Annotated in this window: 61 protein-coding genes and 1 pseudogene (1 of these 62 only partly in view); 20 read left to right on the top strand and 42 right to left on the bottom strand. The window is 44.8% G+C overall.

Annotation, left to right across the window (positions count from 1 at the left end):
* The first annotated feature begins 33 nt into the window (after positions 1–33).
* The 6 genes from MWG26_RS14480 (at position 34) to MWG26_RS14505 (ending at position 3,889) form a co-directional block, all read left to right on the top strand.
* Positions 34–945 carry a BRCT domain-containing protein gene (locus MWG26_RS14480; protein ID WP_153920166.1) on the top strand — a complete coding sequence of 304 codons (912 nt, stop codon included), beginning with the start codon at positions 34–36 and terminating at the stop codon, positions 943–945.
* A 38-nt stretch (positions 946–983) separates the two neighbouring features.
* A complete protein-coding gene (locus MWG26_RS14485; RefSeq protein WP_153920165.1) occupies positions 984–1,529 on the top strand; it encodes a Uma2 family endonuclease in 546 nt (181 codons plus the stop codon).
* 41 nt (positions 1,530–1,570) lie between these two features.
* Entirely contained in the window at positions 1,571–1,864 is a 294-nt protein-coding gene (locus MWG26_RS14490; RefSeq protein ID WP_153920162.1) for a type II toxin-antitoxin system HicB family antitoxin, read from the top strand.
* Between the two features lie 75 nt (positions 1,865–1,939).
* A complete protein-coding gene (locus MWG26_RS14495) occupies positions 1,940–2,128 on the top strand; it encodes a type II toxin-antitoxin system HicA family toxin (RefSeq protein WP_055152136.1) in 189 nt (62 codons plus the stop codon).
* A 32-nt stretch (positions 2,129–2,160) separates the two neighbouring features.
* The gene (locus MWG26_RS14500) at positions 2,161–2,556 is read left to right on the top strand and encodes a type II toxin-antitoxin system HicB family antitoxin (RefSeq protein WP_153920160.1); all 396 of its coding nucleotides are present in this window, start codon (positions 2,161–2,163) and stop codon (positions 2,554–2,556) included.
* A 178-nt stretch (positions 2,557–2,734) separates the two neighbouring features.
* Complete coding sequence (locus MWG26_RS14505) at positions 2,735–3,889, top strand: tyrosine-type recombinase/integrase (protein ID WP_153920158.1); 1,155 nt, start codon at positions 2,735–2,737, stop codon at positions 3,887–3,889.
* 601 nt (positions 3,890–4,490) lie between these two features.
* On the opposite strand, the gene MWG26_RS14510 is transcribed toward MWG26_RS14505, so the two are convergent.
* On the bottom strand, positions 4,491–4,772 hold the full coding sequence (locus tag MWG26_RS14510) for a helix-turn-helix domain-containing protein (protein WP_244062748.1): 282 nt from the start codon (positions 4,770–4,772) through the stop codon (positions 4,491–4,493).
* Between the two features lie 295 nt (positions 4,773–5,067).
* On the opposite strand from MWG26_RS14510, the gene MWG26_RS14515 reads away from it, so the two are divergent.
* Positions 5,068–5,676: a hypothetical protein gene (locus MWG26_RS14515; RefSeq protein ID WP_025656918.1), complete on the top strand. Its 609-nt coding sequence runs from the start codon at positions 5,068–5,070 to the stop codon at positions 5,674–5,676.
* A gap of 218 nt (positions 5,677–5,894) precedes the next feature.
* Complete coding sequence (locus tag MWG26_RS14520; RefSeq protein ID WP_025656917.1) at positions 5,895–7,127, top strand: Ltp family lipoprotein; 1,233 nt, start codon at positions 5,895–5,897, stop codon at positions 7,125–7,127.
* Positions 7,128–7,361: 234 nt separating this feature from the next.
* Here the strand turns inward: MWG26_RS14520 and MWG26_RS14525 are convergent, their stop codons facing one another.
* Both MWG26_RS14525 and MWG26_RS14530 read right to left on the bottom strand, forming a co-directional pair.
* The gene (locus MWG26_RS14525) at positions 7,362–7,778 is read right to left on the bottom strand and encodes a YkgJ family cysteine cluster protein (protein WP_025656916.1); all 417 of its coding nucleotides are present in this window, start codon (positions 7,776–7,778) and stop codon (positions 7,362–7,364) included.
* Positions 7,775–8,365: a hypothetical protein gene (locus tag MWG26_RS14530; RefSeq protein ID WP_025656915.1), complete on the bottom strand. Its 591-nt coding sequence runs from the start codon at positions 8,363–8,365 to the stop codon at positions 7,775–7,777. Before MWG26_RS14530 ends, MWG26_RS14525 begins: the two co-directional genes overlap by 4 nt.
* Positions 8,366–8,632: 267 nt before the next feature.
* Between MWG26_RS14530 and MWG26_RS14535 the strand changes: the two genes are divergently transcribed.
* From MWG26_RS14535 to MWG26_RS14545, 3 genes are all read left to right on the top strand, one after another.
* On the top strand, positions 8,633–8,851 hold the full coding sequence (locus MWG26_RS14535) for a hypothetical protein (protein WP_025656914.1): 219 nt from the start codon (positions 8,633–8,635) through the stop codon (positions 8,849–8,851).
* 184 nt (positions 8,852–9,035) lie between these two features.
* Positions 9,036–10,586, top strand: coding sequence for an exonuclease domain-containing protein (locus tag MWG26_RS14540; RefSeq protein ID WP_025656913.1), 1,551 nt, complete (start codon positions 9,036–9,038; stop codon positions 10,584–10,586).
* A 112-nt stretch (positions 10,587–10,698) separates the two neighbouring features.
* Positions 10,699–11,940: an IS256 family transposase gene (locus MWG26_RS14545; RefSeq protein ID WP_117441395.1), complete on the top strand. Its 1,242-nt coding sequence runs from the start codon at positions 10,699–10,701 to the stop codon at positions 11,938–11,940.
* 472 nt (positions 11,941–12,412) lie between these two features.
* Here the strand turns inward: MWG26_RS14545 and MWG26_RS14550 are convergent.
* From MWG26_RS14550 to rplS, 9 genes and pseudogenes are all read right to left on the bottom strand, one after another.
* Positions 12,413–12,598, bottom strand: a pseudogene (locus MWG26_RS14550) (metallophosphoesterase); the annotation flags it as partial.
* Positions 12,599–12,614: 16 nt separating this feature from the next.
* Positions 12,615–13,505, bottom strand: a complete 891-nt coding sequence (locus MWG26_RS14555) for a mechanosensitive ion channel family protein (RefSeq protein WP_025656912.1) — start codon at positions 13,503–13,505, stop codon at positions 12,615–12,617.
* Between the two features lie 12 nt (positions 13,506–13,517).
* Positions 13,518–14,378 (bottom strand): peptidoglycan editing factor PgeF, encoded by an 861-nt coding sequence (gene pgeF, locus MWG26_RS14560; protein WP_025656911.1) that lies wholly within the window; start codon positions 14,376–14,378, stop codon positions 13,518–13,520.
* A gap of 14 nt (positions 14,379–14,392) precedes the next feature.
* Complete coding sequence (locus MWG26_RS14565; protein WP_025656910.1) at positions 14,393–14,755, bottom strand: YraN family protein; 363 nt, start codon at positions 14,753–14,755, stop codon at positions 14,393–14,395.
* A gap of 147 nt (positions 14,756–14,902) precedes the next feature.
* Positions 14,903–15,667: a ribonuclease HII gene (locus tag MWG26_RS14570; protein ID WP_025656909.1), complete on the bottom strand. Its 765-nt coding sequence runs from the start codon at positions 15,665–15,667 to the stop codon at positions 14,903–14,905.
* Complete coding sequence (lepB, locus tag MWG26_RS14575) at positions 15,660–16,205, bottom strand: signal peptidase I (RefSeq protein WP_025656908.1); 546 nt, start codon at positions 16,203–16,205, stop codon at positions 15,660–15,662. The genes MWG26_RS14570 and lepB (MWG26_RS14575) overlap by 8 nt, the downstream gene beginning before the upstream one ends.
* A 33-nt stretch (positions 16,206–16,238) precedes the next feature.
* Positions 16,239–17,090: a ribosome biogenesis GTPase YlqF gene (gene ylqF, locus MWG26_RS14580; RefSeq protein WP_025656907.1), complete on the bottom strand. Its 852-nt coding sequence runs from the start codon at positions 17,088–17,090 to the stop codon at positions 16,239–16,241.
* 13 nt (positions 17,091–17,103) lie between these two features.
* Positions 17,104–17,772 carry a signal peptidase I gene (gene lepB, locus MWG26_RS14585; RefSeq protein WP_025656906.1) on the bottom strand — a complete coding sequence of 223 codons (669 nt, stop codon included), beginning with the start codon at positions 17,770–17,772 and terminating at the stop codon, positions 17,104–17,106.
* 100 nt (positions 17,773–17,872) lie between these two features.
* Positions 17,873–18,220: a 50S ribosomal protein L19 gene (gene rplS / locus MWG26_RS14590; protein WP_025656905.1), complete on the bottom strand. Its 348-nt coding sequence runs from the start codon at positions 18,218–18,220 to the stop codon at positions 17,873–17,875.
* Positions 18,221–18,670: 450 nt separating this feature from the next.
* On the opposite strand from rplS, the gene MWG26_RS14595 reads away from it, so the two are divergent.
* On the top strand, positions 18,671–19,450 hold the full coding sequence (locus tag MWG26_RS14595; protein ID WP_025656904.1) for a CAP domain-containing protein: 780 nt from the start codon (positions 18,671–18,673) through the stop codon (positions 19,448–19,450).
* An 83-nt stretch (positions 19,451–19,533) separates the two neighbouring features.
* On the opposite strand, the gene trmD is transcribed toward MWG26_RS14595, so the two are convergent.
* The 9 genes from trmD to MWG26_RS14640 form a co-directional block, all read right to left on the bottom strand.
* Positions 19,534–20,226, bottom strand: coding sequence for a tRNA (guanosine(37)-N1)-methyltransferase TrmD (gene trmD, locus MWG26_RS14600; RefSeq protein WP_044927210.1), 693 nt, complete (start codon positions 20,224–20,226; stop codon positions 19,534–19,536).
* Positions 20,223–20,729 (bottom strand): ribosome maturation factor RimM, encoded by a 507-nt coding sequence (rimM, locus tag MWG26_RS14605; RefSeq protein WP_025656903.1) that lies wholly within the window; start codon positions 20,727–20,729, stop codon positions 20,223–20,225. Before rimM ends, trmD begins: the two co-directional genes overlap by 4 nt.
* A gap of 157 nt (positions 20,730–20,886) precedes the next feature.
* Positions 20,887–21,117 carry a KH domain-containing protein gene (locus MWG26_RS14610; protein ID WP_025656902.1) on the bottom strand — a complete coding sequence of 77 codons (231 nt, stop codon included), beginning with the start codon at positions 21,115–21,117 and terminating at the stop codon, positions 20,887–20,889.
* Positions 21,118–21,140: 23 nt separating this feature from the next.
* A complete protein-coding gene (gene rpsP, locus MWG26_RS14615; RefSeq protein ID WP_009003357.1) occupies positions 21,141–21,386 on the bottom strand; it encodes a 30S ribosomal protein S16 in 246 nt (81 codons plus the stop codon).
* Positions 21,387–21,433: 47 nt separating this feature from the next.
* Complete coding sequence (gene ffh / locus MWG26_RS14620) at positions 21,434–22,789, bottom strand: signal recognition particle protein (RefSeq protein ID WP_025656901.1); 1,356 nt, start codon at positions 22,787–22,789, stop codon at positions 21,434–21,436.
* A gap of 1 nt (position 22,790) precedes the next feature.
* Entirely contained in the window at positions 22,791–23,162 is a 372-nt protein-coding gene (ylxM, locus tag MWG26_RS14625; protein WP_025656900.1) for a YlxM family DNA-binding protein, read from the bottom strand.
* A gap of 98 nt (positions 23,163–23,260) precedes the next feature.
* Complete coding sequence (locus MWG26_RS14630) at positions 23,261–24,172, bottom strand: S8 family peptidase (protein WP_025656899.1); 912 nt, start codon at positions 24,170–24,172, stop codon at positions 23,261–23,263.
* A 67-nt stretch (positions 24,173–24,239) separates the two neighbouring features.
* A complete protein-coding gene (locus MWG26_RS14635) occupies positions 24,240–24,968 on the bottom strand; it encodes a response regulator (RefSeq protein WP_025656898.1) in 729 nt (242 codons plus the stop codon).
* On the bottom strand, positions 24,965–27,643 hold the full coding sequence (locus MWG26_RS14640; RefSeq protein ID WP_117441308.1) for a sensor histidine kinase: 2,679 nt from the start codon (positions 27,641–27,643) through the stop codon (positions 24,965–24,967). Before MWG26_RS14640 ends, MWG26_RS14635 begins: the two co-directional genes overlap by 4 nt.
* A gap of 434 nt (positions 27,644–28,077) precedes the next feature.
* Between MWG26_RS14640 and MWG26_RS14645 the strand changes: the two genes are divergently transcribed.
* A complete protein-coding gene (locus tag MWG26_RS14645) occupies positions 28,078–28,311 on the top strand; it encodes a chorion class high-cysteine HCB protein 13 (RefSeq protein WP_081733163.1) in 234 nt (77 codons plus the stop codon).
* A gap of 284 nt (positions 28,312–28,595) precedes the next feature.
* Here the strand turns inward: MWG26_RS14645 and MWG26_RS14650 are convergent, their stop codons facing one another.
* Positions 28,596–28,742, bottom strand: coding sequence for a hypothetical protein (locus MWG26_RS14650; protein ID WP_167702483.1), 147 nt, complete (start codon positions 28,740–28,742; stop codon positions 28,596–28,598).
* Between the two features lie 128 nt (positions 28,743–28,870).
* Here MWG26_RS14650 and MWG26_RS14655 point away from each other — a divergent pair, with 128 nt between their 5' ends.
* A complete protein-coding gene (locus tag MWG26_RS14655; protein WP_025656896.1) occupies positions 28,871–29,668 on the top strand; it encodes a hypothetical protein in 798 nt (265 codons plus the stop codon).
* A complete protein-coding gene (locus MWG26_RS14660) occupies positions 29,628–29,906 on the top strand; it encodes a hypothetical protein (RefSeq protein ID WP_025656895.1) in 279 nt (92 codons plus the stop codon). The genes MWG26_RS14655 and MWG26_RS14660 overlap by 41 nt, the downstream gene beginning before the upstream one ends.
* A gap of 40 nt (positions 29,907–29,946) precedes the next feature.
* Here the strand turns inward: MWG26_RS14660 and MWG26_RS14665 are convergent, their stop codons facing one another.
* The 6 genes from MWG26_RS14665 to MWG26_RS14690 all read right to left on the bottom strand — a co-directional run bounded on the left by MWG26_RS14665 (position 29,947) and on the right by MWG26_RS14690 (position 34,506).
* Positions 29,947–30,420: an acyl-CoA thioesterase gene (locus MWG26_RS14665; RefSeq protein ID WP_025656894.1), complete on the bottom strand. Its 474-nt coding sequence runs from the start codon at positions 30,418–30,420 to the stop codon at positions 29,947–29,949.
* Positions 30,421–30,906: a hypothetical protein gene (locus tag MWG26_RS14670; RefSeq protein ID WP_025656893.1), complete on the bottom strand. Its 486-nt coding sequence runs from the start codon at positions 30,904–30,906 to the stop codon at positions 30,421–30,423.
* A gap of 9 nt (positions 30,907–30,915) precedes the next feature.
* The gene (gene truA, locus MWG26_RS14675; RefSeq protein WP_025656892.1) at positions 30,916–31,656 is read right to left on the bottom strand and encodes a tRNA pseudouridine(38-40) synthase TruA; all 741 of its coding nucleotides are present in this window, start codon (positions 31,654–31,656) and stop codon (positions 30,916–30,918) included.
* Between the two features lie 66 nt (positions 31,657–31,722).
* Positions 31,723–32,124, bottom strand: coding sequence for a ribosomal maturation YjgA family protein (locus MWG26_RS14680; protein WP_025656891.1), 402 nt, complete (start codon positions 32,122–32,124; stop codon positions 31,723–31,725).
* Positions 32,125–32,236: 112 nt separating this feature from the next.
* Positions 32,237–34,282: a ferrous iron transport protein B gene (gene feoB / locus MWG26_RS14685; protein ID WP_025656890.1), complete on the bottom strand. Its 2,046-nt coding sequence runs from the start codon at positions 34,280–34,282 to the stop codon at positions 32,237–32,239.
* Positions 34,279–34,506, bottom strand: coding sequence for a FeoA family protein (locus MWG26_RS14690; RefSeq protein WP_025656889.1), 228 nt, complete (start codon positions 34,504–34,506; stop codon positions 34,279–34,281). Before MWG26_RS14690 ends, feoB begins: the two co-directional genes overlap by 4 nt.
* Before the next feature lie 217 nt (positions 34,507–34,723).
* Between MWG26_RS14690 and MWG26_RS14695 the strand changes: the two genes are divergently transcribed.
* Together MWG26_RS14695 and MWG26_RS14700 are read left to right on the top strand one after the other, a co-directional pair.
* Positions 34,724–35,707: a putative ABC transporter permease gene (locus tag MWG26_RS14695; protein WP_025656888.1), complete on the top strand. Its 984-nt coding sequence runs from the start codon at positions 34,724–34,726 to the stop codon at positions 35,705–35,707.
* Positions 35,708–35,769: 62 nt separating this feature from the next.
* The gene (locus MWG26_RS14700) at positions 35,770–37,890 is read left to right on the top strand and encodes an EAL domain-containing protein (RefSeq protein WP_025656887.1); all 2,121 of its coding nucleotides are present in this window, start codon (positions 35,770–35,772) and stop codon (positions 37,888–37,890) included.
* A gap of 293 nt (positions 37,891–38,183) precedes the next feature.
* Here MWG26_RS14700 and MWG26_RS14705 read toward each other — a convergent pair whose 3' ends face one another.
* The 3 genes from MWG26_RS14705 to MWG26_RS14715 all read right to left on the bottom strand — a co-directional run bounded on the left by MWG26_RS14705 (position 38,184) and on the right by MWG26_RS14715 (position 40,324).
* Positions 38,184–38,762 (bottom strand): signal peptidase I, encoded by a 579-nt coding sequence (locus MWG26_RS14705; RefSeq protein WP_025656886.1) that lies wholly within the window; start codon positions 38,760–38,762, stop codon positions 38,184–38,186.
* An 8-nt stretch (positions 38,763–38,770) separates the two neighbouring features.
* Positions 38,771–39,280: a hypothetical protein gene (locus MWG26_RS14710; RefSeq protein WP_025656885.1), complete on the bottom strand. Its 510-nt coding sequence runs from the start codon at positions 39,278–39,280 to the stop codon at positions 38,771–38,773.
* Between the two features lie 126 nt (positions 39,281–39,406).
* Positions 39,407–40,324, bottom strand: a complete 918-nt coding sequence (locus MWG26_RS14715; RefSeq protein WP_025656884.1) for a LysR family transcriptional regulator — start codon at positions 40,322–40,324, stop codon at positions 39,407–39,409.
* A 182-nt stretch (positions 40,325–40,506) separates the two neighbouring features.
* Here MWG26_RS14715 and MWG26_RS14720 point away from each other — a divergent pair, with 182 nt between their 5' ends.
* Complete coding sequence (locus tag MWG26_RS14720; RefSeq protein WP_025656883.1) at positions 40,507–41,181, top strand: MgtC/SapB family protein; 675 nt, start codon at positions 40,507–40,509, stop codon at positions 41,179–41,181.
* Positions 41,182–41,498: 317 nt separating this feature from the next.
* Here MWG26_RS14720 and MWG26_RS14725 read toward each other — a convergent pair whose 3' ends face one another.
* From MWG26_RS14725 to MWG26_RS14750, 6 genes are all read right to left on the bottom strand, one after another.
* A complete protein-coding gene (locus MWG26_RS14725) occupies positions 41,499–42,530 on the bottom strand; it encodes a LacI family DNA-binding transcriptional regulator (protein ID WP_025656882.1) in 1,032 nt (343 codons plus the stop codon).
* Between the two features lie 136 nt (positions 42,531–42,666).
* Positions 42,667–44,148: a 4-alpha-glucanotransferase gene (gene malQ, locus MWG26_RS14730; RefSeq protein ID WP_044927208.1), complete on the bottom strand. Its 1,482-nt coding sequence runs from the start codon at positions 44,146–44,148 to the stop codon at positions 42,667–42,669.
* A 17-nt stretch (positions 44,149–44,165) separates the two neighbouring features.
* Positions 44,166–45,038: a carbohydrate ABC transporter permease gene (locus tag MWG26_RS14735; protein WP_025656881.1), complete on the bottom strand. Its 873-nt coding sequence runs from the start codon at positions 45,036–45,038 to the stop codon at positions 44,166–44,168.
* Positions 45,038–45,880 carry a carbohydrate ABC transporter permease gene (locus tag MWG26_RS14740; RefSeq protein ID WP_025656880.1) on the bottom strand — a complete coding sequence of 281 codons (843 nt, stop codon included), beginning with the start codon at positions 45,878–45,880 and terminating at the stop codon, positions 45,038–45,040. The genes MWG26_RS14735 and MWG26_RS14740 overlap by 1 nt, the downstream gene beginning before the upstream one ends.
* Before the next feature lie 218 nt (positions 45,881–46,098).
* Complete coding sequence (locus tag MWG26_RS14745; RefSeq protein ID WP_240285796.1) at positions 46,099–47,460, bottom strand: ABC transporter substrate-binding protein; 1,362 nt, start codon at positions 47,458–47,460, stop codon at positions 46,099–46,101.
* A gap of 346 nt (positions 47,461–47,806) precedes the next feature.
* Positions 47,807–50,041 carry a glycogen/starch/alpha-glucan phosphorylase gene (locus MWG26_RS14750; RefSeq protein ID WP_465221130.1) on the bottom strand — a complete coding sequence of 745 codons (2,235 nt, stop codon included), beginning with the start codon at positions 50,039–50,041 and terminating at the stop codon, positions 47,807–47,809.
* A gap of 221 nt (positions 50,042–50,262) precedes the next feature.
* Between MWG26_RS14750 and MWG26_RS14755 the strand changes: the two genes are divergently transcribed.
* Entirely contained in the window at positions 50,263–51,147 is an 885-nt protein-coding gene (locus MWG26_RS14755) for an AraC family transcriptional regulator (RefSeq protein WP_025656878.1), read from the top strand.
* A gap of 30 nt (positions 51,148–51,177) precedes the next feature.
* Here MWG26_RS14755 and MWG26_RS14760 read toward each other — a convergent pair whose 3' ends face one another.
* From MWG26_RS14760 to MWG26_RS14775, 4 genes are all read right to left on the bottom strand, one after another.
* Positions 51,178–52,008: a PHP-associated domain-containing protein gene (locus tag MWG26_RS14760; protein WP_025656877.1), complete on the bottom strand. Its 831-nt coding sequence runs from the start codon at positions 52,006–52,008 to the stop codon at positions 51,178–51,180.
* Between the two features lie 151 nt (positions 52,009–52,159).
* Complete coding sequence (locus MWG26_RS14765; protein ID WP_025656876.1) at positions 52,160–52,363, bottom strand: hypothetical protein; 204 nt, start codon at positions 52,361–52,363, stop codon at positions 52,160–52,162.
* 155 nt (positions 52,364–52,518) lie between these two features.
* Positions 52,519–53,526 carry a TM7S3/TM198-like domain-containing protein gene (locus MWG26_RS14770; protein ID WP_025656875.1) on the bottom strand — a complete coding sequence of 336 codons (1,008 nt, stop codon included), beginning with the start codon at positions 53,524–53,526 and terminating at the stop codon, positions 52,519–52,521.
* A gap of 30 nt (positions 53,527–53,556) precedes the next feature.
* Positions 53,557–54,558: a helix-turn-helix transcriptional regulator gene (locus MWG26_RS14775; RefSeq protein ID WP_025656874.1), complete on the bottom strand. Its 1,002-nt coding sequence runs from the start codon at positions 54,556–54,558 to the stop codon at positions 53,557–53,559.
* A 704-nt stretch (positions 54,559–55,262) separates the two neighbouring features.
* Here MWG26_RS14775 and asnA point away from each other — a divergent pair.
* Entirely contained in the window at positions 55,263–56,273 is a 1,011-nt protein-coding gene (gene asnA, locus MWG26_RS14780; protein WP_025656873.1) for an aspartate--ammonia ligase, read from the top strand.
* A gap of 52 nt (positions 56,274–56,325) precedes the next feature.
* On the opposite strand, the gene MWG26_RS14785 is transcribed toward asnA, so the two are convergent.
* On the bottom strand, positions 56,326–56,879 hold the 3' portion of the coding sequence (locus MWG26_RS14785; RefSeq protein ID WP_025656872.1) for a C39 family peptidase. The gene runs 58 nt beyond the window's last position; only the last 554 of its 612 coding nucleotides appear in the window; its start codon lies off the right edge, out of view — the gene reads right to left on this strand; its stop codon occupies positions 56,326–56,328.

The following is a 56,879-nucleotide window of genomic DNA, read 5'->3' on the forward strand; positions in this document are numbered from 1 at the left end:
TTTCTTGGTATGCAGAGAAAAGGGAGGAACTTTATGAGTAATCTACAAGAATTGGAAGAATATAGGAAATATACTTCCCCAGCAGAACTTCACAAAGCAATAAACACTTTAAAAGGAATTGTCGCCGGCATTACAACGGATTACAAAATAAGTGAAGATGAGGTAAACGAATTAAGCCACTGGTGTCTGTGTCATGCGCATTTAATCGACCGCCACCCTTTTAAAGAATTGATTCCGCTTATTGAGTCAGCATATAAAGACGGTGTTCTTACCGCCGATGAATCAAGTGATATTGTGTGGTTGTGTAATAATTTTGTATCAGATTCTGACTATTATAACCTGGTGACTTCTTCTCTGCAATTTCTAAATGGGATGATACACGGAATACTTGCTGACGGCGTGATCACAGATGAAGAGATCCGTACACTGAATACCTGGATTTCATCAAATGACTATTTGACTGGGTGTTATCCCTTCGATGAGATTGAAAGTCTGCTTCTTTCTATACTAAACGATGGGATCGTAACTGAAGATGAACGGAATATGCTAAAAGCATTTTTGAGTAATTTTATTGACCTCAAGTCTTCCTATAATCTTAATAGCAAAGAAATTGAAACTCTGAGGAAACACTACAGCATAAGCGGAATTTGCGCTATATGCCAGGAAATTGAATTTGACGGAAATCAGTTTTGTTTTACAGGACAGTCATTGAGAGCTAAAAGAAAAGAGATAGCCGATCTAATTACGTCACTTGGTGGTAAATTCAATAATAGCATTACGAATAAGACCAGATACCTTATAGTTGGCAATGACGGTAATCCATGCTGGGCATTTTCTTGTTACGGCAGAAAAATTGAGGACGCTGTAAATCGTAGGAAAGCCGGACAGACTCTCACTATAGTAAATGAGGTGGATTTTTGGGATGCTGTCGACGATTTGGTGTAACGATAACAGTATAAAAATAGAAGAAGGAGGTACGTACTATGGCACTAGCACAACAACGAATTTATACCATCGATGATATCTACGCCCTGCCGGAAGGTCAAAGGGCCGAGCTGATAAACGGGCAGATGTACATGATGGCACCACCCAATAGGCAGCACCAGAAAATACTCAACGGAATCAACAATGCCATCTATAATCATATTGCTTCTAAAAAAGGCTCCTGTGAGGTCTATCCTGCCCCATTTGCGGTATTTCTCAATGGAGACGATGAAAATTACGTGGAGCCGGATATAAGCGTTATATGCGATAAAGACAAGCTCACAGACAAAGGCTGTAGCGGAGCGCCCGACTGGGTAATAGAGATAACATCACCGTCTAATCCACAGATGGATTACGGTGTGAAGTTATTCAAATACCGCACTGCCGGAGTCCGGGAATATTGGATCGTGGATCCGCAGAAACGCACCGTCATGGTATATGATTTTGAGAAGGAAAAAGAGTCCAATCTGTATACTTTTGATGAAGATATTAATGTCTGCATCTATGATGATTTCACCATCAATGTTGCAAAATTAATACCATAAACCTCTCTCAATGGCCGCTAACCAAAAAGGAGTGAAAATATATGCGTAAAATAACCTATTTAGCAGTTATGGAACCCACAAAGGATGGATATAGCGTTTACTATCCCGACCTTCCGGGATGCATCAGTTTCGGCACTACAATTGATGAGGCTCAGAAACAGGCCGCAGAAGCACTGGAACTTCACGTATATGGGATGGAAAAGGATCACGAAGAACTACCGGCTCCTTCGGTTGACCTAAATCCTGATGATATCGAAGGCTGCGTTGTGTCTCCTATATCTGTGTTTCCAGAAATTGTAAAGAAAGAAATGGATAACCGGATCTTTTCTACGTAATATTACGTATTTATATTGACATACGTAATGTTGCGTGTTATAATATAACTATGATAAGGAGAGGAGATACAAAAGATGCCAATGACTTCTAAAGAGATGATTAAACATCTCAAAAAACATGGTTTTGAAAGCATAAGCCAAAACGGATCTCATATTAAAATGAGAAACCCGGAAACGGAAAAACAGGTAATCGTTCCTTATCACTCTGGATCCCTTAAAAAGGGATTGGAGCAAGCTATATTAAAACAGGCGGGACTTAAATAGTCTCGCCGCCCAAAACAAACGGAGGCGGTCTGATGAGTAAATTATTTTATCCAGCAATTTTTCACGAGGCAGAGGAAGGCGGATTTTGGGTATCATTTCCTGACTTTCCTGAATGCTTCACAGATGGGAACAATATGGAACAAGTTTATGAAATGGCGGTTGATGCTCTCGGCCTTGCGATAACCAGCAGGAAAAAAGAAGGGCAGGAAATACCCGCGCCCTCTTCCATCACCAGGCTTTCTGCCGATAACGGGGTTTTTGTTATCGTAGAATTTGACATGATGGAATACCAGAAAAAGCATAACGCAAAGGCAGTTAAAAAGACATTGAGTATTCCGGAATGGATGAACGAGGAAGCAATTGCTGCCGGGGTGAACTTCTCACAGGTGCTGCAGGAAGCGCTGATGCAAAAACTGAATATAAGCTAAGAAAATAACTGTCTCTATATCAAAAAACCGCCCAGTACGCCAATACCGAGCGGATTTGAAGAACATGTCAACCACGAATGGCGACAATACTCTCCCAACAAGAATATTGTACCATTCCAAGCGTGGTTTAGTCAACTACGCTATTTTTCTGCCATTTTATAAAAAGGAGTGATACAATATGGCAAGATACAAGAAAAGAGCTGATGGAAGATACCATACCACCATCCCCACAGGAATCATTGACGATGAAACAGGGAAGGAGATACGCGTCTCCGTCTACGGAAATTCCGTAGCTGAGTTCGAGTCCAACAAGGATGCCGTAAAGGCCCAACTGCTGAACGGGACTTATGCCAACGACAAGGATACCACATTCAGCGAATACAAGTGGCATTGGTTTGAGACGTATATTGAAAATACAGATAAATCCTATAATCGAAAAAGGATATACAGAAACACACTGAAGAACCACACCGCAGGGCTGGATTCAATCCCTTTAGGCAGTATAAAAAAATCCCAGATTCAAGAGGGATATAATAAGCTCAATGGCAGCCCCGATCTGCAGCATGAATACAAGATCACCCTCAATCAGATATTTGAATGCGCGATAGACGATGGGCTTATCTCCAAGAATCCTACCAGGAATATTACTATAACAAAGCGCAAAAGGAAGAAGAAGCGTGCTCTAACAAAGATTGAACGGGCCGCAATAAAGAAAGCTGATTTTACTCTCCAGGAACGTTGCTTTGTAGGATTACTTCACTATGCTGGCCTTCGGCGGCAGGAGATTCTCGCAATAACAAAACCAGACATTGATTTGTTCGATGATAAAATCCGGATCAACAAAGCCATTGAATTCATCGGTGAACGTCCCAACTTAAAGGACACAAAAAGCGAAGACGGAGAACGCTTCATTGACATTTTGGCGCCGCTCAAACCTATTCTGGAAGAATATATGCAGCAATTGAACACTCTTCTGCTCTTCCCAAACTCCCAAGGCGCTGTAATGTCCAGAACTCAGTACAGACGATTCTTTGAAAAGATAAAACTGAAAATAAATACTGCTGCCGGCGGCAAACACCATTACGAAAAGAACGACAAAGGAAAATACCAGCTTGTATACGACATAGATATGTGCCAGGGTCTCTCAGCGCACGTTTTCCGGCACGAATATGCTACCATCCTATATTATTCTGGCATAGACATTTTGGAGGCTATACGGCTGTTTGGACACGCTGATTCAAAGACTATGACAGACATATATGCAGAGCTTAGAAAAGAAGAGTCAAACTCAAAAGACAAACTGAATCAATACCTGGAAGAAAAATATAGTTAACAAAAACACTGCTTCCGGAAATTTTTTTCAAAAAAGCAAATTTGAAGTAATTTAGTCAAATTTTAGTCAAAATGAGTTTTTTCTCCGAAGAATGGCTTAAAATGGGCGTTTGCGGGACTATGACAGAACACTCGTAATGAAGGGGTCGTCGGTTCAAGTCCGATTTCCAGCTTTCGTAAAAAAGGCCGCAAACCCGGGGTTTTTAAGGGGTTGCGGCCTTTTTTATATCATTGGAAAAGATAGATAAGGAACCAGATCTATTCAAGATAAATGCTGAATATCACAATCATCTGAAAACGGATGTCAAAGATGATATATATCAAGAAGAAAACTCCGTGTTATGAATATTTTCAGAAATTCTTTCGATAAATGAATATTTTAGTGGATAAGCGGCACATAATGTTGCATATTCATCATGAAATGTGTTAGTATATGTACAAGATTGGAACTACTCCTCAAAATAGTTCCTTTCCCACCACATTCAAGCCCGGAGTCCTGAAGATTCCGGGCATTACATTATTTGAATCACAGCAAATGTACTTCTCATTTTCTGGCCTCATCATGAAGAAAACGATGGTTGCAGTTCGCCATCTTTTTACCACTATCCCTCCAAAAGAGAATCTATTGAAACCTCAAAAATATCTGCAATCTTCTTAACCATATAAATATCAGGCAAACGCTTCCCCCGTTCATAATTTGAAAGAGTCGTCCTTGTTATATGCAGAAATCTTGCAAGTTGCTGTTGTGTCATGTGTTTCTGAATCCGTAATTTACGTATACTAAAACCGATATCTGACATAATATCGACCGCCCCCCATATGTCTACATTATCATGCTTTCCTAGAAAAGTATACGTAACGTGTCGTATATTAACTATTTTCATTTGATAACGAGTTCATGCTGCCTTGTATAATGACAAATCAATTTTGAAAATGTATCTATGTACGGCATATGAAAACAGTCATTCACTGAAAGTATTTTAAATACATTTCTAAATCTTCTCTTTTGCGGAATCTTCTTTCCTTGCTTATTGAATATGTCTATGGTACAATACAAAAAAAAGCAATTTAGATATAAAAGAAAAGTTATTTTTAATGGAATAATTATTAAGTCGAAAATGTTTTATGGAATAGGACGTGTAAGTTCTAAATAAGGTTAAAAGGAAAGGGAGGTATCATATGAAAAACAAAATACTAAAAGTTATAACAATCATGGTAATGGCGCTTTTACTGACCGCTTGTTCAGGAGGCAACAAACCGGCAGAATCAACAGACAAAACGGCCGATGAGACCTCCGATACAAAGCAGTCTCAAGATAAGAGTACTGACAAAGAAGAGAACGTTCAAAATTCTTACACTATTGATCAGGTCACAATCACCGCAGAACATTATTCAGTCGAACCATATAATGATCCGAACGGTGAATATACAAAACAAATCTCTATCATGTTCAATATTAAGAACGAAACTGACAGTGCCTTTGGCTATATTAAGAGCTGGGAAGGCAGATTACCTGACGGATTCAAATTGGAAAGCCTGACTGAGGCACAAGATTTAGACTTAATACAAGTTCCCTCCGGTGACTCTATTGATGACGTAGCTTATTTACTTGCGGATGATTCCGCGAATCTTGATGAGATAATAGCGACATATTTGTTTATGGACTACAACGAAGATTATTGGAAAGACTTTGGTAAAATCGTGTCGGGAGAGATAAATGAAGAGGAATTCAAAAGCAAATATGGAACGCCTAAAGAATTAACATTTGATCTGACACCAACTAACTAAATACAAACCGCTCCCTGATCAGCAGACCAATCCAGCCTTATTTAGTCAATGATTAATCCAATGATAAAATCTGAACCGATAAGGCAATTGAATCCTGAAGGGAGCGTTTTTTCATCTAAACGGGCAAAAGCCGCTATCAAGTTTAATGGAACAGAATTAACAAATCTGTAGTGTTTTTCTATAATACAAACAAAGGAAAAGAGAGGGAGGAATTATTTATGAAATGCAGCAAATGTGGAGCAGAAATTCCAGAAGGAGCAAAGTTTTGTACTGAATGCGGAACAAAAATATCCGAGGAGGCCGCCGTTCATGAGACCCCGCCTGTACAACAGGAGGCAGAACAACTTATCTATACCATAAACAAAAATAATGGAAATAATCCAAAAGTAAATCCCCCGGCACCAAAGGGCGCGGCTTTCAAAACATTCCGTTTGGTATTAGGAATCATTTCAATTATATTGTTTCTAATAGTCTCGCTGCAATCATGTGTTGCAGGAGCTGCAAATGCTTTAAGCTCAAATGGTGAAGTCAGTGGATCTGCAGGATTTTTATTAGCTATATGTATGTTGATTGCCGGAATCGTAACAATATGCTTAAAGAAAAAGCAAACAACAGCAGCGTATCTTGTTCCTGCAGGATTTTATATTGTCGGTGCACTTCTCGCGGCAGCAAATGTAGGAAGCTACTCTGATTTAGGAATATGGGCCGTGTTAGCCTCTATATTCGGAGCACTGCATGTATTATTCATGTTCAGAAGTAAGAATACTAAGGCTTTAATCTCTATCATTGTCCCCATAGTAATCGTAGTCATCATATGCATGTTCGTAGGAATTTCAGGATCTGGGACAAAGGATGCAGGGAATAAAAACACAAAGAATACGGAGAATAAAACGACAAGTTCGACAGAAAAAGAAAATGAGACCGCTGCAAATGATACTGCAAAAACGCCTGAAACCAAATCAGACAGCACAGCGAAACCAGAACCCGATCCAGATGTTCCGGCTGAGTATAAAGCTGCCTTAACGAAAGCAGCAAGTTACAGCGATATGATGCATATGTCTAAAGCGGGAATATATCACCAGCTTACTTCCGAATATGGTGAGCAGTTTCCCGCAGAGGCTGCGCAGTATGCCGTAGACAATCTGAATGCTGATTGGAATGCCAACGCATTGGCAAAGGCGAAGTCTTATAGTGATACCATGCATATGTCAAAATTAGGTATCTATAACCAGCTTATTTCAGAAAATGGAGAGCAGTTCACGGCAGAAGAAGCTCAATACGCCATGGATAATTTGAAGGCTGACTGGAATGCCAATGCATTAGCAAAAGCAAAAGACTACCAGGAATCCATGGCTATGTCTGTTGAAGCTATAAGGGAACAGCTGACCTCCGAATACGGCGAACAGTTCACAGCCGAAGAAGCAGATTATGCAATTTCAAATTTGAATTAATATCTGCGTTAAGAACAAATTTCAGTTGAAAAGAACTCAAAAAAGCCGCAGCCCCGTCCTCCGGGATTGCGGCTTTTTATTGAATGGAAAAATATTCCCTGCGGGATGCGCACTGCGGCATAAAAAGCAGATACCGCTGTGTGAACGTCGCATGCGCGGGTTTCGCAAACGGAATTCTATTTTCATACTCCTGATTCAGCCGTCTAATAAAGAACAGCCCGTAGCATATATACTTTAGATTTCAATATTATATCCTCTTAATAATTCCAATACCAGCTCCTCATCATTTTCAGCACTATTACTTTTAGACATTTCATCCAGGTCAAAGCAGGGCATATGTTCCCATATATCCTCGTATGCAAAATAGCTGTAAGGCGCCTTCCGGCATTGTATCGGTCTGTGTTCAAATATTTCACATAAATTGTTATCAGATAGAAAAACACATTGATTATTGATATTTTTTAGTATATAGATATTTATAACATACCCTTCACATTGGATATCATCCTTTTCACAATACTTGTGGATAAACTCTTTTTTGCTTATGTTAAGTTCATTTGATATATGTATCAGATCACGTGGATAAATGATTACGATTCTTTTTTCTAAATCCGTACTTCTACAGCACTTCCCGCATTTCCTGCAACTCATTTGGTTTCCCCATACTTTTTTACAGTTTCATCAACCGTTTTATAATTTAAAAATATTCCCCTGTTCCATCTGAGATCTCCTCTTTTTAAAAAGGGTATTTTTAATTTATAGACCTCATATGCCCCGAATGGATAGAATCCCTGGGATTTAGCTCTTTCTGAATTTATCTCGTAGTAGGTTCCTTTCATACATATATCATTTATATCATGTGAAGATATTTTCAAAGTCATAACACCATTTTGTCTCAAATCTTTACTATCTGAACAATAGAATAAAGAAACCACATCCGTAGTGAAAACCCCTCTTCCCCGAAATGTATATCTGTTCTTTTTATGTTCTTTGTATTGTATAAGTTTAAATAGGACATCTTCCCGGTTTTGCTTAAACTGAATGATCTCAATAATATTTTCTCCCTGAAAATTATTATGGCGGGAATACCAGAGCCCGTCTATGGAGAAACTCATTGCCCTTTTGTAAAAAAAGCTCCGTATCTTTTTATATGTCTTTCCACATATAAAACCTAATATTGAAATAATTGCAGCTATAACAATCTCATCAAGTAACTTGACTATACTCCCCCACATCATATTCAGCGCTCCTAAGTTACAAACTATTTCTTATTTTTATTGTTCTTTTCAGTTTCTTTATTTTTATCGGCAATATGTTTAATATGTTCTTTTAAAGCTTTTCCTCCGCCATCTGGCATATGATTCACCTCTCATAAAAAGATGTGGGGTTAAGGCTATACTACCACTCTTACCACTAATAATCAATCGTGTTGGATCGATTATTTCCATATTTTTCCAGATATTTTTTATTCTTATAGCGTTATAATTATTACAGGGGTGCGTTATATGGATGAAATAAAATTATCCTTAAAAGAGGAAATCGAAAAGCAGGCACAAATAATAGAGGAAGAAATATTGCATAATAAGGAAAATGAAAACCTGGAAGTTACTAACCGGATGGAAAGCGCTCTTCTTAGGAAAATAAAACAGCTTGAAAGCGAAAAGGATACAGCTGGCTCATCAAAAAAGGCTGAGATACATACTTCTTTACAGGAGGATGCCTAAGAAGGAAACCCTGAAAATGTCTGATCCCCATATTATGGTGTTCTTATTGATTTAATTTCCAGCAACTGCTATTATTAATTTATATTGATTTATATTGATCAGGTAAACAAAGTTAAGCCAAATGCTTAACATCATTGTGGTGTATTTCTCAGTGTGGGTATTGACTAAAGAGGATACTCAGGCCATGAAACAAAAATTATATGATTTTTCAGACTACATCTCTTTTGATTTGGAAACCACAGGGCGTAACTCAAAAACATGTGAAATCATTGAAATCTCGGGAATTCTTGTCCGAAATAATGAAGTCAAAGAGGAATTCAGCAGTTTAGTTCATCCGGGAATCCGTATTTCGTCAGAGATAGAAAACTTAACCGGTATTACCAATAATATGTTGTCTGCTGCTCCGTCACTGGATAAAGTTCTTCCTGAATTCATTGCTTTTATTGGTGATAAGCCTCTCATTGGCTATAATATTGCAAGTTTTGATATGCACATCCTGAACAGGTTTACCGCAAAATTATTAGGAAGGTTTATCGATAATTATTACATAGATCTACTAACATTATCCAGAAAGATGCTCCCTGATTTGAGCAGTCACAAACTCGGTGCGTTAGCTTCATTCTGCCATTGCATTGCAGAATCTGCGCACAGAGCACTGTCTGACTCCCTTATGGTACACGAATGTTTTCAGTATATGAAAGAATATCTGCCAGATACTATCATCACCCTTAAGCAATTACAATGCTCCGGTGACCGCTCAAACGCGAGAACATCTTTGGTAAAAAAAGAAACCCAGGCGCTCCACAAACTACATGAATCTCTCCCAAGTGTGATTGATGTTAGTGTTTTAACAGAATCCTATCATGATAAAGTTGATGCTGTAGCCGGAATGGCTTTCTGCCTTACCGGAGATTTTTTACACGGCAGCAAGTCAGAAATCAAGGAAATCATTGAGGATCACAGCGGGCGATGCATCGGATCTGTTTCGGGTAAAACGGATTATGTAATTGTCGGCGCCTATGGCAGCGAACAATGGGCATGCGGTAATTATGGTTCAAAAATCAAAAAAGCTATGGAATTGCAGGCAAAGGGATCTGATATCAGAATTTGCAGTGAGAAGGAACTGTTTGATATGTTAAGCCTTCTGGAAAAGGAGGAGATTTCTAATAATTCTGCTGCCGTCTCCTCTTTTGAAGCAGAACTTAATCAGATGCTTTTATCCATTATCCAGGAAAAAGAGCTTCCATTGAACTCTCTGCATCTGTATGCAAATCTATCGACCACATCAAAGGAGGAAATGTCAAAGTCCATCTGCATATACGAGCCCGAATACCCTCCGGTAAAAGATGACTGCGTGAATCCTGGAAAGAACTTCGTCGTAATGAATATTCAGATGAATGATGCCATAGAACTGCTTATAAGGAATCTGCAATTTGAAAATATACCTCTGCCGCATACCGGAAAGCTGAAGGCCGTGCCGTCAGATAAGACATTCCGACATGTTATCTTTGATTTTTCTGATCGAACAGTCTTTGAGTATATAAAAGAAAATGTGCTGTACTGTTTAAAAAACTATCATTCCAGAGTGAGAAGCTTCGGATGCTGCAGTAAATTCATGGAATGTTCTAATGCCAAAAAGTGTGTTCATGTAAATAAACTTTATGCAACTGCCTGCGCTTATAAGTATAATCTTGAGAATGGAAGGATATTTTATGGTGGAAATAGAAATATGTAACTAAATAAGATACTTGCGTCAGCAGGAATAGGAGCATGTGAAAAAGTTTCTGTAAATAAGGATTTATGTGGTCTTCTATGATAAAATAAAAAATCATAGGAGGCCTTTTATTATGGCGAGAGAAAAGAAACCGGTACACAAAGTACAAATGACAGATGGAAAGCGAAACATTATTCATCAGCTTCTGCAGGAATACGATATCCAGTCAGCAGAAGACATTCAGGATGCCCTGAAGGATCTGCTTGGCGGTACCATCAAAGAAATGATGGAAACAGAGATGGATGAACACCTGGGCTATGGAAAGTCAGAACGTTCTGACAATGACGATTACCGCAATGGCTACAAATCCAAGCGTATTAACAGCAGCTATGGCAGCATGGATCTCCAGATTCCTCAGGATCGGAAGTCCACTTTCGAACCACAGGTAGTCAAAAAACGGCAGAAGGATATCTCTGATATTGACCAAAAGATCATCTCTATGTATGCCAAAGGCATGACCACACGGCAGATTTCTGATACACTGGAGGATATTTACGGCTTTAAGGCTTCAGAAGGCTTTATCTCCGATGTTACCGATAAGATCATGCCTCAGATTGAGGACTGGCAGAACCGTCCTCTTTCAGAGGTATATCCGGTGCTCTACATTGATGCCATCCACTACTCCGTCCGTGATAATGGTGTCATCCGCAAACTTGCGGCTTATGTGATTCTCGGGATTAATCAGGATGGACGGAAAGAAGTCCTGACCATAGAGGTTGGTGAAAATGAAAGTTCCAAATACTGGCTGTCTGTTTTGAATGGCCTGAAAAACCGGGGAGTAAAAGACATTTTGATTATCTGTGCTGACGGGCTGACCGGTATCAAAGAAGCAATCGCAGCTGCATATCCAAAGACGGAATATCAGCGCTGTATCGTGCACCAGGTTCGTAATACAATGAAATATGTGTCAGACAAAGACAGAAAGCCATTTTGTGCAGATCTTAAGACCATCTATCATGCAGCAACGGAGGAGAAAGCGCTAGAAGCCCTGGAACGTGTCACTGAAAAATGGAGCGAAAAATATCCCAATTCCATGAGAAGCTGGAAGCAGAACTGGGATGCCCTTTCCCCGATTTTCAAGTTTTCAGCAGTGGTCAGAAAGGTCATTTACACGACCAACGCCATTGAGAGCTTGAATGCCACCTACCGCAAGCTAAACCGTCAGAGAAGTGTATTTCCAAGCGATACAGCTCTTTTGAAAGCGTTGTACCTGTCTACATTTGAAGCTACAAAGAAATGGTCAATGCCTATCAGAAACTGGGGTCAGGTCTATGGAGAGCTAAGCATCATGTATGAGGGGCGGCTACCAGAATAAGTCCTTTTAAGCAATCTGCTACAGGCGGATTTTTCCGCCTGCTCTTGACATGCAACAGCATGTGCTGTTATATATAAACCAAGGGCTGAAAGCCCAACTAAGAACTTTCAGCCCACCTGTTATCATAGAAGATCAGCATTTACAGACTTTTCTTCACACGCTCATGCGGAAAAAAGGAACACTTATTTATCCGCTTTTGACGGTGCAGGCATGCTTAATCCTGGTTCACATACCGTATTAGGCACGATAGTTATCCGAACATCTGATAAGTTAACTGCAACTCAGCAGAATGAATTTACACAGAAAATATCTGACAAGCTGCTGGAATTACAGTAATTAATTATATAGCATGATACTGTTCGGCTTATCATAAGAAATGAAAACAAAAAGGCAGGCTCTTCTCAACAGCTTCCATACCAAGTTTTAAAAGCTGCTGAAAGAATAACCTGCCTTTTATACTGATCCATGCCCCTCATCCGTTAAACCCAACTCTCACCGCACAAATCTCCGCTTTAGTCCCCACTCTCATATAAGGCCCGAACACGCCGACTCCCGAAGTCACTACATTATGCGTCTGCCCTTTTTGCAGATAACCATAAGCATTTTCCCACATCAGTCTGATTGTCAGATTACCGGGAAATGTCTGCCCATTATGTGTGGATCGTTCAGCTCCTCTACTTTTCTTCCCCGTACATATGCACCGTCAGCTGATTATATGGTATCTCAATTCCTTCTCTGTCAAAGGCCAGCTTAATCTCCTCTAGCAGCCGCCATTTCGTGGGCCAGAACTCATCTGTTTTTACCCACGCACGCAGACCCAGAATCACCGCGCTGTCCGCCAGAGAATCCACAAACACCTTGATATCCTCATCCTGCATAATCGCGTCATCCTTTGTCAGCAGCTCTTCAAGCAGCGCTTTCGCCTTTTTCAGATCGGCATGATAGGCAATCCCTACTTTCAGATCCAGCTGCCGCTCCGGCCTGGCGGTAACATTTGTCAGGCTGCTGTTCGCAAGCGTACCGTTTGGAATAACAATCGTCTTATTATCAACGGTGGACAGCTTTGTATAAAATATCTGAATCTCCTTTACGGTTCCCTCGTTTTTCCCTGTGTCCTCAATTATATAATCTCCTACCACAAAGGGCTTCAGCAGCAGGATCAACACGCCTCCCGCAAAGTTGGACAAACTGCCCTGCAGCGCCAGGCCGATTGCGACACCGGCAGAAGCAATCAGTGCCGCTACAGAAGATGATTCCACGCCCAGCTTTGTAGCAATCGTAAAAATCAGCAGCGCATATAAGCTGAATTTTAACAGAGAATCTACAAACTGGATGACGCCCTGGTCGGCGCTGGTACGCTGCAGCGAATGTTTCACAATCCTTTGAATCCACCGGATCACCACACGTCCTGCCAGAAAGAATACAAATGCCAGAACCACTCTTATCCCAAATCCGATCAGCGCCGGAAGATGTTCCTGGAAATACTCAGCCACTCGGTTCACTTCCCCTGTCACCTCTGCCGCCACTTCCTCCGCCGATTTTAAATCAGATGCCGCTAATATCATATTCAAGCCTCCTTATTCTGTCGTTTCCCTCAGGGCCAGAAAAGCACACAGGTTTCCCCGCTTATCTCCTGCCGTTCTGTGGGAATATAAGATTTCACTGTTGCAGTGTGTACACAGATTTGTCACCGCAATATGTTCCTGTTTTATCCCCGCCTCAAGAAAGACCAGCTCATTTGCCCTCCACAGATTCAACTGATATCTGCCGTTTTCTTTCCTGTAAAATAACTCTCCCCAGAATTCCTCTTTATAATGCAGTTTAAACTGTTCAATCACATCTTCGCTTACTTCATAACATTCCTGGCAGATCGACGGCCCTACCGCCGCCAGAATATCCGAAGGATTGGAGCCGTACTGTTCCCGCATCAATTCTACAGTCACTTTTCCAATCTTGGATACAGTTCCTCTCCATCCGGAGTGGCTTAAGCCCACCGCCTTCTTCACCGGATCCACAAAGTACAGCGGCACGCAGTCCGCAAAAAACGTAACCAGGCATAAACCGGGAACGTTTGTCACAAGTCCATCCACATCCGTATAACTTCTCTCCCGGGTTATCCCCATTCCCCTGTCTGCTTCGGTAACCACGCGGACATTTGCGGTATGAGTCTGCTGGGTGAATACCATGTTTTCACATTTTATGCCCATAGCCTCCCCGATCCTCCTGAAGTTTTCCCTCACAGATTCTTCTTTATCCCCTCTGGTAAAGCTCAAATTCAACGAAGAATAGCACCCCTCACTGACGCCCCCCAGTCTGGTTGAAAATCCATGTTTCACTATCCCCGTATTTTGAAACAACGGATATTCCAAATATGGAGTATCCGTCTCTATCTCTTGAAAAATCTTTTTCTGATCTTTATACTGCAGTCCTAAGCTCATATACTCCCTTTCTGTCATCCGCAAAAAGCATCCCGGATGTGCGATATCCTGCCTCTTTCAATCCCGATCACATCAAACCTGCACGGTATCTCCGTAAGGCCGTGCACCATCAGATAATGGGAAGCACACCGGTAAATCACCCTCTGCTTCTTTGGGCCTACCGCCTCCAGAGGGCTGCCCTTCCCTGAATCCCGGCGGTATTTCACCTCACAGAAGACGAGATATTCCCCGTCTCTTGCAATCAGATCAATCTCTCCGATGTGGCAGCGGTAATTATATTCCAGAATCACATATCCCTGCTGCTCCAAATAGTATCCGACCGCCTTTTCATAGTTCGTGCCGGTTCTCCTGTTATTCTGCTTTTCTGCATATTTCATATTCTGTTTCTACTGCGATTTCCCGTTACTATTCACGGCCTATGAACCATGCATCGTAATGATTCCACACCCTATTGCCAACACCTGCCATACCGTCTGTATTTGCGGTATGGCATTTCATCCTGTACCCAGAAAACACCACAAATCTTATTCGGAAACAAAGTTTTTTATAAAAGATACACGATGGATTGGTGTCGGTCCCAATTTTTTCAAAGCCTCGATATGAGCCGCAGAGCCATATCCCTTATTCTCTGCGAACCCGTAACCGGGCAGTATCTTGTCGTATTCTGCCATCAGCCGGTCTCTGGTCACTTTGGCGATAATACTTGCCGCTGCGATTGAAACGCTTTTGGCATCCCCCTTGATGATCGGTACCTGGGGAAGCGTGATTCCCGGTATGGTAACCGCGTCATTCAAGAGAAGCGTGGGAGCCGTTTTCAGCTCCTGCACCGCTATGCGCATGGCTTCGTATGTAGCCTGGAGTATATTGATTTTATCAATGGTTGCGGGGCTGGCCATCCCGATCCCAGTGGCCACCGCTTTATCAAGAATCTCGTCATAAAGCTCTTCTCTCTTTTTCGCTGAAAGCTTTTTAGAATCGTTGATATATAAGATTTCACAATCCTTGGGAAGGATCACTGCTCCCGCTACAACCGGGCCTGCCAGAGGTCCTCTGCCCACCTCGTCAATGCCGCAGATAAATATATGTTCCTGATACTTCTTTTCATAGCATCTCATCTGCTCCAGGCGGAATCGTTCTTCCTTCAGCTTTGCTTCCTGTTTTTTATACCTGGCAATCAGATTCTGTACCCCGCTGCGGGAATCCCCCTCATATTTTTCGTATAGTACCGATAATTCACGGGACTTTGCCTGTTCAAACTCTAATTTAATACTGCGGATACTGTTACTCATGTTTGATCACCCCGAACCTGTCTAATGGCCAAATGCGAATCCAGGCCCTTCCCAGCAGATCTTTTCTGTGCAGGACTCCCACACTGGCGTCACGGCTGTCCGCACTGTGGTTCCGGTTATCTCCCAGTACAAAATACTCATCTTCACCCAAAGTGATCGGATTCTCCGCAATTCCCGGATCCAGCATCTCTTCGTTTCCATAGTGTTCATCAAGTTCTTCCCCGTCAACATACACACGGCCTCCCATCACCTGCACAGTCTCTCCCGGCAGTCCGATGATCCGTTTTATATAGTATGTATCCTCCTCATACTGATAAGGGAATACGATGATTTCATATCTCTTTGGTTCTCGAAAGCGGAATGAGATCTTATCCACAATCAGATTATCTCCGTCCGACAGCGTCGTCTCCATAGAAGAGCCGCTGACACGTGTGCGCTGACCAACAAATGTAATAATCACATAGGTCAGCCCAACAATAATCAATATATACACGATCCAGCCAAGCAGTTCTCTTATGATGCTTCTTTCCTGGTCCATATCTTAACCTTCTTTCTGGCGTCTCTTTCTATATTATGCATAATCCTGAGGAAATTCAAGTGTTATTTTTCCCAGCCTGCCATTGCGGAAATCATCCATCATAAGACGGGCGGCTTTTTCCGTGTCCAGCTCGCTTCCTTTTACCAGACAGTGCCTGCTCTCTGCTATATTTCTCAGGCAGGCAAAATCATCCTCTGATTCCTCAATCTGATATTTTTCCTTCAGAATTCCGGGATAGGACTGCTTCAAAAAGCCAATTAATTCCATGGCCAGTTCCTCTGTGTTGAGTATCTCATCTTTAATAGATCCGATAAATGCCAGCCGAAGCCCCACGGTCTGATCCTCAAATTTGGGCCAGAGTATTCCCGGAGTATCCAGAAGCTCCACATTTTTATTGAGCCTGATCCACTGCTTTCCCTTTGTTACGCCGGGTTTATTACCGGTCTTCGTACAGGCCTTCCCTGCAAGCGCATTAATAAAAGTAGATTTTCCAACATTCGGAATCCCCACTACCATTGCCCGGACGGGACGGTTCAATATTCCCCGTTTCCTGTCTCTTTCTATCTTCTCTTTGCAGGCCTCCTGGATTACACCCTGTATGGACTTAATCCCTCCGCCTTTTTTGGAATTCACCTTTACTACGGAATAACCTTTTCCCTTAAAATATTCCGCCCACGCATCATTCCACTTGTCCTCTGCTAAATCCGATTTGTTCAGCAGTATCAGCCTGGCCTTGTTCTTTCCCAGATCATCGATTTCGGGATTTCTGCTGCTCACCGGAATTCTGGCGTCCACCAGCTCAATGACAAGGTCTATCAGCTTTATATTTTCCTGCATCATGCGTTTTGCCTTGGTCATATGACCCGGGTACCACTGAAAATGCATCTGTACTCCTCCTCTATCTCCTGACAAAGCCAAAATCCGGGCCCGGACTTGCCACGAACCAGACCTTCCCAAAGATTTCGCTTCGTTTTACATTACCGATGTCTGCCATCCGGCTGTCATCGCTGCCGGCATGGTTATCGCCCATCACAAAATATTCATCCCCGCCCAGCTGCAGCGGCTCATCGGCGATTCCTGCCTCCTCTATATCCTCTGCAAAAATATGCTGTGTCACTTCTTCCTCATTAATATAGACTTTTCCGTCTTTAATCTGCACGGTTTCCCCCGGAAGCCCTACAATCCTTTTAATAGAATAATGAGTATTTTCGTTTCCGTTTGGCTTAAACGCAACAATATCGCCGCGTTTTGGTTTGCTTGCATTATAAACAAGCCTGTTTACCAGAACAACATCTCCATTCTTTAAAACAGGCTTCATGGAGTCCCCTGCATTGCTGACCCGCTGTCCAAAAAACCAGACGAGCATAAAAGCTATAGCGCAGACTATGATAATCTGCACGATCCAGTTCGCAATCTCTCCCCTGTTCTGCTTCTGTGCCTGGGTCTTTTCTCTCCGGAATCTGAGTTCCGGCCTGCCGGTGTCAAACTTCAGCTCTTGTTTCTTTTTCCGCCTGCGCTTCTGATTCGCCTGTCTCCGGCGCTTTTTCCGAAAGTTTAAATCCCGCATATTCTTCCCCTATAAACTGTCTGCAGTAAAAAATCACTGAATATCTTCATGATATATAAAAGGGACAATATACATGTTGTACTTGTCCCTCTCATAGTTACTATTTTACTAATTCTTTTACCTTCGCTCTCTTACCAACGCGGTCTCTCAAGTAGTTCAGTTTCGCTCTTCTTACTTTACCTTTACGTACAACTTCTACTTTTTCAACGTTTGGTGAGTGTAACGGCCAAGTCTTTTCAACGCCGATTCCGTTGGAGTTCTTTCTTACTGTGAAAGTAGCTCTTGTGCTTCCACCCTGTTTCTTCAGAACTGTTCCCTCAAAAACCTGGATTCTTTCACGGTTACCCTCTTTAATCTTGGCATATACTTTAACGGTATCACCTACATTAAACTCCGGTACATTCTCTTTTAACTGCTCTGCTTCAATACTTTTAATAATATCGTTCATTGTGTGACCTCCTTAATATTTAGACGTTCTTAATGCCTGCTTACATGTTCCTATCATCACTCCTATCACACAGCACACACACTTCCGTGCGGATGCTCTGCAATTAAATATCCGATACCAGCAAGTCTGTTATTGCATCAGAGGACCATCGCTTTTCATTTCACAACTGTTGTATTTTACCATACTTTCCTATAAGTTTCAAGCCTTTTTTCGTCTCTTTTTCCCGTTACTCGTAACAGTTTAGGCTTGCCTGAACTGTTACGCATTACTCAGCCTATCTAAAGGCCTTTGCCCAATTATACCTTCTTGCAGCAGCACATTTGAATATCGTTTACCATAGAAGCTGCAGACATTCCAGATGTTACCTGTATATTTCTTCTTTTTTTCATGGTACGATCATTTCGTAATATTTTTGTAACAATTAAACAACATTTTAGGAGGTACATATTCATGAAACATAAGATATTACCGGCTCTGCTCACCGCTGCAGCCATAGGAACAGCAGGATTCACGCCCCTTACAGTACAGGCGGCATCCATAGAAGAAACCAGACAGGTTCTTCAGTCCAAAGGAATCTATATTGCAGGTCCTCTGAACAGCACAGAGGAGCTCAAACAAAAACTTGAAGCACTAGGATATGACTGCACCATCCCGGACTGGCTTGACTGCATCATCCCAGGACTCCCGGGACAGCCGGAGAATCCGGATAACAATCAGCCGGAGAACCCGGAACTTCCGGACGGAAACCAGCCGGAGAACCCGGAACTTCCGGACGGAAACCAGCCTGGCACCCCGGAGCTTCCGGACAATAATCAACCGGAAACTCCCGAACAGCCGGATGTTGACGAGAACGATAACGCATTTATCCAGCAGGTCGTAAATCTGGTAAACCAAGAACGCGCCAAAGCCGGTCTTTCTCCTGTCAAAGCAGACGTGTCTGTACAGGCAGCCGCTCAGATCCGTGCGAAAGAAATCGAAACTTCATTTTCACACACACGACCGGACGGCAGTTCCTTCAGCACTGCATTAACACAGCAGGGCGTCACCTACCGAGGTTCCGGCGAGAACATTGCCTGGGGACAGAAAACTCCTGAGCAGGTTATGAACGGCTGGATGAACAGTGACGGACACAGAGCCAATATACTCAATAAGAATTACACCACAATTGGGGTAGGGCTCTATCAGAACGCCTCCGGAACTAACTACTGGACTCAGTTGTTTACTTATTAAATCCTGATTTTAGGAAAGCTCTGCCAATATTAAGGAATGGGATATCTGTGAAAGCATCATAAAATGCACACAGATATCCCTCTTTACAATCCGCCCCTCTTCTCCAGCAGATCCGGCCGCCGTTCCCTGGTCCTCAATACAGCTTGTTCCCGCCGCCACTTTTCAATATTTGCATGATGCCCGGAAAGCAGCACCTCCGGCACTTTTTTCCCATGCCATTCCTCCGGCCTTGAGTACTGCGGATATTCCAGCAGGTTATCCTGAAAGGATTCAAATTCCGCCGACACATCATTGTGCAGAACTCCCGGAACCAGCCGTGATATCGCATCCACCATGACCATAGCGGGAAGTTCTCCCCCGGTTAGCACATAATCCCCGATGGAGACATAATCCGTCACAATCTCTTCCAGCACCCTCTCGTCGATCCCCTCATAATGTCCGCAGAGCAGCACCAGTTCATGTTCCTGCGCCAGTTCCTCTGCCATCTTCTGATCGAAAGTCTTACCCTGCGGTGAAAGATAGATCACCCTGGGCTGCCTCTCCAGCCTCCCGGCGATAGATTGGTACGCCTGATACACCGGCTCTGCCTGCATCAGCATGCCGGCCCCTCCCCCGTAAGGATAATCATCCACGCTCTGGTGTTTATTAAATGCATAATCCCGGATATTTACGGCCTCAATTGACAGCAGGCCGTTATTCACAGCCCGCCCTATTATGCTTGTATTCAACCCGTCCATCACCATTTCCGGGAATAAAGTCAGTATATGAAAATTCATGATATTAGCCCCTCCAGCAGATGCACCTTCATCGTCTGTTCCTCCACATTCACATCCAGTATGCAGTCGTGAATCGCCGGAATCAGCACCTCTCCATGTTCCGGTGACTCTACCACATAGACTTCGTTCGCTCCGGTCTCGATTACATCCTTCAGCACACCGAACTCACCGTCCTCCGTATACACCTTCATACCGATCAGATCCGCGATATAGTATTCGCCCTCCTCCAGGCTGACCGCATCCTCCCGGGACACAAGCAGACTTTTTCCTTTGTATTTTTCTACATCATTTATATCATCAATTCCCTTAAACTTTACAATGACGAACTGCTTAAAAAACTTTACGCCCTGTATCTCCATGAGAATGTGTTCTTTTCCCGTATCAAGTATCACCTGTTTTAAACTTTTAAATCTAGCCGCGTCGTCTGTCGTCGGGAACACCTTGACTTCCCCGCGGATTCCATGAGTAGAGGAAATCACCCCTACCTGTAAGAACTGTTCCATATTCTTCTCCTGTATCTGTTTTCTTAATTTAACTTCACATAAGACGGCATCCCGTCCAGTCTCCATAAAATGAGTCAGACACCCGCCATTTTACAGATAAAAGGAAAGGGGCAGTCTCTTTATGCTGGCGCATGAAGGCTGTCCCCCTTAAATTCTGCTATTGTATAATATCAACAACAACTCTCTTATCTTCCTTGGCAGCAGCTGCCTTCACTACAGAACGGATCGCCTTTGCAATACGGCCCTGTTTTCCAATAACCTTGCCCATATCGCCGTCAGCGACACGAACTTCTAACACAGTAGTCCTGCCGTCCTGTCTTTCAGTCACAACAACGCTGTCCGGTTCGTCTACTAATGCTTTCGCAATTACTTCAACTAATTCTTTCATCTAAGCCACCTCCGCGGAACAGCTTATTTCTCAATGCCTGCTGCTTTCAAGATTTTTCCTACTACTTCTGTAGGCTGAGCTCCGTTGTTTAACCACTTCTTAGCTGCTTCCTCGTCTACCTTGATTCCGCTTGGCTCCAGGTTCGGATCATATGTTCCGATTTCCTCGATGAACTTACCATCTCTTGGAGATCTGGAATCTGCAACTACGATTCTATAGAAAGGAGCCTTCTTCTGTCCCATTCTTTTTAATCTGATTTTTACTGCCATTTTTTTCACCTCTTCTTATTATTTTTTCTTTTTTGTTAATTTATGTGTTAAAAAGGAAGCCTAAACTTGCCTTTCTTACCACCTTTGCCGCCCATCATGCCCGGAAGTTTCTTCATCATCTTCCTTGCCTCATTGAACTGCTTCACCATACGGTTCACTTCTGATATATTCACGCCGGCGCCTCTGGCTATTCGGTGCTTTCTGGATGGATTTAACAGATCCGGGTTGCTGCGTTCCTCCAGTGTCATGGAATGGATCATAGCCTCCATCCGGGCCATTTTCTTGTCATTTTCCTCGGAATCCAAATCCGGCAGCTTCGAGTTCATGCCGCCGAGTCCCGGCATCATGCTCATGACGCTTGACAGACCGCCCATCTTTTTCATCTGGCTCATGCTTTCCAGATAATCATCAAAATCAAACTGGGCCTTCTTCATCTTCTCTGTCATCTTTTTGGCTTTTTCTTCGTCTATCTCCGCCCCTGCTTTTTCAATCAGAGTCAGGACATCCCCCATACCCAAAATACGGGAAGCCATTCGGTCCGGATAAAACTGTTCCAGGTCGGAAAGTTTTTCTCCCATACCTACATATAAAATCGGCCTTCCGGTTACGGCTTTGATTGACAGCGCCGCACCGCCCCGGGTGTCACCGTCCAGCTTCGTAACAATGACTCCGTCAATTCCGATCTTTTCATGAAAACTTCCGGCAACATTCACCGCATCCTGTCCGGTCATTGCATCCACGACCAGGATCGTCTGATGCACTGTGACTGTCTCCTTAATCTCCTGAAGCTCCCCCATCATATCTTCATCAATGTGAAGACGTCCGGCGGTATCCAGTATCACAATGTTGTTGCCATTCTTTACCGCGTGTTCATAAGCGGCCTTTGCAATGTCCGCAGGCTTGTTCTTATCCCCCATGGAAAATACTTCCACACCCTGCTTCTCTCCATTTATCTGTAACTGCTTGATTGCTGCCGGCCTATATACATCGCATGCCACAAGCAGCGGTTTCTTGCCCTTTAACTTGTACTTTCCGGCCAGCTTAGCTGTAGTCGTCGTCTTACCGGCTCCCTGAAGGCCCGCCATCATAATCACCGTGATCGCACTGCCCGGCTGCAGCTGTATCTCCGTCGTCTCGGATCCCATCAGCTTGACCATCTCTTCGTTTACGATCTTAATAACCATCTGGCCCGGATTCAGTCCGTTCATCACGTCCTGCCCGACCGCGCGTTCCTGTACATCTTTGACAAATCCCTTAACTACCTTAAAATTGACGTCTGCTTCCAGAAGCGCCATCTTTACTTCCTTCAGGGCCGTCTTCACATCGTCTTCCGTAAGCCGTCCCTTACTGCGGAGGTTTTTAAATACGTTTTGAAGCTTTTCAGTTAAACTGTCAAATGCCATTCTATAACTCCTCTATAATAGTATCCGAAATTCTCCGGATTCTCTCAGCCATTACTTCCGGCTCCACATCTCGACTCTCGTAAGAGTCAAGCACATCATTAATCTCCTGCACCATCTTTTTTACAGAAAGAAACTTCTCAACAAGATGCAGCTTGCTCTCGTACCCTTCCAGAATCTTCTGGCAGCGCCTGACCAGGTCGTGGACACCCTGTCTGCTGATCCCTTCAGACTGCGCAATCTCGCTTAATGACAAATCTTCCAGCACAAACTGCCCATAAATCTCTTTTTGGTGATCCGTGAGTAGTTCACCATAAAAATCATATAACAACGCCTGTTCCAAAATCTCATTCACAATCATCACCTTTGTTATCATACTAAAAAGCAGGGCGGGTGTCAAGTATTTTTTCTTGACACCTGCCTTATTTTTTTATCCGCTTTTAAACTTGTTTTTCCAAACTGTATTCCAGCAAATTACATCGTAAGCAGTTTTCCTACGTTGAGCATCCCCCAGCCCTGTGCCGAGCACTCATTTCTGACACAGGACTCACGTAGCTTAAGCTTTACCTCCACATTGGTCATATCCGGAAATTTTGACAGCATGCAGGCGATCGCTCCCGACACCACAGGCGTTGCCATCGAGGTGCCGCTTTTTGTGACATATGGCTTCTGCCAGCGGTTGGTATAATCTCCGTTACAGCTCAGGATATTCGTCCCAGGCGCCAGCAAATCCGGCTTAATAACGCAAGCATCCGTAGGGCCGTTCCCCGAATAATTCCATTCTCTGCCGCCGCGCCCCGCAACGATCGATCTTTTCTCCCCCACTGCCCCTACGGTTATCACTTTCCTGCTGGTACCCGGAACGGCGACTGTCCCCGCGCCCGGTCCATAATTTCCTGCTGAGACGACCACCACAAGCCCTTCATCCCAAAGCGCTTCCACAGCATCCACAAGTCTTTGTTCCTGTGCTCTCTCCACTCCCGGCTGTGTTCCCACAGAGATATTCACAATGCGGAGTTTCACCCTTTTGTGGATCATAAGCAGCCAGTCAATTCCCTCAAGAACATCCTCCACCGAGCCGTTCCCCGTATGATCCAGTACCTTTCCTACCAGAATCTCCGCCCGCGGTGCCATCCCGGCGTATACCCCCGAGGACAGCCTCCCGCTCCCGGCAAGGATTCCAGAAACATGCGTTCCGTGCTTACCATCATCATATATTTTATCTTTATGATTAACAAAATCGCGAAAACCAATAATTCTTCTATCAAAATCAGGGTGAAGCGTGATTCCGGTATCCAGTACCGCTGCGCGCACACCCTGTCCCAGGTACTTATTAGTAATGATATCCGGGCACCAATATCCAACAGTCTGCTTTACCCATTTCATGAAAACACCTTTTTTAATATGATATTCAGAAATGTTGTCCCTGTCTACTAATTCCACGCCCCGTCTGTTAACTAACCTCAGTCTTCTCATCTACCCGCAGCATCCGGTACCCTACGCCTATATGAGTCTGGATATACTGCGGATTGGATTTATCTTTTTCAATTTTTTTGCGGAGTGACGCCATATACACTCTGAGAGAGGACATATCGCTTTCAATCGCATTCACCCAGACTTTATCCAGAATAAACTGGTATGTCAGCACTTTTCCAACATTCTGCGCGAGCAGACAGAGCAGGCTGTACTCCAAAGGCATGAGATGAATCTCTTTTTCTCCCACAAAGACAGTTCCTGCGCCGTAATCAATCACCAGATCCCCATCTTTAAACACACTGGAGTTCTGATCCTTCGTCCGCATGAGATACTGCACCCTGCGCAGCGTGGAACGCAGTCTTGCCAGCAGCTCCTCCACACTGAACGGTTTTGTCAGATAATCATCAGCCCCGGCGTCCAGAGCTTCCACTTTATCCCTGTCATCACTTCTTGCGCTGATCACGATCACCGGCGCAACAGACCACGTCCGGATCTTTCGGATCACCTCGATACCGTCCATATCCGGCAGCCCCAGGTCCATCAGTATGATATCCGGATTGCCGGAAGCCGCAGCCATGACCGCCTGGTTTCCGTTAGCAGCAGTCTCATATTTATAATCCTGGGATTCCAGCGTTGTGGTGATCAGATTTCTGACCGGCATATCATCCTCGACAACAAGAATAAAAGGTTTGCCATTCACTGTCATAATGTTACTTCCTCCACTTCCAATTCAAAACAAAATACGGTTCCCTTCGGAACATTGTCAAATACTTTTAACTCGCTTCCATGAGCATTGATAATGGATTTGCACAAAGTCAGCCCTAGGCCCATCCCCCGCCTGCCGTCGGTAACCGCATGGCCTGCGGTATAAAACATCTGGAACAGCTTGGGCTTGAGCTCTGCCGGAATCCCCGGTCCATTATCTGCTACCGAGATCACGGCCTTATTTCCCTGTTTTAGCGCTTTAATCCAGATCTCGGAGCCTGCCGGCGTATATTTTACCGCATTGTCCGTCAGATTAATCAACACCTGAAGCATTAATTTTACATCCATCTTCGCCATCAGCAGCTCATCACATTCCACGTGGATCTTCTGTTCTTTTCCGCGCCGGTTCACGTGATGCAGCGCTTCTTCGATCACATCTTCCACAATCTCGCCCTGAAGGTTCAGTTCCATCGTGCCATTCTCAATCCTGGTGACAGAAAGCAGATTTTCAACCAAATTAATCAGCCACATGGAATCATCATAGATATCTTTGTAAATCTTCTTTCTCTGCTCCTTTTCCACTTCGCCTTCATTGATCAAAAGGGTCTCGGCATTGCCCGATATACTGGTAAGAGGCGTCCGCAGATCGTGGGAAATAGAGCGCAGCAGATTCGCACGCAGCTGTTCCTTCTGCAGCTTCAGGTCAATCTCCTGCTGTTGTACGAGGAGTGCCTCCTTCTCCAACGCAAACGCGCACTCGTTCAAAATTGCCCCCATAACGCCTTCTTCAAAAGCTGGTATCGGCTTCTTCTCCATATCAATCCCGACCACCGCAAAAACTCTCTCCCCGCTCCTGACCGCGGCAAAAAGGAAGCGGGAACCCGGAAGCGTCTGGGTGGAAAAGCCTGCATGTTTATTGTTGCGGAAGGTCCACTGGGCAACTCCCAATTCCTCCTCCCCCAGCACATCCGGCGCATCCGGATCTTTCTTATATACAATCGGCCTGTTTTTCGCCGATGGTTTCCCGAGATAGAAATAAATATTCTTCTCCAGAAGCATTCCCAGCTGCTGAATCGTTCTTGAAGCAATCTCCTGGGTGGTACCCGCATCCTGCAGCTTTCTGCTGGTTTCCAAAAGCAGTTCCGTACGGTAGGCCTTCCTGGCATTCTGGCGGGCATAGTTCTTCACCTGCTTGGTAAGCGCCGAGCTGCACAGGGAAGTGACAAACATCACAAAAAATGTAATAAAGTATCCCGGATCATTGACAGACAGCGTCCGCACCGGATCCGTAAAAAAATAATTAAACACAAGCACGCTGAAAACACTTGTAATTATACCCCAGATCTGATGGCTGGTAAACATAGCCGATGTCAGCACACCCAGGATATATACCATGACCAGATTGGCGTCGCTGAATCCGAGCCTGGTGAAGATCAGGGCAATTGCCGTGGACACGCCCAGGCTGACAATACATATGAGCGCATCAAGCCAGGCCTTCTTATATGTCTCTTCCCGCCTCTTTTTTACGCGGCCTCTGTACCTCTTATCGAATGCATCCGGGATCAGAAAGATTTCCAGGTTCGGCGCCAGCCTGGATAGCTGTTCGGATACGCTGTCCCGGATAAACAAAAGCCTTCGTTTTGTATAAGTTCTGCCCAGAACAACCTTGGAGACTCGGGATGCCTGCGCATACGCCGCAATTTCTTCTACGATATCATTTCCATAGGAAGTTACGATTTTTGCTCCCAGCTGTTCCGCCAGCCGCGTATTATCATTCAGCCCCTTCTGATCCGCCTTCGACATATTGGCCGAATCGGGCGTTTCCACATAGAGCGCAGTCAGTTTGCCGTGAAATGCATTCGCCATCCGGGCCGCCTGCCGGATCACCTTGCCGTTGGAAGGCGAAGGGGACAAGCATACCATAAGATGTTCCGCTGTCTCATTGCTGGCATGGATCATGCTGTCCTGGGCAAGATTCACACGGTCAGCCATACGCCGCAGTGCAATTTCCCGCAGAGAGATCAGGTTATCCTTTGTAAAAAAGTTGGAAAGTGCCCGGTCCGCCTGCTTTTCCTTATAGATCTTCCCGGCCTTCAGCCGCTCCAGCAGCTCCTCCGGCTCAATATCCACCATCTCCACCTGATCCGCCTCGTCAAACACGCTGTCGGGAATCCGTTCCCGCACAAGCACCCCCGTAATCCCTGCAATGGTGTCGTTCAGACTCTCCAAGTGCTGTACATTGACCGTAGTATAAACATTAATCCCCGCCTTCAAAAGCTCCTTTATATCCTGGTAACGTTTGGCATGGATACTGCCCTGTGCGTTTGTATGCGCCAGTTCATCCACCAGAATCAGTTCGGGTTTTCTGAGCAGCGCAGCCTCCAGGTCAAATTCATGGAGACGTATGCCGTGATATTCCACCTCTTTTACAGAAAGCATCTCCAGACCCTGCGTCAGAGCCATCGTCTCCGGCCTAGTATGCGGTTCTATGTAGCCTGCCACCACGTCAATTCCTGCGTCTTTCGCCTTGTGGGCAGACGACAGCATGGCATAGGTTTTTCCTATGCCTGCCGCGTAACCAAAAAATATTTTTAATCTGCCTTTTCCGCTTTGTTCTTTCTCAGCCTCCATCAGCTGTTTCAAAAACAGATCCGGCTTTCTGCTGTCTTCCTTCATCCTATCAATTCCTTTGCCGTTTCCTTTCTGCTATCTTACTTCAGAATCTTCTGCATTGCAAGATGAAACCCTTTCAGACATTAGGATACATCGCTGTCCGGGTTATTCTTAGAACAAGTGGGCAAGCCCACCTCAACTCTCCGCCCCCTCACTCATGAGGGGCTTGCACACTTTGGCGCCGCCGCAATGCCGCTTTGCGGCTATATACCTTATGGCGGCGTGTGCATCCCCCGAAGGGTTTTATATAATAGGAAAGTGCTAAGTACTTTCCTATATAAAATAACACATACACCATAAAATAGGTGTGAAAGAACCCCGGCCGGATATTAAAATGGTATAAAAATCTTTTTAAAAATAATTAGGGAAATCTTTTCACACATTTGTAACCACCTACATATTATGAACTGTAATCAAACATATATGGAGGATTTAACATGAGTGATTTAAGTGCTACAAACTGCGGATGTGGATGCGAAACTAGCTGCGGAGGATGCGGAAACGGAATGTCTTCTTGTCTGTGGATCATTATCCTGCTTTGCTGCTGCGGCGGCAACGGCTTTGGCGGCGGATGCGGCAATGGCTGCGGCGGCAACGACAGCTGCCTGTGGATCATCATCCTGCTTTGCTGCTGCGGCGGCTTTGGCGGCGGAAACAACTGCGGATGCTAATTCCAAACCAGTAAAACTTACCAGAACAGGAATTTCTGCCCGGGCCATCCCGTAACATTTACGTTTCGGGCGCCCAAAGGCAGGAAATAAAAACAGCCCCGGTACAGATCTTTGTACCGGGGTTATTTTATGATATAGGAAATTCATTCAGAATTTCCTATATCATAAAACCCTATGGGAGAATGCACACGCCGCAATAAAGTATATAGCCGCCAAACGGCATCGCGGCGGCGCCAGCTTGCCCACTTTGTTCTAGCATTCTAAAAATGGATTTACCCGCATGGTTATGGTTTTGCCTTATTCTGATCCTGCGGCCTTTTTTTCCCCTCCGGCTCTTTGTTCCCTTTCTTCTCTTCCATTCGTTTCTTCAGCATGCAATCCTCGTCTATCTCATACACCGCATTTCCATCGATAATCAGTTTTCTTTTCATTTTGAAACCGCCCTTTCCTTTCTATTCCCTATTATAGTATGTAGGAGTCCTCACTTTAGTCTTATCCCATCCTCATATTTTTATACTTCTCATCATATATATTTACAACGTGATAAACAGGAGTGAATATGGAAAAGAAAACGCCAAAACCAATGACACCGTTTGATGAACTGGTTACACCGCCCCAGCTTCAGATGCTGAAGCTGTTTCTGCCCTACACTCCTGCTTCTAACCAGCAGTTTTTGGGAATATTCATAAAATTCCAGGAGCTCCAGCAGACAATTTCTTTTTTTCAGAATTTCGAAAACGATTTACATAGCCAGGCCTTTGGCAGCGACCAGGCACCATCGATGATGGAGATGCTCCAGGAGTTAAGGCCCTATCTGCCGCAGCAGCAGGCGGAAATGATGGACACATTTCTGAATATGATGAATATAATGGAAATGGTACAAATGTTCCAGGAAAGCTCTCAGGGCCAGGAAAATGGTTTTTCAGGCACAGACAGCGGTTTTTCATCCGAAAACAGTTTTGCCGGAGCCTCCGGCGGCGGAACTGACCACATGGGCGGCATGGGAAATATGTTTTCCGGAGGCTTCAATCCCATGGATATGATGATGGGGATGCTGACTCCTGACCAGCAGAATATGTTCCAGATGTACAATAGCATGTTTTCCGGGGATACGTCCTTTGACCCAGGTACAGGGGAGGATTCTGCTCATGCGGAAGCCCCAAAAGAAACCTCCTCTATGGAAGATACCACAGAAGACATCTCCCATGGAAATGAACCATGGGCCCCTGCTTCGGCGGAAAATGCACCAACCCAAACTGATACAGCAGACAATGCCCCTATGGGGAATGATTCATTTATGGAAGGAGATGATATAGATGAACGAATGGATGAACAATCCGGCTATGAAAAATATTGACCCCATAAAACTGGAACTGATTCAAATGGCTGCTTCCCAGACCGCCGGCAAATCCGGCAGAGACCTGGCCCCCATCATGATGGCCCTGATCACAAATGCAAACAAAAAGGGTATCAGTTTTTCCGGGGACGAGATGTCACTGATCCTGGAAATAATGAAAGATGGAAAGTCCAAAGATGAGCAGGCGCAGATCGACAGAACCATCAATATGGTCAGCTCTTTTATGAAGAAAAAATGATCCCCCAATAACCCGGAGGATAAAAAGGAAAGAAGAAGGCCTAAAAACCTTCTTCTTTCCTTTTTATCCTCATCTCTCTTCTCTTTTTTGCTGCTTCCCATTCTGCCTTTTCTTCCTCACTCTCCAGAATCAGGCGCGGCACCCGCTTAGGCTTGTCATTCTCGTCCAACGCAACCATCGTAAAATAGGCACGGTTAATCGGCCTGCGCATCCCGTCCATATTTTCCACATAAGTATCAACCCTGACTTCCATGGACGTATTACCCACATAAGTCGCCTTCCCGATAATCACAATCACATCCTTCTGATAAGCCCCCTGAATAAAACGCAAATTATCCACCGAGGCCGTAATAATGTTGCTCCTGGTATGGCGCTTCGCCACCAGCCCGGCCACATCATCCAGCCACTGCATCAGAATCCCGCCAAACAAACGCCCCGCCGCATTCAAATGATTCGGCCGTACCATATGCACCGTTTCCACCCTGGAATCCGCAACTCTTCTCTCTTCTATCATCTAACCCAACTCCAATCCGCATTCCTGCGCTATATTTTTATAACCCTCCAGCGTCTCCCCCTCTTCACAAAACAAAGGATATTCCAGACCATAATTTCCCCAGACCACCGCTTTTTGCTTCGTAAAATAAAAAGTAGAAAACAGCCAGTTCCTGGCAGTAATCTCCGCAAGAAAAACCAGATTTTCCGCCACCAAAGGATAGTATACCTGCCTGGGTTCCGTTTCAAACTGCAAAAATACACTTTTTTCCTCATCACTCAACCCAGCCACAAATCCACGCTGTTCCTCCTCAGTCAGCACCGAATAATAAAAATCCGCAAAAGAAGCGCCCTCATTCACCACCAGACACCGCTCCAAAAAGCACTGCATCGCCAGCTTATCCCCTCTAAGAGTCACAGCCTCAAACCGCAAAAAACCATCCTGAACATTCTCAATCAAAAGCGCCCCCCGCGCCGCCAGTTCCCCTTCACTCAAAGACCGAAACATAATCTCCTCCTATAAATACCCCTCCACCTTCTCCAAAAACATCCCTTTCGGATCACAAGGTGCGCTCGCCTCTTCCGCCCCCGAAAAGACTGCCTCAATACATTCCACCTTCCGTTTCCCAAGCCCGATATCAAGCAAGGTTCCAACAATCATCCTCGGCATATTATGCAAAAAATCATTTGCCCGAATACGAATCTGAATCTCTTCCGCATCACCATGGATGTCTATATTATAAATCTCTTTTTCCGTAGACTTACTCTTCTTAACAGTTGAAAAATGTTTAAAATCGTGTCTTCCGGCCAATAAAAGAGCCGCCTGCTGCATAACACCCACATCCGGGGTGCGGAACGCATAATAAGTATATTTCCGGTTAAATACACTGGGCACCGCGCCAATAGCAATCCGATACAGATAACTCCTGGACTTCGCATTCAGTGAAGCATGAAAACGCTCCGGCATCTCCTCCGCAGAAAGAACCGCAATATCCATAGGCAGATAACGGTTCAGATACTGCCGTATTTCATCCGCTTTCATATCCGAAGTAGTCTTAAAATTAACCACCTGCCCATAAGCGTGAACCCCAACCTCAGTCCTGGCCCCACAAAACAGTTCCACATCCTCCGCGGTCATTTTATGAATCACATCCAGCAGCCTGTTCGCCACCGTATTTGCCGACTCCCCCTTACCAAGCCTCTGCCATCCCTGATAGCGCGCCCCGTCATACTCCAAAACTAACTTAATATTATGCATTCTTATCACTCCTCCATATTGTCGAATTCCGCGAAACTCACACTTGCAGCGGCCGCATCATGCCAGCTACTTTTTCTGCCTCATTCCCGTCCAGTTCAATATCCCAATCTCAATACCTACTCCTATCAGAATTCCAACGGTATAACACACTAAATCACTCCATAAAAAACCATATTCCAAAATCAATCCTCCCAGTGTAGTGTGGCGCAATACATTTATCCAATCTGCTTGATACAATTGGGAAAACTCTATTGCAAAAGAGAACACCAATGCCGCCAGCATCACTTTTGCAGCAGCCATTTTAGAAAATAGGAATCCAATTCCCCAAAATACCATCATAGCCCACAAGGCATCACCCGCATAGTTCCTCAGAAATACCGGCAGACAGTCACCAAATTGCCTTGACGCAAGCCCTAATACCATTGTAATTACAATTAAAGCAAAATAAATAATTCTACTCCTTTTCATAAATACTCCTTTTATATAGGCTGGCCTGCACGCTCCCTTTATTGATGTTGCCAATTACAGCTATAGGCGGCAGACATCCTTTTTACAAAAGTACCTCTGCCACTTAAACTCCTCAGAAGAATATCCCCGCTATGTGATAGGCCAGGAAACTTACACACCACGCCACTGCCAGCTGGAATAACACGATCCCGACTGTGATCTTTTTACTCCCCACCTCCCGGTTAATCGTAGCGATTGTAGCCGTACAAGGTACATAGAGCAGACAGAATACCATTAATGCATAGGCGTTGGCCGCTCCGAAGCCCATAGCCCCCAGTGTTCCCACAAAGCTTGCCATTCCATGGCCCGTGGTAATATTCTGGATACCAAACAGTACACTGCAGCTGGATACCACGACTTCCTTTGCGGCAATCCCCGCAATCAGGGCTACAATGATCTGCCAGTAGCCAAGACCCAGCGGTTTAAATATTGGCACAATAGCCTTTCCGATCATAGATCCAAAACTCTGGGAAATGTCTGTCACATATCCAGCAGTTCCAAAATTCAGGATGATCCACATAATAATCGAAGCTATAAAAATAACGGTTCCCGCCTTGGTAAGATAATCTTTCACCTTTTCCCAGACATAGATCGCAATTGTCCTCGCGTTCGGGGTCTTATACTCCGGAAGCTCAATTAAAAGGGAATGTTCCGCCTTACTTCCGTCGATTTTCGAAAGGACAAAGGCCGTTGTGATCGCAACAATAATTCCCAGCAGATACATGGAATAACAGGCCATCATCGCATGTTTTCCGAAAAACATGGAAGAAAACAGCACATAGATCGGCAGCCTTGCGCTGCAGGACATAAAAGGCGTTACCATGATTGTTTTCAGCCTGTCCTTTCTATTTTCCAGTGCCCTGGATGCCATAATCGCCGGAACGGAGCATCCGAATCCAAGCAGCATAGGCAGGAATGCCCTCCCGGAAAGCCCCAGGTGCCCCATGATATCGTCCATGACAAACGCCACTCTCGCCATGTACCCGCTATCCTCCAAAAAGGCAAGCGCCAGGAACAGGATAAAGATATTCGGCAGAAATGTCAGAATCCCTCCGACGCCTGAGATAATTCCATCCACGATCAGAGACTGCAGCATGGCGTTCACATTCCAGGCGGTAAACAGGCTGCCTGCTGCTCCGGATATCCACTCAAGCGCGATCTCAAAGTATCCCTTCAGCCAGTCCCCCACGGTAAAAGTCAGGAAGAAGACAAGAGCCATGATTCCAAGAAAGATAGGCAGCCCCAGCCATTTGCTGGTCATGAAACGGTCTGCTCTGTCCGTCCGTTCCTCTTTCTTACTCTTATTCACCAGGGTCTCCTGAATAATCTCTTCTATAAAATCATATTTCTGGTTAATGATATCCTTCTCATAACTACGGTCCATAACCTCCGGCATATTCACGGGGTATTTCTCCATAACTGCATGGTCCTGTTCCAGCATCTTTATGGCATGCCATCTTTTATTTTCCATCCTTGGATACAAACGCAGGAACTGTTCTATAATCAGATCGATCTTATCTTCTATCTCATCCTGATAAACCATTGCGTAATCGCGGTGATGATTATGTATATGTTTTGTGTTCTCAGCATGGTGATGGATAAAAGGACTCTGTCTTGCATAATCCTTGTGGTGTGCCACCGCATGCATCAGGATCTCCAGCCCGCTCATCTTTCTGGCGGAAACCGGTATTGCCGGGATGCCCAGCATCTCCGGCAGACGGTGCAGGTCAATCTCCATGCCGCGTTCTTCCACGATATCCATCATATTTAGTGCCAGTACCACTGGCTTTCCCAGCTCAATGAGCTGCAGCGTCAGATAGAGATTGCGCTCCAGACAGGAGGCGTCAACCACATCCACAATGACATCCACCTCTCCGCTCATAATGCATTCTCTGGATACCTTTTCCTCCATTGTATACGAGGTCAGACTGTAAATACCCGGAAGATCAATCAGTTTGAACTCCTGGTCCTTGTAAAATGCCTTTCCTTCTTTTTTTTCTACCGTAACTCCCGGCCAGTTCGCCACCTTCAGGTTGGCGCCTGTGTATGCATTAAATAACGTTGTCTTCCCGCAGTTCGGATTTCCTATAAATCCAACATTAATTACCCGATCGCTCATGCCCGGACCTCCTCAACCACAATGTTGTCTGCGATCCGTTTTCCCAAAGCAAATCTTGTGCCCCGGAACCTTACCGTAATCGCGCCCTTTTTATCATTATTCAATATTGTGATATTAGACCCCGTAGTAAGTCCAAGCGCCTCCAGCCTGCGCTCCAGATTCAATTCTGTATTGATCTCCTGTACCTGGTAAGTATGATGGTTTCTGCCTTCTTTTAACCTCATGGCTTTCTCCTGTAAAATGTATTTGGTATTGATAATTATTCTCCATAAGGAATTATAAATCTTTTCACACAGTAAGTCAAATAGATTGACATTTTTTGTCACAAGATTTACTCTATAAATAATAGCTTTCCGATTTCTGCGATTCTGATATGCGGGATTCATATGAGATGCAGAACATCAAAATATAAAATAACTGCCACTAAAGAGGGATATGATTATGGACATTTATTACATATTACTTTACTTTTTTGTATACGGATTTTTAGGCTGGTGCTCTGAGGTGGGATTTGCCGCTTTCAAGGAGCACAGATTTGTGAACAGAGGATTCTTGAACGGCCCTATCTGCCCTATCTATGGTGTGGGAGTCACTATAGTTATCGCATTTCTCACACCCTACAAGGACAACCTGATTATTCTCTATGTTTCTTCCGTCATTCTGGTTACCCTTCTCGAAGGCATTACTGGATGGGCAATGGACAAGATATTCCACAATAAATGGTGGGACTATTCGGAACAGCCTTTTAATATCGGCGGTTATGTATGCCTGATTTTCTCTCTGGTCTGGGGAATCGCCTGCGTGGCCATCATGGATTTTATCCACCCGCTGATCCATAAACTGCTGACTTTTCTTCCCCATACGGCAGGGATTATACTGATTGTGTTGCTGGGAATTGCTATGTTTGCGGATCTCTATGTCACTGCAACCGCAATATTCAAATTTAACAAACGTCTGGCCAGCATGGAAAAAATTGCGGGAGAACTGCACGAGATTTCCAATCAAATCGGTGAAGATATCTATGAAAAAGTAATCTTCGCCATGGAAAAGCAGGAGGTTTCCAAGCAGAAACTGGACGAGGCCGCTTCTGAACTAAGGGAAAACATACAGGAGGCCGCCTCCGGACTGAAAGAAAGAACACAGGAAGCCACTTCCGGATTGCTGGGTAAGACACAGGAGGCCACCTCCGGCTTACGCGAAAAGACGCAGGAAGCCGCCGCAGATCTGAAGGAAAAGACCCAGGAAGCCTCCGAAGAAATGCGCAGCCGCATTGCAGAACTTAAAAACCACTACCAGGAACTTGGCAGTAAAACACCGCGTGTCAGCCGCCGTCTTGTAAAAGCATTTCCTAAGATGGAGTCCAGAAGCAGTAAACATCAACTGGAAGAATTGCGAAAAAAGTTTAATCTTAAAAAGAAAAAATAACCTGCTGTGAAAAATAATTCATAACATGGAAATGGCGCTGCCATAGGGAAGGGATTATATTTATGGAGAATAATTGGGAGTTTTTTGAAAATCTGCAGGAACTCATTTTTGTGATAGATATGGAAAACCACACAATGGCCTACATGAATCATAATGCCAGGAATGCCTTTGGCTGCCCCGATCACGAGGAATACCAGAACAGAGAATGCTATGAACTTCTTCAGGGCCTTTCGACACCATGCCCGTTTTGTACGGATTCCGTTCTAGCAATGGGCAGGTTCCATGACTGGGAATACACCAATCCTCTGACTCATATAACTTATATATTAAGAGATACAATGTTCGAACTGAACGAAAAAATATACAGAATTGAGCTCGCCTATGATAAAAACAGCAGGGATATGGAAGAAAGTGAAAGTCAAAGCTTTACTCCTGACACAAAAAAGTTTTGGGATGACAATATAACCACACTTTCTGATGGCAGCACAGCTTTTCAGACCTTTATCCGTAATAATTATTTTGACGCGGAAGCCTTTTTCCGATCTGTTGCCATACCTGACGCGCCTTATTACCTGTATTTCGGCGATTTACAGAGCAACCTGTATTACATATCAGATAATATGAAAGATGATTTCGGATTCCTGGACAACATTGTTTACAATCTGATTGATGCATGGGGTGAGAAAATCAGCAATGAGCAGGACCGTATTTTATATCACGAAGATCTTCGGCACATCATGGAGCAGAAAAAAGGGGTGCACAGCCTCCGCTACCGGATTACAGACAAAAACGGCATTTCTACATGGGTACACTGCCGCGGTATTGTAAAATGGTCAGGAGATAAAGATACGCCCCTCTTTTTTTCCGGCTGTGTCTCAAGGCTGGACAGCGACTTCTCCCTGGATGCTGTCACCGGTTTTCTGCGTGAGCAGTCTGCACTGAATGACCTGGCGGCACGCATCGGCATAATGGATAGCACTCTGATCGTGGGCTTTGGCCTCAACCATTTTACCTACATCAACGACTCCAAAGGGCGAGCAACCGGCGATATGCTGCTGCGTGCAATTTCAAACTGCCTGCTGGAGAAACTGGGAAGTCTCTTCACCTTCTACCGGCTGGATGGGATCCGCTTTATGGCTGTTTCAAAACAGAATGTGTCATATGACGAAAATGAAGCCGTCGAAAACATCAGGCTCACCATTGAGGAGTGTTATTCCAAACAGAAGCTGTCCACAAAGCAGGCGGCCTCCTTCGGGATTCTGCATTTCCCGGATAACGGCGACACTCCGCAGGAAATTCTTGAAAATACAATGACATTGATCAGCATTGCTAAACTTAATCCTGATCTGAAATACAGTAAATTTTCTTCCGATGTGATAGCAAAACAGAAAGATAAGTCCATCATGGCCCTAAGCCTGAGTGAAAATGTAGAAAAAGGCTGCGAGGGCTTCCGGATCGTGGTACAGCCCATAGTCTCCCGCGATACCGGAAAGATCATTGGAGGAGAGACACTGCTTCGCTGGCGCTATCACGGACAGGAAATATCTCCTGTGGTATTTATCCCCTTGCTGGAGGAGACACGCATGATACTTCCCGTGGGGAAATGGGTTTTTGAGCAGGTTGTCTCGCTCTGCAAACAGATCCTGGTCTACCAGCCTGATTTTCTTTTATCCTTTAACGTTAGCTATCTGCAGATACTGGATGATACGTTTCTGCCTTTCATCCGGCAGACCATTGAGGAGAGCGGGCTTTTGCAAGGGCATCTGATGCTGGAACTGACAGAAACCCATTTCGATGAGATGCCTATTCGGCTGCAGGAATTCGTCGCCGAATGCCTGAAAATGGGAATCAAATTCGCATTAGATGACTTTGGGAATGGATTTTCTTCTCTGCAGATGCTTTTTAAATATCCGGTAAATGTCATCAAGCTGGATCGTACATTGATGAATGAGATCACGCATTCTTCGGAGAACCTTGATTTTATAATGAGTATTGTCTACGCCTGCCACCGGTCGAAGAAACAGGTCTGTGTGGAGGGTGTGGAGACAGATGCGGAACTGGAGATTGTTCGGCAGACGGACTGCGATATGATACAGGGGTTTTACTTTTATCGGCCTTTAGAGGTTGCGGATCTTTTAAGGATGCTTGAAGAGGGAGGGAAAATATCGGGTGAGGGGCGCTGAGAAAAAGGGGAGTCCGGCTTCTGCAGGGAATGCCCGTGCCGTTGTAATATCCGGCCGCTTGCTGAGAATCAGTAACAGACAAAATATGGGGAATAGAGGTACTTGCCGCAGTTGGCGTGAATGCCGATGCATTCACACCGCCGGCGGCAACAGGATTTGATTTTGTGAATCAAATCCTGCCCTCTATTCCCCATATTTTCTCTATAACTGATTCTATGCGCGCTCTTAGGATTTTACAACGGCACAGGCATCCCCTGCAGAAGCCGGACTCCCCTTTCTCTCAGCTGGACGCATCAGGGCGGGAGGATTTTCTCGTCCCTTTGGGACTCGCGGGTCTCCTGTTTTTCTTTTTCTGCCTGCTCTTCTTTGTCGAATTTGTCCCAAAGTAATTGATAGATTATCATGATAATCATTATGATACCTAGTTCTATTAATGCAAATGGACTTTTTAGGAATAGGACGATCCTGCCGACATAGGGGATGTGAAAAACATAGGTGCCTATGATGTCCTGGCGATGGGTTATATAATCGTCTGGCCGTTCGGCCGTTGCTCCCTGGGTCAGATATCGGGTAGAACCGTCTTCCTCGGTTTCTGTTCCACGGTAATAGTGAGTGAAGACGGCATCCTCACCCAGACGGTCTACACGGAAGGAAACGATGTCTCCTTCTTTAGGCTCTTCGTCATCTTTTAGGTTTTTAACAAGCACAGCAGAGCCAGTCGGTAAGACTGGCTCCATGCTGTCTGTTAGAATTACAAATGTTTGGTATCCTAAAAATTTATTTATCTTTTCCGGACAAATTTTCATTAAGACTATATATGCAACAAGCATAATTAGTAAAACATTCGGCAATATCTTTAATATTTTTTTCATATACCAATTTATGGCGTAGTAGCTTTAGACAACTCTCCGCTTAGAACAACTGTATATTCACCTGACGTAGCCGCATCTGTAGGAGTAACTTCAACAGTATAGTCCTTTCCTGTCGCAGCCGCTGTCTCATCATTAAATGTAGATTCTGTCACAATTGAATTTCCATCTTTGATTACTGCTTCAACATCATTAACCGGCGTTCCAGTGGTATCCGTTCCCTTATACACAGTCGCTGTAAGGGCTAATGTTGTTTTCGTGCCAGTTGGTACGCCTGTTGCCTTAATATTAATCGGGGCGCTTTTATATACAGGTGCCGTTCCCCATTCAGTATCTGTCTCCGTATACGTAACCGGATCAGTAGGTGCCGCCACTTCTATCTTATTTCTTAGTGTTACTGTTCCTGATGCAGAATCACTCAACTGATCCCACACCGCATAAGACCCCGCCATAGTTACCACGATTGCTCCTGCTGTTAAGAACCCCAGCATTTTCTTTTTACTTAATTGCCATTTCTTCATACCAAATTCCCTCCTAAGGTTTGCTACAATTTTTAACTGACTTCAGTATATACTGGAACAGGAGGTTTGGCTAATGCTTATATCTTATTATCCCGTGATACGTATTGATTATCACGGCAAGGGTTTTTAGTCGGCGTAGCAGTCCATGAAGAGTTTCAAAAAGTCCTCGGCCTGCGGGGACAGTATCTCTCTTTTGCGCTTTATCCAGATTAATTTCTGGTATACATCACAGTGATTCAGTAACAGGCTGTTGATCTGGCCTCTTTTTAACTCTTCTACCTGCCATTTGTTCCCAAATATAAAGGATTCGGTTCTTTTTACCATGTTGATGATTGCATGGTAGTTATTCATTTGGATTGTCTTATCAAAATCGCTGACTTGGAGCTTACCGTCTATTGTCATGCTGTTGTTTATATTGGCGAAGAAGTCGAGCGGAAGCCTGACACGGCTGTATGGCAGCAGTTCTTCAGCATCTATGGCAGTCCTCTCATAAAATGGATTCTTTTTCCCTAACTGGACATACAGGGGACCCTCGCCGATCTCATGCATTTCCAGCTCTTTTAGTTCGGTCAGCTTGTGGAAAGCGGCTCTCTGCATGTTGTTGATTGTCACGATTCCAATGTCAGCCTTGGTCTGCTCAACCTGGTTCAATACATCTTCGATCGTCGTCTCTATGATATGAATACCGGTTCGTCTGGCGCGAATTGTCTCGTAATACTGGTAGATCATGTCATCCCGCATAATCAATTTGCCGATTGCGATACTTATTCTCGATTCTATGTATTTTTCAGTATTCATCTTAATCTTAGAAATCTCATCGACTTGCTTTAGGATTGATTTGGCATAATAATAGAACCCCTCGCCGAATGTAGTCATCTCCACACCCTTATTTGTTCTGTTCAAAAGCGCTGACCCGAATTCATGCTCCAGATTATGTATCGCCCGGGTCAGGTTCGGCTGCGAGACATACAGGCTGGCTGCAGCCTTACGCATACTCTTCTGCTCCGCTATCTCCACAAAGTATTTTAAATCTTTTATCTCCATTTGTTCCGCCCTCAAAATTGTACTCTTTTCAAGAATTATACCTCATTTGCGCATACAATGATAGCAGAAGAGCCTGAAAAACTTTTCCAGTTTTTGTGTTTTCCCCTCTTCCATGGTAAAATAATATTAAGAATAAAAATCTTTTATCTAAGCAAACCCGGATACGGGAAGGAGGAACCCTTATGTTGCCACAGATACTTGTACAGCTTGAATATCTTGCCAGAATTTTAGGTGCGGCTCTTTGCGGTATGGTCGTGGGATATGAGCGGGAAAATCATTTTAAAACCGCCGGAATCCGTACCCATACAATCGTAGCCCTCGCTTCCGCCGTCATGATGATTATCTCCAAATATGGTTTCAATGATATACTGCCGCTGAATCACATCGGTCTTGACCCCTCCCGTGTGGCAGCAGGCATTGTAACTGCCATCGGATTTCTCGGCGCAGGCATTATCTTCACCCGCAATGTAACCGTCAGCGGTCTCACAACTGCCGCCGGTATCTGGGCAACCGTAGGAATCGGGATGGCTTTCGGGGCTGGAATGTATGTGCTCGGAGTAATGACGACCATCTGCATTATTATAATCCAGTTCATCCTGCACAAAAATTTCCGCTGGCTCAAAACACTTTCAATCCAGCAGATCACCCTCGAGATCCGGGAAACAGATCATCTCAAAAGCATCCTGAAAGATTCCTTCGCCATCAGAGACCTTAAGATTCTAACGATGAAAGCAACCCGAATAGACGAAGAGACATTGAAACTAAAACTGAACGTGGCATTCCCGGACGATTATACATTCCAGGATGTCATAGACCTGCTCAAAGAAAACCCACAAATCAAATCCGTAGACATCTAGTGGGGGGAACGAATGTGGTTTTGTTACTTTTGCGGATGGGGGACACGTATGAGGAGGGGAGTCCGGCGCCTGGCGGGGCAATGTCTGCTGGTGAAATGTCCTGACACTTCGCGAAGAAGCTGTAGAAGAAAACGGAAGGGGAAGAGAGGTACCTGCCGCATTTGGCCCGAATGCCGATGCATTCGCGCCGCAGGCGGCATCAGAATTTGCCTGGTAAGGCAAATTCTGCCCTCTCTTCCCCTTCCGTTTTCTTCAACAGCTTCTAACGCTTGCTTTATGGACTTTTCACCAGCAGACATTGCCCCGGCAGGCGTCCCTCACACCAATCCCCTGGTAGACTCCCGAACCAGCAATTCTCCCGGAAGCACAACCTTTTTATGCTGCCCGTTCTTCCGTATTATGTTAAACAGCAGGTCGATTGTAACCTTCGCCATCTTCTCTACCGGCTGACGGATGGTCGTCAGGGCCGGAGTATAGTATGTCCCGATCTCCAGACCGTCAAATCCCGCCACTGAACAGTCCTGCGGAATCTGGATACCGGCCTCTGTGAGTGCACGGCATGCCCCGATTGCAAGACTGTCAGCAATCGCATATACCGCTGTGAACTCCTGCTTTTCCGCCAGCAGAGACTTCATGAGACGGTAACCGGTCTTCATGGAATAGCTGTCTGTCACGTAGTCCATATGGCAGATCAGCGCTTCATCCGGCTGTATATGATTGTCTTCCAGCGCCTTCAGATATCCCTCGAACCTGAGTTTACCAATACTTTCATCCTCTTTATCCGCAGATATAATTGCAATCCTTTTGTGTCCTGCCCTGCACAGATAATCTGTCATCTTATAGCTCTCGGCATAATCATCCACCGAGACGGAAGACCAGAGCGGTCCCTCCTCCGACTCTTCATTGACGATCCCTGAGGTACTCAGGACAAACGGGACATCCAGCTGTGCAAGATGCTCACTGGAGTGCGTAATAAAGCCGCCCAGGAAGATAATTCCCTTTAATTTTTTTTCTTTGACCAGCTCAATCGCCGCATCCAGTTCGTTCTCGTGTTCCTCCACCCTCTGCAGGATAAACGTATACTTCTTCCGCTGAGTTTCCTGTTCGATAATTCCTATCATGTCATTGAAGAAGGGATTCGTTATCCCTTTGACCAGAACTGCTATGGCTTTGGCATCGGAACGTTTCAGGTTCCTTGCACTGTTGTTAGGGATGTAATTATGCTCCTTAATCACCCGCATAACCATCTCTTTCGTCTCCGGATTGATATCCGGATGATTGTTGATTGCACGGGATACGGTGCTGACTCCTACCCCGCATATCCTGGCTATATCCTTAATTGTCTCCATGCTGATCCCTGCCCTTATTCAGTATTTTGGACATACACGCTCCGCCGGGCCGATTTTATTTTTAATAGAAGTTTCTCTTCGGTATGCTGTCCTTTACGAGATAGAAGGCCGTAACAGTTCAGACATGTCTAAACTGTTACAGACGACCGTATAGTTTCGTTATCTTACGTATCTCTTCTATAAGAGTATCATTTAACTCACCTTTTTTCAACCGCCATACCCAATTATTTCCCAGTGTCGAAGGCGTATTGATCCTAGCCTCACTATCTCTGCAGAGATAATCCTGAACCGGAATCACACACAGCTGTGCCACACTGCTCATGGCCATAGCGATAAAGTCCCATGCCAGCTCATCTTCATCCAGCGCATGCCTATGCAGATATTCTTTTGCAAAATCACGGCACTCCTTATCCACATGATGATACCAGCCCCGTGTTGTATCGTTGTCGTGGGTCCCGGTATATACCACGCAGTTTGGGGTATATGTGTGAGGCAGATAGTTCGCCGATTCTCTGGAATCAAATGCAAACTGTATGACTTTCATCCCCGGAAAACCAGTGTCTTCCAAAAGCTTCAAGACACTGTCTGTTAAAAACCCCAGATCCTCCGCAATAATATTCAGCCTGCCGAGCTTCTCCTCCACTGCCCTGAAAAATTCGATTCCCGGCCCGGGCATCCATTTGCCGTTCACGGCGGTCTTCTCACCGTAAGGAATCGCATAGTATTCGTCAAATCCCCGGAAATGATCGATACGGACGATATCATACAGCCGGAAGCAGTGGGCGATTCTCCGCATCCACCATGCATAGCCGGTCTTTCTATGATATTCCCAGTCATACAGCGGATTTCCCCACAGCTGCCCTGTGGCGGAGAATCCATCCGGCGGACAGCCTGCGACCGCGGCCGGTTCCTTATTCTCATCAAACTGGAACAGCTCCGGAGCCGCCCAGGTATCAGCACTGTCAAACGCCACATAGATCGGAATATCGCCGATGATCTCTATGCCCTTTTCATTGGCATAGGCATGCAGCCGTTTCCACTGCCTGTTGAATTCGAACTGCTGGAAACGGTAGAAATCAATCTCTTCTGCCAGTTTCCCTCTGGCCTCCTCCAGGGCTTTCTCATCTCTGTCCCTGTAAGGAGCTTCCCATTCCCGCCAGCTGACGCCGCCATGCTGGTTTTTCAGGGCCATAAACAAACAGTATTCGTCCAGCCATTCCCTGTTATCCTCCAGGAATTTACGGTATTCCTCATTCCGGCTGCCGTCAAACCTGCGGTACGCCTGCCTCAGAATTTTAAATCTACCCAGATACAGCTTTTCATAATCTATACAGTCCTTCGTTTTCCCAAAATCATATGATTTACATTCTTCCTCTGTCAGAAGTCCTTCCCGGATTAAAGTCTCCAAATCTATGAAATACGGATTTCCGGCAAATGTAGAGAAAGACTGGTACGGGGAATCCCCATATCCGGTCGGTCCCAGCGGAAGAATCTGCCATTTACTCTGTCCCGCCTTTTTTAACTGATCCACAAACTCATAGGCTTCTTTTGAAAAACATCCAATCCCATACTCGGAAGGCAATGCGAAAACGGGTAATAAAATTCCACTTTCTCTCATCGCGTTTCCCCTTTCTGTTATCCTTTCACTGCCCCTGCAGCCACACCTTTAATAATATATTTCTGGCAGAGCAGGTAGAATACGATGATCGGCAGGATTGCCAGAACCAGCATACCCATCATGGCTCCCATATCCACCGAACCATATCCGCCCCTGAGATACTGCACTGCAATCGGGATCGTCTGATAATCGCTTCCCAATACAAGCAGGGGGAGCAGATAATCGTTCCATATCCACATCGCATTCAGAATTGCAACGGTAATTGCTGTCGGCTTTAGTACCGGCAGCACAATCCTGAAAAATGTCTGGATCGGCGTGCAGCCGTCAATCATGGCAGCTTCCTCCAGAGAAATCGGTATCGCCTTGATAAAACCTGCAAACATAAACACCGATAATCCCGCTCCAAACCCTACATATACAAAGATGATCCCCACCGGATTTCCCAGATTTAACGTATCTGTCACCTTGGACAGCGTAAACATCACCATCTGGAACGGTACAATCATAGCAAAAACAAACAGATAATACAAGACCGTAGATATTTTGCTTTTTACCCGTGTCAGCCACCATGCCGTCATCGCCGTCAGCAGTACGATCAGCAGCACGGAAAATACCGTTATGAAGATGGAATATCCGGCCGCCTTGATCAGCCCTGTTTTAGCCACGCCGTCAATATAGTTATTCAGGCCCACGAACGTATCGCTGCTGGGAAGTGCAAAAGGCTGGTCGCTGATATAAAGCTTACTCTTAAAAGAGTTGATAAATACCAGGATAATCGGGAATATAAATACCAGAGCCAGTACGGCAAAGATCACGGTCATCAAAGCCCCTGTGCCTTTTGATACTTCCATTGTCTGTACTTCTTCCTGTTTTCTCTTCTTTCCAGCCATTAGCTTTCCACCTCCTTATTTCGCGTGAAATAGAGCTGCGTCAGCGCCAGGATTCCTACTATTACAAAGAAAATAACCGCTTTTGCCTGGCCTACGCCCTCCCAGCCGTTTCTATTATAGAAAGTCGTATAAATGTCCAGCGCCAGCATTGCCGTCTTCTTGGACGGGGCACCTGCAGTCAGCGCCAGGTTCTGGTCAAAGAGCTTGAAGGAGTTGGTCAGAGTCAGAAACAGGCAGATCGTCACGGAGGACATCACCATCGGTATGGTCACTTTGAACAGCGCCTGCAGCTTTGTGGCCCCGTCAATCTTGGCGGCCTCCACCAGTTCTGTAGGGATATTCTGGATGCCCGCGATATAGATAATCATCATATATCCGATAAGCTGCCAGTTCATGAGAATAATCAGGCCCCAGAATCCGTATTTCGCATCTGTCGTTATGGTCACTCCGAATCTGGCAAGCACGCCGTTGATCATCAGCTGCCAGATATAACCGAGCACGATACCGCCGATTAAGTTCGGCATGAAAAATGTAGTACGGAACAGATTTGTTCCCTTGATTCCTCTTGTCAGCGCATATGCAAAGATAAAGGCGATTACATTAATGCTGATGACAGAAACAATTGTAAACTTTACGGTAAACCAGAGGGCATTCAAAAAGTCTTTATTTGAAAATGCCTTCAGATAGTTTTCTAATCCAACCCATCTTGCATTTGTCACTGTGGTAAATTTACAGAATGATAATCCAATACCAAGAACAAATGGAATCACGAAAAATAATGTAAATGCAATCAGTGTCGGAAGCACGAATATGCAAAAATATTTTTTATATGTCTTCTGCATAATACTCCTCCTGTTCTGTATTTGAGGGTGAGGCAGACCGATTTTCCGGTTACTATTCACGGCCTGTTGGCCGCGCATAGTAACGGCATCTGGCTCATTTGAAGTCGCCAATGGCGAGAAGCCAGATGCCCGCCCCCTCACTTTATTGGCTCGGATGCCGTGCAGCCTGGTGCACGGCCCCGTGGATAGTAAGGTTTTCCGCACGCCTCCTTGTTTTTTTATTCAGCTGTTGCTTCTTTTTCTGCTTTCCAGTCTTCGATACACTCTGTTACGACTGTGTTCCATTCCTTATTGCCTGACGCATATTCCAGAAGTGATGCCCCAAGGTTGTCTTTGAATGTCTGGCTCGGGAATGTCTGGAAGTCCCAGGATACACTTGTCAGGTCTGGATTCTCCATATAGCGGATTACTTCCTGTGCCAGCGGGTCGGTCGGCTTCTGGTCGTCCTCAAAGGTGTTAAACGGTGTGATAAATCCCAGTTCATTTGTTACTTTGTCTTTGCCTTCCTCGGAACTGAACAGCCACTGGATAAAGTCCAGAGATGCCTTCTGGTCAGCCTCGGAAGCTTCGCTGTTGATGCAGAAATAGTTCTCGCCGCCCACGCATAAGCCCTGTTTCTCTTCTCCTTTGATGCCTGTATAGATCGGAAGATACTTGATCTTATCTTCTTTTACTGTATTGCCGTCAACGCCGCTGATGTCTCCCCAGGCCCAGTTGCCGTTCTGTACCATCGCTGCTTTTCCAAGCGCAAATTCAGCCATGGAATCGGAAACGGTCTTAGAACCTAACATAGCCGGCTCTGTAACGGAATTATTCAGATAAAGATCAAAAATATTCTTGAACTCTTCGTTATATTCAAAAGTAATCTCTTTCTCATCTTTCACCTCTTTATCCTGATACTCATAATAGATCGGAAGGTTCATCAGATGTGTCTGCCATCTCCAGTCCTCGCCGGGTGCAAAGGATGTGGAAGCAAATACGCCTTCAATGCCCAGCTGGTCTTTCTTGGCTGTCATGTCCTCGGTCACTTCTTTTAACTTATCAAAATTGTTGATCTCTTCGATAGAGGAAGCCTTCGCACCGTCCAGAGCAAAGTATTTATCCATAATCTCTTCATTGTAGATGATGCCGTATCCTTCCACTGCATATGGAATACCGTATACGCCTCCGTCCTCCCCCTTAATGGCCATGTCCTTGTCATTCAGCCAGGAGTACAGATCTGTGTCCGATAGATCCATGCAGTAGTCTTTCCAGTTCTGGTATCCCACCGGTCCATTGACCTGGAACAGCGTGGGAGCATCCTTCTTTGCAATCTCGGACTTCAGCGTCTGCTCATAGGTTCCGGAAGCCGCAGTCTGCACTTTTACCTGCACCCCGGTCTCTTCCGTATAAGCTTTGGCAACTGCTTCCCACTGTTCTGCCTGCTCAGGCTTAAAGCTTAAATAATAGACGGAACCTTTATCATCTTTTTGGGATGATTCGGGGGATACGGAATCTGTTTTATTGCTCCCGCAACCGGCTAAAAGCCCTGCAGTCATCGCTGCTGCCAGTGCAACTGATAAAAACTTTTTCATCTTCATACTTACTTCTCCTTTTCTGAATAAACTTTTTCTTGTTTCCTTTTGTTTTGGAACCGTTATCGGTATCGATGTCGGTAACGTTTCCAATCCTGGTATTAAATATACACCTGCCACATTATAATTGCAATCCCAGAATTAAGATTCTGTAATTTCTCACAGTTTTTTCTTACGTATTTTGTGCAATTTGTACAGGTGTATTGAGATTCGGGACGGGCCTCCGCCGCAAGACGCCGTCCCCAACTGTCTTCTTTTTTCAACATCGCTTTGCGGTGCACTTTGTATCCAGTCATTAGATCTTATACGGTGCAATGCCCAGGCTGTTTTCTGAAGCCAGTATTATACCTTTTTATAGTTTCCAGATATCTCTATTATATTCCTCTATTGTCCTGTCTGAGGAAAAATATCCCGCCTTTGCAATATTAACCAGCATCTTCTTCGCCCATTCGGTCCTGTTCACATAAGCTTTGAGCGCTTCCTCTTTTTTCTTCACATACTCCTTGAAGTCCAGAAGCGTCATAAACCAGTCCTTGCTCAGCAGTTCTTTCTGCAGGCGCTTTAAGTTTTCCTCATTCCCCACCGCCAGCATTTTTTTGCTGGTGATAAAGTCCACGGCCGCCTTGATATCCTGATCTTTTTCATAGAAATCCCGGGACACATAGTCTGCCTTTGCATAGTGTTCAATGACTTCATCGCTGGATGCTCCGAATACAAAAATATTATCATCTCCCACTAGTTGGTGGATTTCCACATTGGCGCCGTCTTCCGTGCCCAGCGTAACAGCTCCGTTCAGCATGAACTTCATATTTCCGGTTCCGCTGGCCTCCTTGGATGCCAGGGAAATCTGCTCGGAAATATCACAGGCAGGGATCAGTTTTTCCGCTTTCGTCACGTTATAATTTTCTACCATAACCACCTGGAGATAAGGGCTTACCTCTTGATCCTTGTTGATAATCTCCTGCAGACATAAAATCATATGAATGATGTCCTTTGCAATTACATAGGCCGGCGCGGCTTTTGCCCCGAAGATAACAGTGATTGGGGTGGACGGCCGTCTGCCCTCTTTGATTTCCAGATATTTGTGGATCACATACAGGGCATTCATCTGCTGGCGCTTGTATTCGTGAAGACGCTTTACCTGGATATCAAAGATGGAATCCGGGTTCAGCTCAAGCCCCTGGGTATCTTTCAGATAACCGCAGAGAACCTGTTTATTCTCCTTCTTTATTTCCAGGATACGGCTCAGTACACTCTGGTCCCCGCGGTAATTCATCAGTCTTTCCAGCTGTTTTGCATCAGAACGGTATCCCGTACCTACAACAAAATCAAGCATTTCAGTGAGCAGGGGATTGCAGTGGAGCAGCCATCTTCTGAATGTAATTCCGTTCGTTTTATTATTGAATTTTTCCGGATAAATCTTATAAAAATGATGCAGCTCATTATCTTTGAGAATCTCGGTGTGCAGAGATGCAACCCCATTCACGCTGAATCCGTAATGGATATCGATATGAGCCATATGAACCGTATCACTTCTGTCTATAACAGCCACACTCTCATCTGCATACTTTCTTCTCACCTTATCGTCCAGCACTTCGATGATAGGAACCAGTTGGGGCACCACCTTTTTCAGATAATCCAACGGCCATTTCTCCAGCGCCTCTGCCAGAATCGTATGGTTCGTATAGGCACAGGTGCGTGAAACAACATCGATAGCCTCATCCATCTCCAGCCCCCGCTCCATCAGCAGTCGGATCAGCTCCGGAATCACCATTGTCGGATGCGTATCGTTGATCTGTATGACCGCGTAATCCGGCAGGTCATAGAGTCTGCAGCCTTTTGCCACACATTCATCCAGAATAAGCCTTGCACCGTTGCTGACCATAAAATACTGCTGATAAATACGCAGCAGGCGTCCATTCTCATCACTGTCATCCGGATACAAAAACAGAGTCAGATTTCTGGCGATATCCTTCTTATCAAATTCAATCCCATCCTCCACAATACTCTCATCTGCAGTCTCCACATCAAAGAGATGCAGCTTGTTTGTTATATTGTTGTATCCCGTAACTTCGATATCATACATTCTGGAATTCAGTGTCATTCCTCTAAAGCTGACCGGATAGGACACATCCGTTTTTGTCAGCCAGCTCTGCTTCTCAATCCATGGATTCGGGGTCTCTTTCTGCAGTTCCTCTTCAAACTCCTGCTTAAACAGGCCGAAATGATAATTCAGGCCGATTCCGTCCCCGTTCAGCCCCAGCGTAGCGATCGAGTCCAGAAAACAGGCCGCCAGCCTTCCAAGTCCCCCATTTCCCAGGGATGGCTCAGGCTCGATTTCTTCGATCTCACAGATGTCTCTGCCGTTTCCCGCCAGAACATCCCGAACCTCATTGTAAATACCCAGATTGATCATATTGTTGGAGAGTAATTTTCCAATTAAAAATTCAGCAGAAATATAATAGAGCTTCTTTTTGCCGCCGTTTCTCTCTTTTTGCCGGGCCATTTCCTGCACGATCTCCAGAAGTGCGGAATATATCTCCTCGTTAGAAGCTTCTGAAACTTCTTTCCCCAGTTTCTGTGTCATAGTATCCTGTATACTCATAATATTACTCCTTTCATAAAAACTCCAATTGGCCTTATATTAAGTCTATGTCAGAAACAGTCCAGGAAGGCCTGAACTGTTACTTATGTTATGCATTTTAATACGATTCCTGTTCATTTTCTTGCAAAATACTCTTAAATTATAGTACAATACTATCATTCTTTGATAAATCACCTACATTATACAGAAAGCGAGGGACCGTTTTGAATATCACGGAGTACCAGAATTACCATGAAACTAAATCCCATACAAATGCTGATTTTCCTTATAATACTTATCTATGTTCCATTCCGCTTGATTTTATACAAGTTCCGCTCCACTGGCACGAAGAAATTGAGTTTATTGTTATTAAAAAAGGTCAGGGCCAGGTATCCGTTAACCTTCAGACCCGGGACATTGCCGCCGGTGATATCGTTTTCATCCCTCCCGGCCAGCTCCACTCGATCCGGCAGAAAGACGGATGCAGCATGGAGTACGAAAATATTCTGTTCAAGCCTGAGCTGCTGGTGTCAGATAGCAGCGATCTCTGTACTACACAGTTTCTGCAGCCTCTGCTGTGTGCAGAACGTGCCGTCCTCACCTTCCTCACCCCCTCCTGTTCCGCATATGCGGATCTTGCCGGCTGCATCAGCCATATTGATGACTTATGCGCCGCCCGGCCGGAGGGATACCAGCTGGCGGTGAAAGGATATCTCTACCAGTTCTTTTTTCTGCTGGTCTCCTCACAGAGAAACAGAGATTCCGCCACAAAAATCAAGACGAAATCTCTGGAAAAATTAAAAACTATTTTAAAATATGTTGAAGATCACTATGCCGATACGATCACGATAGCGGATATGGCCGCCCTTACTTTTTACAGCAAATCCCACTTTATGAAATTCTTTAAGAGCCACATGGATATGGGGTTCACAGAATATCTGAACGACTACCGCCTCAGCATGGCCGCCCGGCTGCTTACCGCCTCCGGCTTATCTGTACTGGAGATTGCCACAAGGACGGGTTTTGACAATCTCTCCTACTTTAACAGGCTTTTTAAACGCAAATACAGGCAGACCCCCGGAGAATACAGAAAGGCCCTAACAGATTAGGCAAGCCTGAAATGTCACAAAAGCTGCCACTTATGACAGCTTTTGTTCTCCTGTATAGTACATTTCAATCGGATCAATGGGATCAATGGGGTTCTCTACCTCCATCTTCTCTTTCCTTCCGTGGCGTTTAAGAAGTTCTCCGCCTTTGTTATAAAACCAGAAAGAGTAGACAAGCACTTTATTGACCTTCCCGATCCGGTCTTTTGTCGTCTTCTCATACAGCGTTCCTCCGGTCTCCAGCTTTGTCTTTTTGTGGATCATGGAGATCAGTTCCGTTTCGCAGTTCACCGGCTCAGGCAGAATGGTATAGGCCCGTCCCACACAGCCCGGCTTATGGGAATCGCTTCCACCCACCGTAACCTTGCCATACTTTTCGGCCAGCTTCAAGGCGCCTGCATTGGATGCCTCGGATTCACAGGAATTAAATACTTCCACAAAATCAAAACGCTTCATCACTTCCGGGTTCGTATAAAATCTCTTTGTATTCGTAATGCTCAGATACTTCTCGCCGCATGGGTGCGCAGGCCCGAGAATCCCACCGTTGCGGTGCACCAGGTCAATCAGGACGGAAACGGGCATGCCGCGCATCTCCAGCAGCCTCATCTTAACCCCCTCCGGCATGATAACCAGGATGTGTCCGGCATCCCTTGTGTCATACTCGATTCCCTTCAATACAATAAAATCGGTATGGATCTTCCCCTTCATGTGATGCTTCCAATAGCGGTATCCCTTATAAGTATTGTGATCTGTCACCACCATACCTTGAAATCCTTTGCTCTTTAGAATCGTAATGTATTCATCCAAGCTTACTTTGCTGTCTATAGAACCTTCCTTTACATGGCAGTGCATATCAATCTTCATAAGTAAGCCCCCTTTTTAGTTTATATATTTATATGTATTATACAACTTTGTCAGAGGGCTGGCAATAAATTCACAGTCTTTTCATCTGCCACTTTTTTTCAGTGTCCTGTGCTTTACTTTATTTCAGGGGCTTTACGATTTAGTTTTATATTTATTTCATATTCTGTCCATTTTCCTGCCGTTCTATCTTTCCAACTATATCCACTATGCCCAGGATGCTTCCGACCCATCCTAATATATACACATATCCCGGAACCTGAATTTCGGTGAAACAATAAAGTACGGCCATAATCAACAGTACAGCCGCTCCGATTCCCATGGCAGCTGCGCTCAGCAATGATTTTCTTAATGACATAAAAAACACACCTCTCTCTCATATGAATCCATCATATCAGAAAAGGTGTGTCATAAAACGGACTTTACTTTTTCATTTAAAGTTCATTTAAAATCATTTTAAGTTAATTTTAAACTATTGTAATTGGAACTAAAAGTGTATTATAATCTCACTGTCTATTTATCATCGTCCAGATCCAGAATAGTAATATCATCATCCAGGTCTCCGTCCAATTGCGCCTCATCATCCGGAAGTTCTTCGTCTTCCAGATAGTCTTCCCCATCCAGCAGATCATCATCTTCCAGATAATCTTCCTCATCCAGCAGATCATCGTCTTCCATAAATTCTTCTTCATTCAGGAACGCTTCGTCTGCCTCTGCTTCGTTCTCTGCCTCCAAAGCTGCTTTACTGGCAGCAGCCCCTGCTGCAGCTGCCGCACCGGCAGCAGGATTCTTCTTTTTAACAGGCTCTGCACTGTCCAGATTGTCTATCATAGCCCTTGCCTTGTCCACTTCGTTGGCAGTAGAATGCTTTTTCCTTATCTCTTCCGCTTTTTTCAGATGAAGTCTTTTGCGCTTTTTGGATTCCAGTAAGAACTGTACGATCACACCCAGAATAACCAGTACCGCGATAACCGCAATCCGCACAATCTCATTTTCCAGAGGAAGCAGCCCATAGACCGCCTGTCCCGCAGTAAATCCACCGAACAGTGAAGTGATAACCATCGTGACCGGCTCCGCGAACTTCAGAGTAATCAATCCGATTACCAGGCCGATTCCAACACAAACAAGCAGATAGATCCAATCCGCCGGCTGTATAAAGTAAGCACTGGCCACGGTTCCCAGGAACCACCCGACAACAAAGACCCCCGCCAGATAAAACCGCGCTCCCAGAGCCGCTAGAATTACACCAGTAACAAGTCCTATAATCCAGGCAATATTATCACTGACATTAAAATAATAGGCCGCATAAGTACCGCCTGTCACCCCAATCATCAGGCCAAAGAAAGCCGCCCAGAAACGTACCATCTTCAGCCCAAAGAAACAAAACAGCAGGCCAATAGCTGCAAGCACGGCCAGAGTAATCATATCATCCGGTGTCAGGTTCTGTCCCTTCGTTGTCAATGCCGTCAGGCCGCCGTTGATCTCGACCTGCAGTCTTTGAAATATTAAGTTCACTTCCATTTTGTAAATCTCCTTATCCCTTGTTAATATTTACCTTCGTTCCCCGCTGTCATATACCTCCGAGATCTCCCGCAGCAGAGTCAGATATGCATCCGCCACATGCGCCGGTGAAAGAATCCTTACATCCTTCCCGAGTCCCGTCAGCCATCCAAAAAACGGATCGCTCACCGCCACTTCAACCCTGGCGATAAAATGCTGCTCACCATCCGGCCTCACAGATACATCTTTCCCAAATCTGTCAATGACAACACCTATGTATTTATTATGAAATCTGATACGTAAGGTCTCCTCCTCCCCACCAAACATACCAAATGTTTTTTTCGCATAATGGGCCAGATCAAACCGGCCAAACTCCTCTCTGCCAGACCTTGGCTCCTCCAGAAGCTCGATCTCCAGCATCTTATCCACTCTGAAATGCTTCAGTATCCCCGCATCCATATCGAATCCGATGAGATAATAATTCTCGTCATCCCACGTCAGCGACCACGGACTGACCTGATAGGGGCTGCCGCCCTTCTTCAGACGGATGGTTTTGTCAATCGTCCACTCAAAATACTTGAAAAGAATCTGCTGGTTCGAAGCAATTGCCGCGTGCAGCTTGTCTATATTATAATAGATACTTTCATTCATCGCCTTGATCCTGTTGGTTACCACGACCTGGCGCTGCAGCTGTTTCGCCTCATGTCGGCTGGCCAGCCCTTCAATCTTGTGGATCAGGTTGTGTGATTTCTTCTCAGTGATAAATCTGGATGACTGAACGGCATCTACTAAAAGTTTCAGCTCTGCCAGTTCAAATTCATGTCCTGCCAGATAGTAGCCTTCCGGCCGCTCCTTTCTGTACGCAATGTCCAGGCCAAACCTTTTCAGCGATTCTATATCACTGTACAGGCTCTTTCTCTCTGTCTGGATTCCATACTCTCCAAGCTTTTCCTCCAGCTGTTTTCTGGATAATGGATGTTCTGCGTCTGTTTCTTCCAGAAACAGCCTCATCAGATACAGGATTTTCTCCTTTTGGTTGCAAGATTTTGCCATAATATTCTCCCCTGTATAATCCCACATTTTAGGGTATGTTTGAAAATTCATTGCCGCAAAAGCCACTCCATTTTGCAACCATGAATCTCAAACACTTCCAAACCTGTACCTATCTTATTTTAACAACATTCCTTAAAATATACAATATAAAGATGGATGCTAATCTAATAATGATTAACACCCATCTCTATTCTGATATCTCTATCATTCTTTTTTTACCTCTTTCTCTATCTTTTGATAGGGTTTGGTTTTTAAATTAAGTATGCTGGCGGACCGTACCTCCTATTCTTAGACTTCCTTACCGGACTTAGATTCTCTGATCTTCTCTCCCTGATGGATTTTACTTCTCTCATAACTTTCTCGTCATTATGATAATTTCTCCATCTCTCTTTTCTAATCATTCACTGTGATCCGGTAAGCCAAAACTGTATTAAGCTTTCATTTACGAAAAATTTTCATCTTACTTTTTAAGATTACTTCTTCTTTTTAAATGATTGTTCAATCAGTTTTATTCTTGTTATAATAATAACATTCATTTCTTATATTGTCAATATATTTTTAGTTTTTTATCTTATTATTTTATAGTTATCTGTTAATTCGTCATTCCTTACTCCTCATTGACTTCTTTATCATGAGAATGTAGAATAGGAATATCGGATTTTCAATATTATTAAGGTATAGAAAATAACAAAGGAGTTTATATTATGGAACAATTGACAATTCCCCAGGGGTACCGCTCTCCCCTTACCATACGGGAAACCGAAGTCGCCATCAAGGAAATAAAAGACCATTTCGAGCGTTCACTGGCGAAGTCACTCCATTTAACCCGTGTGTCCGCACCGCTTTTTGTCCGCCCCGAATCCGGGCTGAACGACAACTTAAACGGCGTGGAACGTCCCGTTTCCTTCGGAATCAGGGAGCAGGAGGATGCCCCCGCTGAGATCGTGCATTCTCTTGCAAAATGGAAACGGTATGCGCTGAAGCACTATGATTTTCATTCCGGAGAAGGGTTATATACGGATATGAGCGCGATCCGCAGGGATGAGGATACTGATAACATCCACTCCCTCTATGTGGATCAGTGGGACTGGGAAAAAATCATCTCGAAAGAAGAACGCAATACGGAAACACTGGAATATACGGTTCGCAAAGTATACGGCGCATTGAAGGAGACAGAAGATTTCATTTCCAGGCGCTATAATTACATAGAACCCCTGCTGCCGGATGATATTTACTTCATAACATCTCAGGAGCTGGAAGAGATGTATCCGGGCAAACCGCCGAAAGAAAGAGAACATTTGATCGCCAAGGCAAAAAAAGCCGTATTTATTTCCCAGATTGGCAAGACACTGGCTTCCGGCCAAAAGCATGACGGCCGTGCCCCGGATTATGATGACTGGGAATTAAATGGGGATATTATTGTCTACTATCCGGTACTGGATATCGGTCTGGAGCTTTCCTCCATGGGAATCCGTGTTGATGAGGATGCTCTGAGAAAACAGTTAAAGCTTGCAGGCTGTGAAGACCGTGCCGAACTTTCTTTCCAGAAGGCGCTCCTTGCCGGAGAGCTTCCCTATACCGTGGGCGGCGGAATCGGGCAGTCCAGAATCTGTATGTATTATCTGCGCAAGGCCCACATCGGAGAGGTACAGTCTTCCATCTGGCCCGAAGATGTGCTGAACCTGGCTTTGGAGAACGGAATACAACTTTTATAATTAGGAACAGGAGGGAATCTGACGGCATACGCCGCAGATTCCCTCCTGTTTTCTATTCTTCTCTCATTTTCCTAAGCCCCACAGCCATTGAATGCTGTGCCGCATGACGATCCTCCACTAAATCTTTTGCATAGCGGATCACCCCATTATTTTCATAGGGATCATTAAAATAATATCCTTCCTCATCGTAACCTACCAACAGCATACAGTGCTCGTTGGATATCCAGGTAAACTCGCTGCCGCAGTTCCTCAGCTTCCAGCATGGGCCGGTAATTGGTTCGCGCATGTTGATACATGCCCAGAAAACAACGGGCATCCCCTGGTCAATGTACATTTCCAGCAATTTTTCAATCGGAGTCCCTGTCTCATCTACAACTTCGTAGGAATCTCCAGCCGCTTTCTCCAGCGCTCTTTTGATGACCGGCGCATAACAGCCAAAGGATTCTTCGTCATAGGGGCTCCCGCAGAAGCATTCGTTAGGATTTGGCCCGTAAAGCTCTCCATCCTCTTCTTCCAGCTTCCCAAGCTCCAGATATTTTTCAATAAACTCATCCACAGTTACAGAATACCCCAGATACTGGAGCAGCATAACCGCTGATACACTCT

Origin of the sequence: Faecalicatena contorta, assembly GCF_022835095.1 — a bacterium.
Taxonomy (GTDB): domain Bacteria; phylum Bacillota; class Clostridia; order Lachnospirales; family Lachnospiraceae; genus Faecalicatena; species Faecalicatena contorta.

Coding starts and splice junctions, on each gene's coding strand:
- trmD (WP_044927210.1), bottom strand. CDS start 20,226: ATGAATTTTCATATACTGACTTTATTCCCGGAAATGGTGATGGACGGG.
- MWG26_RS14770 (WP_025656875.1), bottom strand. CDS start 53,526: ATGGAAGTGAACTTAATATTTCAAAGACTGCAGGTCGAGATCAACGGC.
- MWG26_RS14555 (WP_025656912.1), bottom strand. CDS start 13,505: ATGATATTAGCGGCATCTGATTTAAAATCGGCGGAGGAAGTGGCGGCA.
- MWG26_RS14680 (WP_025656891.1), bottom strand. CDS start 32,124: ATGAAAAGGAGTAGAATTATTTATTTTGCTTTAATTGTAATTACAATG.
- MWG26_RS14750 (WP_465221130.1), bottom strand. CDS start 50,041: ATGACACAGAAACTGGGGAAAGAAGTTTCAGAAGCTTCTAACGAGGAG.
- MWG26_RS14735 (WP_025656881.1), bottom strand. CDS start 45,038: ATGGCTGGAAAGAAGAGAAAACAGGAAGAAGTACAGACAATGGAAGTA.
- ylxM (WP_025656900.1), bottom strand. CDS start 23,162: ATGATAACAAAGGTGATGATTGTGAATGAGATTTTGGAACAGGCGTTG.
- MWG26_RS14610 (WP_025656902.1), bottom strand. CDS start 21,117: ATGAAAGAATTAGTTGAAGTAATTGCGAAAGCATTAGTAGACGAACCG.
- MWG26_RS14515 (WP_025656918.1), top strand. CDS start 5,068: ATGAAAAACAAAATACTAAAAGTTATAACAATCATGGTAATGGCGCTT.
- MWG26_RS14745 (WP_240285796.1), bottom strand. CDS start 47,460: ATGAAGATGAAAAAGTTTTTATCAGTTGCACTGGCAGCAGCGATGACT.
- MWG26_RS14545 (WP_117441395.1), top strand. CDS start 10,699: ATGGCGAGAGAAAAGAAACCGGTACACAAAGTACAAATGACAGATGGA.
- MWG26_RS14710 (WP_025656885.1), bottom strand. CDS start 39,280: ATGAAGAAATGGCAATTAAGTAAAAAGAAAATGCTGGGGTTCTTAACA.
- MWG26_RS14635 (WP_025656898.1), bottom strand. CDS start 24,968: ATGACAGTGAATGGCAAACCTTTTATTCTTGTTGTCGAGGATGATATG.
- rplS (WP_025656905.1), bottom strand. CDS start 18,220: ATGAACGATATTATTAAAAGTATTGAAGCAGAGCAGTTAAAAGAGAAT.
- lepB (WP_025656908.1), bottom strand. CDS start 16,205: ATGGACCAGGAAAGAAGCATCATAAGAGAACTGCTTGGCTGGATCGTG.
- pgeF (WP_025656911.1), bottom strand. CDS start 14,378: ATGAGCTTAGGACTGCAGTATAAAGATCAGAAAAAGATTTTTCAAGAG.
- MWG26_RS14655 (WP_025656896.1), top strand. CDS start 28,871: ATGGAAAAGAAAACGCCAAAACCAATGACACCGTTTGATGAACTGGTT.
- asnA (WP_025656873.1), top strand. CDS start 55,263: ATGGAACAATTGACAATTCCCCAGGGGTACCGCTCTCCCCTTACCATA.
- MWG26_RS14510 (WP_244062748.1), bottom strand. CDS start 4,772: ATGAAAATAGTTAATATACGACACGTTACGTATACTTTTCTAGGAAAG.
- malQ (WP_044927208.1), bottom strand. CDS start 44,148: ATGAGAGAAAGTGGAATTTTATTACCCGTTTTCGCATTGCCTTCCGAG.
- MWG26_RS14535 (WP_025656914.1), top strand. CDS start 8,633: ATGGATGAAATAAAATTATCCTTAAAAGAGGAAATCGAAAAGCAGGCA.
- MWG26_RS14765 (WP_025656876.1), bottom strand. CDS start 52,363: ATGTCATTAAGAAAATCATTGCTGAGCGCAGCTGCCATGGGAATCGGA.
- MWG26_RS14720 (WP_025656883.1), top strand. CDS start 40,507: ATGTTGCCACAGATACTTGTACAGCTTGAATATCTTGCCAGAATTTTA.
- MWG26_RS14760 (WP_025656877.1), bottom strand. CDS start 52,008: ATGAAGATTGATATGCACTGCCATGTAAAGGAAGGTTCTATAGACAGC.
- MWG26_RS14495 (WP_055152136.1), top strand. CDS start 1,940: ATGCCAATGACTTCTAAAGAGATGATTAAACATCTCAAAAAACATGGT.
- MWG26_RS14695 (WP_025656888.1), top strand. CDS start 34,724: ATGGACATTTATTACATATTACTTTACTTTTTTGTATACGGATTTTTA.
- ylqF (WP_025656907.1), bottom strand. CDS start 17,090: ATGCATTTTCAGTGGTACCCGGGTCATATGACCAAGGCAAAACGCATG.
- MWG26_RS14520 (WP_025656917.1), top strand. CDS start 5,895: ATGAAATGCAGCAAATGTGGAGCAGAAATTCCAGAAGGAGCAAAGTTT.
- MWG26_RS14740 (WP_025656880.1), bottom strand. CDS start 45,880: ATGCAGAAGACATATAAAAAATATTTTTGCATATTCGTGCTTCCGACA.
- MWG26_RS14725 (WP_025656882.1), bottom strand. CDS start 42,530: ATGGAGACAATTAAGGATATAGCCAGGATATGCGGGGTAGGAGTCAGC.
- MWG26_RS14525 (WP_025656916.1), bottom strand. CDS start 7,778: ATGAGTTGCAGGAAATGCGGGAAGTGCTGTAGAAGTACGGATTTAGAA.
- MWG26_RS14645 (WP_081733163.1), top strand. CDS start 28,078: ATGAGTGATTTAAGTGCTACAAACTGCGGATGTGGATGCGAAACTAGC.
- MWG26_RS14530 (WP_025656915.1), bottom strand. CDS start 8,365: ATGATGTGGGGGAGTATAGTCAAGTTACTTGATGAGATTGTTATAGCT.
- ffh (WP_025656901.1), bottom strand. CDS start 22,789: ATGGCATTTGACAGTTTAACTGAAAAGCTTCAAAACGTATTTAAAAAC.
- MWG26_RS14650 (WP_167702483.1), bottom strand. CDS start 28,742: ATGAAAAGAAAACTGATTATCGATGGAAATGCGGTGTATGAGATAGAC.
- MWG26_RS14775 (WP_025656874.1), bottom strand. CDS start 54,558: ATGGCAAAATCTTGCAACCAAAAGGAGAAAATCCTGTATCTGATGAGG.
- MWG26_RS14670 (WP_025656893.1), bottom strand. CDS start 30,906: ATGTTTCGGTCTTTGAGTGAAGGGGAACTGGCGGCGCGGGGGGCGCTT.
- feoB (WP_025656890.1), bottom strand. CDS start 34,282: ATGAGCGATCGGGTAATTAATGTTGGATTTATAGGAAATCCGAACTGC.
- MWG26_RS14540 (WP_025656913.1), top strand. CDS start 9,036: ATGAAACAAAAATTATATGATTTTTCAGACTACATCTCTTTTGATTTG.
- truA (WP_025656892.1), bottom strand. CDS start 31,656: ATGCATAATATTAAGTTAGTTTTGGAGTATGACGGGGCGCGCTATCAG.
- MWG26_RS14660 (WP_025656895.1), top strand. CDS start 29,628: ATGAACGAATGGATGAACAATCCGGCTATGAAAAATATTGACCCCATA.
- MWG26_RS14630 (WP_025656899.1), bottom strand. CDS start 24,172: ATGAAATGGGTAAAGCAGACTGTTGGATATTGGTGCCCGGATATCATT.
- rimM (WP_025656903.1), bottom strand. CDS start 20,729: ATGGAACAGTTCTTACAGGTAGGGGTGATTTCCTCTACTCATGGAATC.
- lepB (WP_025656906.1), bottom strand. CDS start 17,772: ATGCGGGATTTAAACTTTCGGAAAAAGCGCCGGAGACAGGCGAATCAG.
- MWG26_RS14565 (WP_025656910.1), bottom strand. CDS start 14,755: ATGAAATATGCAGAAAAGCAGAATAACAGGAGAACCGGCACGAACTAT.
- MWG26_RS14500 (WP_153920160.1), top strand. CDS start 2,161: ATGAGTAAATTATTTTATCCAGCAATTTTTCACGAGGCAGAGGAAGGC.
- MWG26_RS14640 (WP_117441308.1), bottom strand. CDS start 27,643: ATGAAGGAAGACAGCAGAAAGCCGGATCTGTTTTTGAAACAGCTGATG.
- MWG26_RS14490 (WP_153920162.1), top strand. CDS start 1,571: ATGCGTAAAATAACCTATTTAGCAGTTATGGAACCCACAAAGGATGGA.
- MWG26_RS14485 (WP_153920165.1), top strand. CDS start 984: ATGGCACTAGCACAACAACGAATTTATACCATCGATGATATCTACGCC.
- MWG26_RS14665 (WP_025656894.1), bottom strand. CDS start 30,420: ATGATAGAAGAGAGAAGAGTTGCGGATTCCAGGGTGGAAACGGTGCAT.
- MWG26_RS14570 (WP_025656909.1), bottom strand. CDS start 15,667: ATGAGTAACAGTATCCGCAGTATTAAATTAGAGTTTGAACAGGCAAAG.
- MWG26_RS14700 (WP_025656887.1), top strand. CDS start 35,770: ATGGAGAATAATTGGGAGTTTTTTGAAAATCTGCAGGAACTCATTTTT.
- MWG26_RS14715 (WP_025656884.1), bottom strand. CDS start 40,324: ATGGAGATAAAAGATTTAAAATACTTTGTGGAGATAGCGGAGCAGAAG.
- MWG26_RS14595 (WP_025656904.1), top strand. CDS start 18,671: ATGAAACATAAGATATTACCGGCTCTGCTCACCGCTGCAGCCATAGGA.
- MWG26_RS14690 (WP_025656889.1), bottom strand. CDS start 34,506: ATGAGGTTAAAAGAAGGCAGAAACCATCATACTTACCAGGTACAGGAG.
- MWG26_RS14705 (WP_025656886.1), bottom strand. CDS start 38,762: ATGAAAAAAATATTAAAGATATTGCCGAATGTTTTACTAATTATGCTT.
- rpsP (WP_009003357.1), bottom strand. CDS start 21,386: ATGGCAGTAAAAATCAGATTAAAAAGAATGGGACAGAAGAAGGCTCCT.
- MWG26_RS14480 (WP_153920166.1), top strand. CDS start 34: ATGAGTAATCTACAAGAATTGGAAGAATATAGGAAATATACTTCCCCA.
- MWG26_RS14505 (WP_153920158.1), top strand. CDS start 2,735: ATGGCAAGATACAAGAAAAGAGCTGATGGAAGATACCATACCACCATC.